The organism is Acinetobacter sp. 24-47-67 (assembly GCF_056779735.1).
In genome coordinates this window covers 57,672-115,342 of the sequence record NZ_JBWYIK010000008.1, presented here as the reverse complement: position 1 = coordinate 115,342, position 57,671 = coordinate 57,672, and the positions used below count along the sequence as shown (strand labels likewise).

At 38.5% G+C, this 57,671-nt stretch carries 50 protein-coding genes, 1 tRNA gene and 1 riboswitch (2 of these 52 cut by a window edge); of the genes, 24 read left to right on the top strand and 27 right to left on the bottom strand.

Annotated elements, in window-relative coordinates:
• The 6 genes from secD to queA all read right to left on the bottom strand — a co-directional run.
• On the bottom strand, positions 1-233 hold the 5' portion of the coding sequence (gene secD / locus AC1M9K_RS10750) for a protein translocase subunit SecD (RefSeq protein WP_481589254.1). The gene continues 1,669 nt to the left of window position 1, outside the view; only the first 233 of its 1,902 coding nucleotides appear in the window; it begins with the start codon at positions 231-233; the stop codon falls past the left edge of the window.
• Between the two features lie 53 nt (positions 234-286).
• Positions 287-616 carry a preprotein translocase subunit YajC gene (gene yajC, locus AC1M9K_RS10745; protein ID WP_035265599.1) on the bottom strand — a complete coding sequence of 110 codons (330 nt, stop codon included), beginning with the start codon at positions 614-616 and terminating at the stop codon, positions 287-289.
• Positions 617-713: 97 nt separating this feature from the next.
• Complete coding sequence (gene tgt, locus AC1M9K_RS10740; RefSeq protein ID WP_481589253.1) at positions 714-1,844, bottom strand: tRNA guanosine(34) transglycosylase Tgt; 1,131 nt, start codon at positions 1,842-1,844, stop codon at positions 714-716.
• Positions 1,845-2,129: 285 nt separating this feature from the next.
• Positions 2,130-2,699: a LemA family protein gene (locus tag AC1M9K_RS10735; protein ID WP_481587159.1), complete on the bottom strand. Its 570-nt coding sequence runs from the start codon at positions 2,697-2,699 to the stop codon at positions 2,130-2,132.
• Positions 2,700-2,723: 24 nt separating this feature from the next.
• Positions 2,724-3,758, bottom strand: a complete 1,035-nt coding sequence (locus tag AC1M9K_RS10730) for a hypothetical protein (protein WP_481589252.1) — start codon at positions 3,756-3,758, stop codon at positions 2,724-2,726.
• A gap of 10 nt (positions 3,759-3,768) precedes the next feature.
• Positions 3,769-4,806, bottom strand: coding sequence for a tRNA preQ1(34) S-adenosylmethionine ribosyltransferase-isomerase QueA (queA, locus tag AC1M9K_RS10725; protein ID WP_481587161.1), 1,038 nt, complete (start codon positions 4,804-4,806; stop codon positions 3,769-3,771).
• 182 nt (positions 4,807-4,988) lie between these two features.
• On the opposite strand from queA, the gene AC1M9K_RS10720 reads away from it, so the two are divergent.
• The 4 genes from AC1M9K_RS10720 to AC1M9K_RS10705 all read left to right on the top strand — a co-directional run bounded on the left by AC1M9K_RS10720 (position 4,989) and on the right by AC1M9K_RS10705 (position 10,482).
• Positions 4,989-5,075, top strand: a tRNA-Leu gene (locus AC1M9K_RS10720).
• Positions 5,076-5,433: 358 nt separating this feature from the next.
• Complete coding sequence (locus AC1M9K_RS10715; RefSeq protein ID WP_035265593.1) at positions 5,434-6,714, top strand: sensor histidine kinase; 1,281 nt, start codon at positions 5,434-5,436, stop codon at positions 6,712-6,714.
• Positions 6,715-6,779: 65 nt separating this feature from the next.
• A complete protein-coding gene (glnE, locus tag AC1M9K_RS10710; RefSeq protein ID WP_481589251.1) occupies positions 6,780-9,521 on the top strand; it encodes a bifunctional [glutamate--ammonia ligase]-adenylyl-L-tyrosine phosphorylase/[glutamate--ammonia-ligase] adenylyltransferase in 2,742 nt (913 codons plus the stop codon).
• A 34-nt stretch (positions 9,522-9,555) separates the two neighbouring features.
• Positions 9,556-10,482 (top strand): branched-chain amino acid transaminase, encoded by a 927-nt coding sequence (locus AC1M9K_RS10705; RefSeq protein ID WP_035265589.1) that lies wholly within the window; start codon positions 9,556-9,558, stop codon positions 10,480-10,482.
• Between the two features lie 37 nt (positions 10,483-10,519).
• On the opposite strand, the gene AC1M9K_RS10700 is transcribed toward AC1M9K_RS10705, so the two are convergent.
• Positions 10,520-11,689: a nucleotide sugar dehydrogenase gene (locus AC1M9K_RS10700; RefSeq protein WP_092767591.1), complete on the bottom strand. Its 1,170-nt coding sequence runs from the start codon at positions 11,687-11,689 to the stop codon at positions 10,520-10,522.
• Between the two features lie 168 nt (positions 11,690-11,857).
• On the opposite strand from AC1M9K_RS10700, the gene AC1M9K_RS10695 reads away from it, so the two are divergent.
• The 6 genes from AC1M9K_RS10695 to AC1M9K_RS10670 all read left to right on the top strand — a co-directional run bounded on the left by AC1M9K_RS10695 (position 11,858) and on the right by AC1M9K_RS10670 (position 17,943).
• On the top strand, positions 11,858-12,628 hold the full coding sequence (locus AC1M9K_RS10695; RefSeq protein ID WP_092767589.1) for a glycosyltransferase: 771 nt from the start codon (positions 11,858-11,860) through the stop codon (positions 12,626-12,628).
• Positions 12,629-12,639: 11 nt separating this feature from the next.
• Positions 12,640-14,250, top strand: coding sequence for a glycosyltransferase family 2 protein (locus AC1M9K_RS10690; protein ID WP_481589275.1), 1,611 nt, complete (start codon positions 12,640-12,642; stop codon positions 14,248-14,250).
• Positions 14,247-15,221, top strand: coding sequence for a glycosyltransferase (locus AC1M9K_RS10685; RefSeq protein WP_092767587.1), 975 nt, complete (start codon positions 14,247-14,249; stop codon positions 15,219-15,221). The genes AC1M9K_RS10690 and AC1M9K_RS10685 overlap by 4 nt, the downstream gene beginning before the upstream one ends.
• Positions 15,222-15,456: 235 nt before the next feature.
• A complete protein-coding gene (locus AC1M9K_RS10680; protein ID WP_481587166.1) occupies positions 15,457-16,221 on the top strand; it encodes a glycosyltransferase family 25 protein in 765 nt (254 codons plus the stop codon).
• 7 nt (positions 16,222-16,228) lie between these two features.
• Complete coding sequence (locus AC1M9K_RS10675; protein ID WP_481589250.1) at positions 16,229-17,020, top strand: glycosyltransferase family 25 protein; 792 nt, start codon at positions 16,229-16,231, stop codon at positions 17,018-17,020.
• Positions 17,021-17,031: 11 nt separating this feature from the next.
• Positions 17,032-17,943 carry a hypothetical protein gene (locus AC1M9K_RS10670; protein WP_481589249.1) on the top strand — a complete coding sequence of 304 codons (912 nt, stop codon included), beginning with the start codon at positions 17,032-17,034 and terminating at the stop codon, positions 17,941-17,943.
• A gap of 114 nt (positions 17,944-18,057) precedes the next feature.
• Here the strand turns inward: AC1M9K_RS10670 and AC1M9K_RS10665 are convergent, their stop codons facing one another.
• From AC1M9K_RS10665 to AC1M9K_RS10655, 3 genes are all read right to left on the bottom strand, one after another.
• Entirely contained in the window at positions 18,058-18,273 is a 216-nt protein-coding gene (locus AC1M9K_RS10665) for a hypothetical protein (RefSeq protein WP_035265580.1), read from the bottom strand.
• A gap of 107 nt (positions 18,274-18,380) precedes the next feature.
• Positions 18,381-20,165, bottom strand: a complete 1,785-nt coding sequence (gene aspS / locus AC1M9K_RS10660; protein ID WP_180028273.1) for an aspartate--tRNA ligase — start codon at positions 20,163-20,165, stop codon at positions 18,381-18,383.
• A gap of 147 nt (positions 20,166-20,312) precedes the next feature.
• Positions 20,313-21,083, bottom strand: a complete 771-nt coding sequence (locus tag AC1M9K_RS10655; protein WP_481589248.1) for a DUF4184 family protein — start codon at positions 21,081-21,083, stop codon at positions 20,313-20,315.
• Between the two features lie 180 nt (positions 21,084-21,263).
• On the opposite strand from AC1M9K_RS10655, the gene znuD reads away from it, so the two are divergent.
• Together znuD and AC1M9K_RS10645 are read left to right on the top strand one after the other, a co-directional pair.
• Entirely contained in the window at positions 21,264-23,411 is a 2,148-nt protein-coding gene (gene znuD / locus AC1M9K_RS10650; protein ID WP_481589247.1) for a zinc piracy TonB-dependent receptor ZnuD, read from the top strand.
• Between the two features lie 87 nt (positions 23,412-23,498).
• A complete protein-coding gene (locus AC1M9K_RS10645) occupies positions 23,499-24,962 on the top strand; it encodes a phospholipase D family protein (protein WP_481589246.1) in 1,464 nt (487 codons plus the stop codon).
• A gap of 30 nt (positions 24,963-24,992) precedes the next feature.
• Here the strand turns inward: AC1M9K_RS10645 and AC1M9K_RS10640 are convergent, their stop codons facing one another.
• Complete coding sequence (locus tag AC1M9K_RS10640; RefSeq protein WP_092767573.1) at positions 24,993-25,439, bottom strand: hypothetical protein; 447 nt, start codon at positions 25,437-25,439, stop codon at positions 24,993-24,995.
• A gap of 199 nt (positions 25,440-25,638) precedes the next feature.
• On the opposite strand from AC1M9K_RS10640, the gene AC1M9K_RS10635 reads away from it, so the two are divergent.
• Positions 25,639-26,106, top strand: coding sequence for an RcnB family protein (locus AC1M9K_RS10635; protein WP_481589245.1), 468 nt, complete (start codon positions 25,639-25,641; stop codon positions 26,104-26,106).
• A 33-nt stretch (positions 26,107-26,139) separates the two neighbouring features.
• Here the strand turns inward: AC1M9K_RS10635 and AC1M9K_RS10630 are convergent, their stop codons facing one another.
• The 4 genes from AC1M9K_RS10630 to AC1M9K_RS10615 all read right to left on the bottom strand — a co-directional run bounded on the left by AC1M9K_RS10630 (position 26,140) and on the right by AC1M9K_RS10615 (position 31,488).
• Positions 26,140-26,637, bottom strand: a complete 498-nt coding sequence (locus tag AC1M9K_RS10630) for a phosphate-starvation-inducible protein PsiE (RefSeq protein WP_481589244.1) — start codon at positions 26,635-26,637, stop codon at positions 26,140-26,142.
• Between the two features lie 160 nt (positions 26,638-26,797).
• Positions 26,798-28,579, bottom strand: coding sequence for an acyl-CoA dehydrogenase C-terminal domain-containing protein (locus tag AC1M9K_RS10625; RefSeq protein ID WP_092767569.1), 1,782 nt, complete (start codon positions 28,577-28,579; stop codon positions 26,798-26,800).
• A gap of 169 nt (positions 28,580-28,748) precedes the next feature.
• Complete coding sequence (locus AC1M9K_RS10620) at positions 28,749-30,551, bottom strand: acyl-CoA dehydrogenase C-terminal domain-containing protein (protein WP_481589243.1); 1,803 nt, start codon at positions 30,549-30,551, stop codon at positions 28,749-28,751.
• 310 nt (positions 30,552-30,861) lie between these two features.
• Complete coding sequence (locus AC1M9K_RS10615; RefSeq protein ID WP_481589242.1) at positions 30,862-31,488, bottom strand: hypothetical protein; 627 nt, start codon at positions 31,486-31,488, stop codon at positions 30,862-30,864.
• Positions 31,489-31,621: 133 nt separating this feature from the next.
• On the opposite strand from AC1M9K_RS10615, the gene baeS reads away from it, so the two are divergent.
• A complete protein-coding gene (baeS, locus tag AC1M9K_RS10610) occupies positions 31,622-33,283 on the top strand; it encodes a sensor histidine kinase efflux regulator BaeS (protein WP_481589241.1) in 1,662 nt (553 codons plus the stop codon).
• Between the two features lie 18 nt (positions 33,284-33,301).
• Positions 33,302-33,988 (top strand): response regulator, encoded by a 687-nt coding sequence (locus tag AC1M9K_RS10605; protein WP_092767563.1) that lies wholly within the window; start codon positions 33,302-33,304, stop codon positions 33,986-33,988.
• Between the two features lie 148 nt (positions 33,989-34,136).
• On the opposite strand, the gene AC1M9K_RS10600 is transcribed toward AC1M9K_RS10605, so the two are convergent.
• The 7 genes from AC1M9K_RS10600 to AC1M9K_RS10570 form a co-directional block, all read right to left on the bottom strand.
• Positions 34,137-34,814 (bottom strand): DUF6988 family protein, encoded by a 678-nt coding sequence (locus tag AC1M9K_RS10600; RefSeq protein WP_481589240.1) that lies wholly within the window; start codon positions 34,812-34,814, stop codon positions 34,137-34,139.
• 119 nt (positions 34,815-34,933) lie between these two features.
• Entirely contained in the window at positions 34,934-35,302 is a 369-nt protein-coding gene (locus AC1M9K_RS10595) for an MmcQ/YjbR family DNA-binding protein (RefSeq protein WP_481589239.1), read from the bottom strand.
• A 69-nt stretch (positions 35,303-35,371) separates the two neighbouring features.
• Entirely contained in the window at positions 35,372-36,817 is a 1,446-nt protein-coding gene (locus AC1M9K_RS10590) for a protein adenylyltransferase SelO (protein WP_481589238.1), read from the bottom strand.
• Between the two features lie 148 nt (positions 36,818-36,965).
• Positions 36,966-38,132 (bottom strand): acyl-CoA desaturase, encoded by a 1,167-nt coding sequence (locus AC1M9K_RS10585; RefSeq protein ID WP_481589237.1) that lies wholly within the window; start codon positions 38,130-38,132, stop codon positions 36,966-36,968.
• 230 nt (positions 38,133-38,362) lie between these two features.
• Positions 38,363-39,076 (bottom strand): glycerophosphodiester phosphodiesterase, encoded by a 714-nt coding sequence (locus AC1M9K_RS10580; RefSeq protein ID WP_481589236.1) that lies wholly within the window; start codon positions 39,074-39,076, stop codon positions 38,363-38,365.
• Positions 39,077-39,214: 138 nt separating this feature from the next.
• Positions 39,215-39,799: a cob(I)yrinic acid a,c-diamide adenosyltransferase gene (locus AC1M9K_RS10575; protein WP_481589235.1), complete on the bottom strand. Its 585-nt coding sequence runs from the start codon at positions 39,797-39,799 to the stop codon at positions 39,215-39,217.
• 96 nt (positions 39,800-39,895) lie between these two features.
• A complete protein-coding gene (locus AC1M9K_RS10570; RefSeq protein WP_092767549.1) occupies positions 39,896-41,734 on the bottom strand; it encodes a TonB-dependent receptor plug domain-containing protein in 1,839 nt (612 codons plus the stop codon).
• Between the two features lie 37 nt (positions 41,735-41,771).
• Positions 41,772-41,987, bottom strand: a riboswitch (cobalamin riboswitch).
• A gap of 142 nt (positions 41,988-42,129) precedes the next feature.
• Between AC1M9K_RS10570 and AC1M9K_RS10565 the strand changes: the two genes are divergently transcribed.
• From AC1M9K_RS10565 to AC1M9K_RS10540, 6 genes are all read left to right on the top strand, one after another.
• Positions 42,130-42,774, top strand: coding sequence for a phosphoribosylanthranilate isomerase (locus AC1M9K_RS10565; protein ID WP_092767547.1), 645 nt, complete (start codon positions 42,130-42,132; stop codon positions 42,772-42,774).
• On the top strand, positions 42,755-43,999 hold the full coding sequence (gene trpB, locus AC1M9K_RS10560) for a tryptophan synthase subunit beta (RefSeq protein ID WP_092767544.1): 1,245 nt from the start codon (positions 42,755-42,757) through the stop codon (positions 43,997-43,999). Before AC1M9K_RS10565 ends, trpB begins: the two co-directional genes overlap by 20 nt.
• Positions 44,000-44,551: 552 nt before the next feature.
• Positions 44,552-45,064, top strand: coding sequence for a DUF1543 domain-containing protein (locus tag AC1M9K_RS10555; RefSeq protein ID WP_092767542.1), 513 nt, complete (start codon positions 44,552-44,554; stop codon positions 45,062-45,064).
• 230 nt (positions 45,065-45,294) lie between these two features.
• Positions 45,295-46,938 carry a nitrite/sulfite reductase gene (locus AC1M9K_RS10550; protein ID WP_092767540.1) on the top strand — a complete coding sequence of 548 codons (1,644 nt, stop codon included), beginning with the start codon at positions 45,295-45,297 and terminating at the stop codon, positions 46,936-46,938.
• Positions 46,931-47,416 (top strand): DUF934 domain-containing protein, encoded by a 486-nt coding sequence (locus AC1M9K_RS10545; RefSeq protein WP_092767538.1) that lies wholly within the window; start codon positions 46,931-46,933, stop codon positions 47,414-47,416. Before AC1M9K_RS10550 ends, AC1M9K_RS10545 begins: the two co-directional genes overlap by 8 nt.
• Positions 47,417-47,817: 401 nt before the next feature.
• Complete coding sequence (locus tag AC1M9K_RS10540; RefSeq protein ID WP_092767536.1) at positions 47,818-48,804, top strand: diaminopimelate dehydrogenase; 987 nt, start codon at positions 47,818-47,820, stop codon at positions 48,802-48,804.
• A gap of 108 nt (positions 48,805-48,912) precedes the next feature.
• Here AC1M9K_RS10540 and AC1M9K_RS10535 read toward each other — a convergent pair whose 3' ends face one another.
• Together AC1M9K_RS10535 and AC1M9K_RS10530 are read right to left on the bottom strand one after the other, a co-directional pair.
• Positions 48,913-50,088 (bottom strand): thiolase family protein, encoded by a 1,176-nt coding sequence (locus AC1M9K_RS10535; protein ID WP_092767533.1) that lies wholly within the window; start codon positions 50,086-50,088, stop codon positions 48,913-48,915.
• Positions 50,089-50,189: 101 nt separating this feature from the next.
• A complete protein-coding gene (locus tag AC1M9K_RS10530) occupies positions 50,190-50,720 on the bottom strand; it encodes a GspH/FimT family pseudopilin (RefSeq protein ID WP_092767530.1) in 531 nt (176 codons plus the stop codon).
• Between the two features lie 372 nt (positions 50,721-51,092).
• Here AC1M9K_RS10530 and omp38 point away from each other — a divergent pair, with 372 nt between their 5' ends.
• Positions 51,093-52,145, top strand: coding sequence for an outer membrane protein Omp38 (gene omp38 / locus AC1M9K_RS10525; RefSeq protein ID WP_092767527.1), 1,053 nt, complete (start codon positions 51,093-51,095; stop codon positions 52,143-52,145).
• Positions 52,146-52,253: 108 nt separating this feature from the next.
• Complete coding sequence (locus AC1M9K_RS10520) at positions 52,254-52,712, top strand: OmpA family protein (protein WP_171260707.1); 459 nt, start codon at positions 52,254-52,256, stop codon at positions 52,710-52,712.
• Between the two features lie 54 nt (positions 52,713-52,766).
• Here AC1M9K_RS10520 and AC1M9K_RS10515 read toward each other — a convergent pair whose 3' ends face one another.
• The 3 genes from AC1M9K_RS10515 to AC1M9K_RS10505 form a co-directional block, all read right to left on the bottom strand.
• Positions 52,767-54,221 carry an amino acid permease gene (locus AC1M9K_RS10515; RefSeq protein WP_092767523.1) on the bottom strand — a complete coding sequence of 485 codons (1,455 nt, stop codon included), beginning with the start codon at positions 54,219-54,221 and terminating at the stop codon, positions 52,767-52,769.
• 10 nt (positions 54,222-54,231) lie between these two features.
• On the bottom strand, positions 54,232-55,257 hold the full coding sequence (locus AC1M9K_RS10510; protein WP_481589234.1) for a methyltransferase: 1,026 nt from the start codon (positions 55,255-55,257) through the stop codon (positions 54,232-54,234).
• A gap of 61 nt (positions 55,258-55,318) precedes the next feature.
• The gene (locus AC1M9K_RS10505; RefSeq protein ID WP_035270592.1) at positions 55,319-56,683 is read right to left on the bottom strand and encodes a uracil-xanthine permease family protein; all 1,365 of its coding nucleotides are present in this window, start codon (positions 56,681-56,683) and stop codon (positions 55,319-55,321) included.
• A gap of 178 nt (positions 56,684-56,861) precedes the next feature.
• On the opposite strand from AC1M9K_RS10505, the gene typA reads away from it, so the two are divergent.
• A protein-coding gene (gene typA, locus AC1M9K_RS10500) for a translational GTPase TypA (protein ID WP_035270590.1) crosses the window boundary here: on the top strand, positions 56,862-57,671 show its beginning. It continues 1,023 nt past the right edge of the window; only the first 810 of its 1,833 coding nucleotides appear in the window; the start codon lies at positions 56,862-56,864; its stop codon lies off the right edge, out of view.

Sequence of the window (57,671 nt, the reverse complement as noted above, 5' to 3'; positions counted from 1 at the left end):
TCTAAACGTAGAAGGGCAGCATTTTGAGTAAAGCTGTTATTGTGGGACTGGATATTGTTGCTTTTTAATAGTTGCTCTGCTTTTTGAATCACTGTGTCATCAATGACAGAACCAGCTTTTGCACCAGAAATTTGGACAGCTGGTTCATCAGGATACAAACTTGGCAGGGCATATAATGTACTCACGACTAGTACAACTAGAATGAGTAAATATTTCCATGCTGGGTAACGCATTCGCTTTCTTCTTAAAATGAAAAAAGTCGTGCAGCTGCACGACTATTTTATAATTAAAGGTTATTTAGTGTGCCTTCAGGTAATACTGAAATCACGCTTGCACGCTGAATTTTAACTTCGTTGCCACGGTTTAATTCAACCACAGCGAAATCACCTTCGAGTTTAGTAATACGGCCCATTAAACCGCCTGCAAAAACGATTTCGCTGCCAACGCCTAAGCTCTCAACCAAAGTGCGATGTTCTTTCGCACGTTTTGCTTGAGGACGCCAAATTAAGAAGTAGAAAATTGCAATGAATACTGCAATCATCAATAAGTTAGCAACTAAGCTTGGTTGTTGTGCAGCTTCACCAGCTGCGTGTGCAGTCGAAATAAAAAGGCTCATTTCATTTTCCTAAACTAAAAATATCAAAAAAGATGATAAAAAATCGGCTTGTTCAGCAATTTACATTGTCTTTTTGCTCAGCGCAAATACTGATGTATTAATCTTGCGGACAAGGGGGTACTTCAAGCCCACGGCGTGCATAAAAATCGTGAACAAAATCATCAAATGTTCCGTTATCTAATGCATCACGCATCATTTCTGCTAAACGCAAGTAATAACGAAGGTTATGAATTGTGCCAAGCATTGATGCAAGCATCTCACCACATTTTTCTAAATGGTATAGATACGAACGGGTAAAGTTGGTACAGGTGTAACAATCGCAATGCGGATCAAGTGGGCTTTGATCATGGCGGTATTTCGCATTTCGTATACGCACTAAACCGTCCGTAACAAAATAATGTCCATTACGTGCGTTACGAGTTGGCATTACACAGTCAAACATGTCTACACCACGACGAACAGCTTCAACGATGTCTTCTGGTTTGCCAACACCCATTAAATAACGTGGTTTATCCGCAGGCATTTGCTCTGGAAGATAATCAAGGACTTTGATCATCTCTTCTTTTGGCTCGCCTACAGAAAGACCGCCAATCGCATAACCATCAAAACCGATTTCTTTTAATCCATTTAGTGATTCTTGGCGGAGGTCTTCATACATGCCGCCTTGAATAATACCAAACAGAGCATTGCGGTTTTTTAACACATCATGATGTTGAGCCTTACAACGCTTTGCCCAACGCAATGAAAGTTGTAGAGATTTCTGAGCTTCTTCGTGAGTCGCTGGATAGGGTGTACATTCATCAAAAATCATCACGATATCTGAATTCAATGTATGTTGAATATCCATCGAAATTTCAGGAGAAAGAAAGACTTTAGAGCCATCAATTGGAGAGCGGAATGTTACGCCGTCTTCTTTGATACTACGCATTGCGCCTAAGCTAAATACTTGGAAGCCACCAGAGTCAGTCAAAATTGGTTTATTCCATTTCATAAAACCATGTAGACCACCGTGCTCACGAATGACATCTAGGCCAGGGCGTAGATATAAATGAAAGGTATTCCCTAAAATGACCTGTGATTTAATTTCTTCAATATCACGTGGGAGCATGCCTTTAACAGTGCCGTAAGTTCCGACAGGCATAAACATCGGTGTTTCAACGACACCATGTTCCAAGGTTAAGCGTCCGCGTCGAGCGCGACCAGACTGACCTAATTTTTCAAACTTCATAAATTGTCCAAATCGAGGCGAAAAAACAGTTCGCTGATTGATAGCGATAAAGCGCTCTATTTTCCTAGATTCGCGCAGTTTATGCTAGAAAAATTACATTATTCTTAACGACTTGGATTTTTGTTTATGAAAAATTACAAGAGATTCATGATCTTGCTAAACAATGAAGATATCTGCTTATTTTTCGACCAGCTATACAGTTTTTAGCGTACCTTAATATGAATAAATAGTAATGGATAAACAACGTGATTCTCTAAGATATTGCCACTTTTTAAGGTGGAATCCTTATTTGAAATTAGGGCGATAATCAAAATTTTGTTGAGCTTGATGATCTGTAAATGGGCGAATAGGTTTCTTTGCGAGGCTGATACTGTTGATTAAGTTATTTGGAAAAATTTGAATCAAGTTATTAAACTCTTCGACATTTCGATTGAATATTGAAATTGCAGCACTGACATTTTCATTTTGCTCTTGAATGTCATGCATCATTTGGTTGTAAAGCTGATCAGCTTTGAGATCTGGATAATTCTCAACAACCACATTTAAACTTTTCATTAACGACTGACTTAGCGCTTCAATATGCTGAAGCTGAGCTACATCAGTTGATTGTGTATTGAGATTTAGGATTTGTTGGCGTAAGGCTGTGATATTTTCTAATGTTGATTTTTCAAACTCAGTGTATTGAGATAAATTTTGCTCAAGATGCTCTAATGTTTTAATTTTCTGACGTTCAAAATTTGCGACATCTGACCAAGCACGCTGAGAAGCATTCAAATATCGAACGATATTATTTCGAACCCATATTCCCCAAACAATAATCAAAACAAAGATGGAAAGAAAAATGAATAAGCCCACACGCATTACCTAATATGATCGTTATTATGCAACTAAGTTTAGCATGCTCTGTTTGAGTTGTTGATAATTTGGCATGGTTAATGTTCTTAAGTAACCGCGCAAAGTGGATATATTTTTAAGGTCTTTGATTTCAAGCTTGTGCGTGACTTCAAATAAATCGCGCTCTCCCAAATAGCACATGATTTGGTCATGAGGGTGGAAAATTAAGTCGCCCTGGTGAAGTCGATAAAATTCAATTAGTTTGAGTGTGGTTGATGGCGTCATGATCTTTGCGAGTTGTAAGCGGTCTGTACCGTAAATCTGAACTTTTTTACGTAGCTCTAAATCGCTGCTCTCCCAGTGCTCTGTATATGGTGCTGTGAACCTTTTCTTTCTACTGGTTGTCGCTAATCCTAGTGGTGATATATCAAATACAAATACGCCCCAACGATGACGTTCAATTTTTTTTAATTTTTGTGGTGTTTTGTTTTGCTCAGGCAGATTGATTTCATCAATAAATCGGTAATGAAAAAGCATAACAGGAAAATCTTGATTTTGCGCGTTTTTCCACGTGGTGGAGGCAAACTTTAAAATATCATTGGCATGGTTACCTTGGTTAAACAAAGGAAATTTTTGCCTTAGCTGACTTATGATCAAGGTGTTATGTCTATTTGTTCCAAGGTGTGATGGCGTTGAATAAGCTTCTATACCGAATTTAAAACCAATCATTCGCTCTTCAAGAAATGAAATCACTTCATGAATAGGTTTATTCGGTTCATAAATTATATATGCAATCAGGATAAGTATCGCCGATGCGCTATATGCCATCCATTTTAATGTGTCAAAAATAGGAAAGAGCGAAAAAACACTGAATATGATGGCAAGCGTAACTAAAAATTTAGGTATGCCATTGTGAAAAAAGAGTTGGGTATTCGAACCCCATGGATGTAATCCTTGCAGGATGTCATCAGAATGTTGAGCAGAACGTCCAAGAGCCCAAAGCCGATCAACACTGGCCATAATTTGCTTGTTCTTTCGGGTGCGAAGGTGAAGCAGTTGCTGAACAGAATCAATCGGCATAGATCAGATCCTAATCTTTTGCTTGGTCAATCAACATTGCGTCACCATAACTAAAGAAACGATAGCGTTCTTTTACAGCATGTTGATACGCATTCAAAATATAATCACGATTGGACAGGGCTGAAACAAGCATTAATAATGTTGATTCTGGAAGGTGGAAGTTAGTAATCAAACGATCTACTACTTTAAATTCATAACCAGGATAAATAAAAATCTGAGTATCACCAGTCCAGCCCTTCAGTTCGCCACCATTGGCTTGAGCCGCGCTTTCTGTTGCGCGTGTTGCAGTCGTTCCGACGGCAATCACTTTATTACCTCGATCTTTAGTGGCTTTAATCAACGCCATAGCTTCATCGCTGACTTGGCACCATTCACTGTGCATGATGTGATTTTCGATATCGGTTGTACGTACTGGTAAAAATGTACCTGCACCTACATGTAAAGTGACAAATGTCTTGTTTACACCTTTATCTTCAAGTTTTTTTAATAGTTGTTCATCGAAATGCAGAGATGCCGTTGGAGCAGCAACGCTGGCAATTTTTGTAGGATCATTGAATACGGTTTGATAACGTACAGTATCAATATCTTCTGCTTCTCGGTTGAAGTAAGGTGGAATAGGCAATGCACCATACTGATCCAATACATCTAAGATTGGTTTGGAAAATTCCACCACATAGAGATTTTCATGGCGCCCTTGAACCGTAACTTTAACCTCATCTGATCCGACAAAAAGCTCAGCACCTGGTTTTGGTGAGTTACTTGCTTTGATATGGCAATGAGCAATAAATTGATCAAGCATTCTTTCAACCAGAACCTCAATCGCACCACCCGAAGCACGCTTACCTTTCAAGCGAGCTTTCATTACCTTAGTATCATTGAGAACTAATAAATCACCTTCATTAAACAGGTCTAAAATATCGGTAAATTGGTGATCGTCATATTGACCATCGGCTTTAAGATGAAGTAAGCGAGAAGCGCTTCGCTCTTCAAGAGGGTAACGGGCAATAAGTTCGTCAGGGAGTTCAAAGTTAAAATCAGAAAGTTGCATAAGAATATAAAAATGGAATCAGCAAAAATTTTGGCATTAGTATATGCTTTTTTTGCCCAGTTCGAGTTGAGTTTGGTGGTTAAAAAAGCATAATGCATGCTATTGATTTAAAAATAGGCGCTTGAGTCAGGTTTTGCATTGACAAAGAAAAGAAAAACGATATTATACCGAACACAACCTTTCCCGAGGTGGTGAAATTGGTAGACGCGGCGGACTCAAAATCCGCTGTCAGAGATGACGTGTCGGTTCGAGTCCGACCCTCGGGACCAAACACTTAAAGGCCTTCAAGCATATTCAGACTTGAGGGCCTTTTTATTTGTTTTAAATAAATTAAGGAATTTTAAAATTTCAAATGAAGATTTGATGAATAATATAAGATAAGGATTGAGTAAATTTTATTTTAATAATAAATAGTTATGGTTTATTCAATCGATCTTCACTAGACGCTTACGTTTTATAAAGTATGACTCATGCTTTAGCTAGATATTCAGTCCTCAAAAATGCACTTTCTTAATATTTGAGAATGTATTAGTCTTGATGAAATAAGGTTTCATTTCTTTACTGTGAAATGAAAAAATAAAATGTAATCGATCATTATTCCCCTTTACTCCATGGCAGGATGTAGACATGAAAATAGAATTTATAGATGTCGATCAAGCTGATCAGCTCAGTGCCTGCAAAATGTCTCTTTTACTCGGTGTATCAACGCCAAAAAATCAACTTGAGAGTTTTTTAAGATTTGCGCGTGGCATTTTAAATGCGGAGTCAGCAATCTTAGCTTTTCATGATGAACCATATGTGTGGCATTCTTCTCCAAATGGATTTAAAGCTTTTAATGCCAATAAAAAAGCAAAATTATTACCATATTTCGCGGGTCAAACTTCGATCAGTCGTGATCATCCTAATTATTCATCTTTTTCAGCACATATTCATCAACTCGGAGTTGATCACGAGCGAATTATAGCCATTGATTTAAAAGTGAATGATGATTTTTCAATTGGTCAAGTGATTTTATTTGATAATCAGCACCAACCTTTTGATGATCAAAATTTAGAACTGGTTTATGATTTCTCAATGAGCTTAATTCGTATATTAGAGCTTCATTCGGATTATGCGGAACTCAAAGAATTATATGAACAACAATCGGCGCTTAATTTCAGTAAAACAAAATTCTTTCAAATCATTGCACACGATTTACGCGCACCATTTCATGGCTTATTAGGTTTTTCTGATGTATTGGCCAATGAGCGTGAAAGTTTGGATGAGGACAGTGTACAGAATATCGCTGAGTATCTACATGATACCGCTCAATCGACTTATAACTTATTGGAAAGCCTATTAAATTGGGCAATGGCTGAAGGTGGGAGATTTGTCTATCACCCTATTCAGTTTGAGCTTAAACAGGTGACAAAAATCGTTTTTGATGTTTTAAACACGTTGGCTGTGAAAAAAAATATTCAATTAATTGAAAGTGTGCCGCAAGAGTTAAAAGTCTTTGCCGACATTAATATGATCACATCAGTGATTCAAAACTTGGTATCCAATGCTTTGAAGTTTACTCATGTGGATGGAACTGGAAAAGTTTATATCGAAGCATCAAAATGCGATCAAGGTGTCGAAATTGCCATTCGAGATACAGGTTTAGGTATGACACCACAGCAAATTGAGAAGCTTTTTCAACCGGATTTGAAGGTATCTATTCGTGGTACATCTGGTGAAAAAGGTGCTGGTTTAGGTTTGGTGTTATGTAAAAGATTTGTTGATTTGAATCATGGTGAAATTTGTGTCAGTTCTCAACAAGGTCAAGGTACGACTTTTAAAGTCATATTACCTGAAGCAGACACTCATGCAGCGTTACCTGCCACCCCAAATACGAGTAATCAAACATCTTTGGAAAAAGTGAACTAAATAGTCCACAAATTGCGTAAGGACTGATATAAAAGAGTTTTAGATTTATTCAGGCTTTTTTTCAAATGAATGCTGATCAGTTGCAAAAAACTCTTAGAGCCAGTCAATACGCGGAACAAGTTTATAATTTACATCAAACATTATTAGAACAAGATTATTCATCTGATCAATTTAATAAATTTTTAAGTACTGAACAAATCTATCACATTGTACAAAAAGAACTTGCTGACATTCAGGATGAAAAAGAATGGATGCAAAAAATTCGAATTTTGCGAGCACGTTTAATGTTTCGGTGGATTTGGCAGGATGCGAACCGCCTCATTTCAGTTATTACATTGACTCGTGAGCTTTCAGACTTTGCCGATGCCAGTATTGATGCAGCCAAAAGCTTCGCTTATCGTCCATTGCAAGCCAAACATGGAGAGCCGATCGGCTATAACGGTAAGCTTCAAGACCTTATCGTGATTGCAATGGGTAAATTGGGGGCTCAGGAACTTAATTTATCCAGTGATATTGATCTTATATTTGCCTTCGATGAGCAAGGTGAAACCAATGGTCGTAAATGTATTGATGTTCAGCAATTTTGCATCCTTTGGGGGCAAAAAATTATTTATTTGTTGGAACATATCACCGCAGATGGATTTGTATTCCGAGTGGATATGCGATTACGACCATGGGGTGATGGTTCAGCACTTGCAATCAGTCATGCGGCACTCGAAAAGTATCTCAGTCAACATGGGCGTGAGTGGGAGCGTTATGCATGGATAAAGGCGCGTATTGTTACAGGAGGAAAGGAAGGGGATGAGCTTCTGGAAATGACTCGACCTTTTGTATTCCGCCGTTATGTGGACTACACTGCTTTTGCAGCGATGCGTGAAATGAAAGCGATGATTGAGCGTGAAGTTCAACGTAGAAATATTGAAGATGATATTAAACTTGGTGCAGGTGGTATTCGTGAAGTCGAGTTTATCGTTCAAGTTTTCCAGTTGATTTATGGTGGTTCAAAACTTGAGCTACAAGACCGTCAATGTTTAGTGAGTCTACATCATTTGGGGGTTGTTGGATTACTTGAACCTGAAGTGGTGGATGAGCTTGAAAATGCTTATTTATTCTTGCGTCGTGTGGAACATGCCATTCAAGCGTTGAACGACCAACAAACTCAATCACTGCCTACAGAACCTGACCAAAGAAATCGCATCGTAGAGACACTTGGATTTGAGAGTTGGGATGCTTTCTTAAATGTGCTCAATGATCAGCGCGCTATAGTAACTTATCAGTTTGAGCATTTAATTAAAGAAAAAGAAGTAGATCCATTGGTTGAAAGCTTTAGCCAAATAGAGCAGCAATTGAATGAAGTTTTAGATGAGTCTGCTAAAAATTTGGTTCGTGAATTTTGGTATGGACATGCCATCAAAAAATTACCCGCTAAAGCAGTTAATCGTTTAAAAGAGTTTTGGCCTCATCTGATTCAAGCTGTTCTCGAATCGGATAATCCACAAGTCGCTTTGGTAAGACTCATGCCACTGGTTGAATCTGTGATGCGGCGAACAGTCTATCTGGTGATGTTAATTGAAAGTAAAGGAGCATTACAGCGACTCGTTAAAATGGCGACTGTAAGCCCATGGATTTGTGAAGAGTTAACTCATTATCCAGTTTTACTCGATGAGTTTTTATCGATGGATTTTGAGTTACCTAAACGCCAAGATTTGGAGGATTCACTCAGACAGCAGCTGCTGCGTATTGAAATTGATCAAGTGGAAGATCAAATGCGCGTATTGCGCTTATTTAAAAAATCGAATGTTTTGACTGTAGCAGCAAGTGATGTATTGGCTGAAAGTCCACTGATGCGTGTGTCTGATGCGCTCACCGATATTGCTGAGGTTTCAGTTCAAGCAACTTTGAATTTAGCATATCAAATTACAGCAAAAAAACATGGTTACCCAGTAGATGCAGATGGTCAACGTTGTTCAAAAAATCATATGGCATTCAGTGTCATTGGGTATGGGAAATTAGGCGGTATTGAACTTGGGTATGGTTCAGACCTTGATTTAGTCTTTATCCACTATATGGATGAGCAGGCAGATACAGATGGCTTGAAACCAATTAGTGGTTTTGAATTTGCGATGCGTGTTGGGCAAAAGCTCATGTCGCTGATGACAACCCAAACTTTAGATGGTCGTGTGTATGAGATTGATACACGATTGCGTCCTTCAGGAGAAGCTGGGCTTCTCGTCACAAGCCTTAAGGCTTTTGAGCAATACCAACTTAAAAATGCATGGCTTTGGGAGCATCAAGCGATTGTTCGTGCGCGTAGTATAGCGGGTGAGCAAAGCTTAAGAGAAAAGTTTGAGGAATTACGCTGTCGTATTTTAACTTTGCCTCGAAATGAAGAAACGGTGAGAGCAGAAGTGCTAAAAATGCGTCAAAAAATGAAAGACCATTTAGGCTCATCAAATGAGCAAAAAAAAGATGGAATTTTTCATTTAAAACAGGATGCAGGTGGTATCGTTGATATCGAATTTATGGCACAGTATGCAGTATTAGCATGGAGTGGGACGAATCCTGATCTCGCCCATTACTCCGACAATGTACGAATCCTTGAGGATGCCGCAAAAACTGGCTGCTTATCCAGCGCCGATGCGACAGCATTGATTCAAGCTTATCTCCGTGAACGTGCCGAGAGTCATCGTTTAGCCCTTGCAAATCAATCCATGCAAGTGAGTGCTGCGAATTGGCTCGATACCCGTAAGGTCGTTTGCAAGCTATGGCAAAGATTAATAGATCCAACTGCATCAGTAGTTGGATAGAAATGACTGTGTATAAAAATTTGGAGTTTAGGTCATGAATTTGGCTGATCGTGATGGTTTTATTTGGCAAGATGGACAATTAGTTGATTGGCGTGAAGCAAAAACTCACGTCTTAACACACACTTTACACTACAGTATGGGTGTGTTTGAGGGTGTCCGTGCCTACGAAACTCCGAATGGAACGGCAATTTTCCGTTTAAAAGAACACACTAAACGTCTTTTAAACTCTGCCAAAATTTATCAAATGAAAGTTCCGTTTGATCAGGCGGCATTAGAACAAGCTCAAATTGATGTGGTGCGTGAAAATAAATTAGCTTCTTGCTATTTACGTCCAATTATCTTTATTGGTTCGGAAAAGCTAGGTATTGCAGCGACGGATAATACAATTCATGCAGTGGTTGCTGCGTGGAGCTGGGGCGCTTACCTTGGTGAAGAAGCAATGGCGAAGGGTATTCGTGTAAAAACTTCTTCTTTTACACACCATCACCCTAACGTGACGATGTGTAAGGCGAAAGCATCAGGAAACTATACGCTGTCTATTTTGGCACACCAAGAAGTTGCGCACTCAGGTTATGACGAAGCAATGTTACTTGATCCTCAAGGTTATGTGTGTCAAGGTTCAGGTGAAAACGTATTCTTAGTGCGTGATGGCGTGATTCATACCCCTGATATCGCTGGTGGTGCTCTTGATGGTATTACTCGTCAAACCATTATTACGATTGCGAAAGACCTTGGATATGACGTTGTAGAGCGCCGTATCACACGTGATGAATTCTATATCGCTGATGAGGCATTTTTTACAGGTACAGCGGCAGAAGTAACGCCAATCCGTGAATATGATGATCGTCAAATCGGTGAAGGTGTTCGTGGTCCAATCACAACACAAATCCAAAAAGCATACTTCGATGCCGTACAAGGTAAAGATCCTAAATATGCTCACTGGTTAACATATGTGAAGTAATTAATGCTTTGAAAAAAGGACTCAATTGAGTCCTTTTTTAATCATCTTTACCAAAAATATCTCTGGTATACACTTTATCTGCAACATCATTTAGTTTATCGCAATGACGATTACTAATAATTAAATCTGCTCTTTTTTTAAATTCTTCCAGTGTTTTGATGATTTTTGAGTTTTGAAATTTTTTCTCTGAAAGTGTGGGTTCGTAAATAATGATCTTGATTCCTTGTGCTTTGAGACGACGCATAACACCTTGTATTGCTGACGATCGAAAATTGTCTGAACCACTTTTCATGACCAAACGATATATCCCAACAACGCTAGGGCATCTCTCCAAAATAGACTGTGCAATAAAATCTTTGCGAGTAATATTCGCATCTACAATGGCTTGAATTAAATTGCTTGGAACTTGGTCGTAGTTGGCGAGTAATTGTTTAGTATCTTTAGGAAGACAATATCCGCCGTAACCGAATGATGGATTGTTATAAAATTTACCAATTCGAGGATCTAAACAAACACCCTCGATCATTTGGCGAGTGTCCAATCGGTATATTTGAGCGTAAGTATCTAGTTCATTGAAGAATGCAACGCGCATAGCTAAATAGGTGTTTGCAAAAAGTTTGATTGCTTCTGCCTCGGTGGAGTCAGTGAACAAGACTGGACAATCTTTTTTATAAGCACCCTCTATGAGCATGTTTGCAAATTGATGTGCTCGTTCAGAATTTTCACCCATTATAATTCTTGAAGGATATAAGTTATCCAGCAATGCTTTTCCTTCTCTGAGAAACTCAGGTGAAAATATAATATTCTGTGTTTCAAATTTACTTTTTAGTTGTTGGGTGTAACCTACAGGAACTGTCGATTTGATAATGATCGTCGCTAATGGATTGATACTTAAAATCTCAGTGATCACAGATTCAACACTTGAAGTGTCAAAATAATTGGTTGTAGGGTCATAATCAGTTGGTGTCGCAATAAGAATATAGTCTGTCTGAAAATATGCATCCACAGCATTAGTTGTTGCTTTAAAGTTTAATGGTTTATTACTTAGAAAATCAGAGATTTCTGTGTCTTGTATAGGTGAGATTTTCTTGTTCAATAAATTTACTTTATTTTGATCAATGTCTAAGGCGGTGACTTCATGATGTTGCGCTAAAATCATCGCATTTGAGAGACCGACGTACCCAGTGCCGACAATAGTAATTTTCATTATTTTAGTTCAAGCCAGATTAAATTTAATTTGACAAAATAGGGTTTCTAAGACGTGACAATTTAATGAAGATTTGATTTCAATTTTGACGAGTTTGAATTCTTATCGTTCAAGAATATTTTAACTCTGTGGTATGATGCAGCTATTGATTCGGTGGAATAAAACGGCATGTCAATACATGAAAACAATGTCTTATTAGAAGAAGAGATTGCACAAGAACAGAACATTGTTTTGTGTATGAAGTGGGGAACCAAATATGGTTCTGAGTATGTGAATCGTCTTTACAATATGGTGAAACGACACACGACTGTTGATTTCCAGATGGTTTGTCTCACTGACCGTACAGAAGGAATTGATCCAAATGTTAAATGCTTTCCTATTCCACCGTTAGCATTGCCTGAAGGCGCGCCTGAGCGTGGTTGGAACAAACTTTCAACTTTTGAGCCTGACTTATATGGCTTAAAGGGTAACGCGCTATTTTTAGATTTGGATGTTGTTATCGTTGATAACATGGATGATTTTTTCACTTATCCAGGTGATTTTTTAATTATTCACGACTGGAAACGACCATGGCGAATCACAGGTAATAGCTCAGTATATCGTTTTAAATTGGGCGCTTTCCCTGGATTATTACCATATTTTCGTGAGAACTTTGATGAGATCCGAAAAAAATTCCGTAATGAACAAGCCTATTTGTCATGGTATGTAGATAAACATGCGAAGCAAACCTATTGGCCAGATAGCTGGTGTAAAAGTTATAAATATCACTGTTTACAAAAAATCCCAATGGCGTTTTTTAAGCCACCAGTAAAACCTGAAGGTGCTAAAATTATTATTTTCCATGGTGAGATTAATCCACCTGATGCTGTGAATGGTGGCGGTGGTAAATGGTACCGCTATGTGTTGCCAAGTCAATGGATTAAGGATGCTTGGCGCTAAACATGGAAATGTTGAATAGACAAGAAAGAGCATACCGTTTATCTGTTGTGATGATGGTAAAAAATGAGGCTGAAAATTTAGCAGTTAGTTTACCTGCATTGCGTGGTTGGGTAGATGAAATCATTGTGCTTGATTCTGGAAGTACTGATCACGGACGTGAACTGGTCGAAGCTGCTGGCGGTCAATGGTTTGTGAATACAGATTGGCCTGGTTTTGGTAAACAGCGTCAATTGGCGCAAAGCTATGCGACTGGTGATTGGATTCTAGCGTTGGATGCTGATGAAGAAATTACTGAAGAATTAAAGCAAAGCATTTTAAAAGTTATCCAAAACCAACCTGCAAATATCGTTTATGGAATTAAACGCGTTGATTGTGTTTTTGGACATGAGATTGACAATCGTTATTGGTCAATAAAAGCGCATTGGCGTTTATATCCTAAATCATTTCAATATAACGATAATTTAGTGCATGAATCTATTGTTTTGAATCAAGCTAGAACAGAAACATTGAATGGATTCATGTTGCATCATACTGCACCTACACCAGAATTTTTACTCAGCAAAAGACTCCAATACGCGAAAGCGTGGGCAGTTGATCGTTTTAATCGTGGAAAATCAACTTCATCATTTGCAATTTTACTGCATGCATTCTGGGCATTTATAAAACAATATATTGTAGATGGTCGTTTTTTGAAAGGCCGCTATGGTTTTTTATACTCGTTAATATTTGCGCAATATACTTTTAATAAATATGCAATTTTGTATGATCTACATCATAACAATGCCGAAGGAAAGTTTGTTGCTGAACATCAAGCATTGCAGAATCTAACTTCAATCGAGCTTGGGACAGAAAAAAGATCGACTTTATCATTGGTGATTATTTTAAAAAATGAGTCAAGACATTTGGCAGATTGCTTAGATAGTGTGGTTGATCTCGTGGATGAAATTGTCATTCTAGATTCAGGAAGCACGGACAATACTCGAGAAATTTCTGATCGTTACGGTGCAAAATGGTTTGTAAATACTGATTGGAAAGGTTTTGGTAAGCAACGTCAATTGGCTCAAAGTTATGCCACTCAAGATTATGTGTTGGTTCTGGATCCAGATGAGCGATTGGATCAACCTTTACGTGACTCGATTGCAGAAATTCTAAAGCACCCAGTACAGTATGATCGAGTGTTTAGTTTGGCGCGAGTGAATTTATTCTGTGGTGTTGAAGTTCAAAAACGAGGCTGGTACACCGACAAACTTGCAAGACTTTATTCACGTGAGCATTTTAAGTATTCAGATTTAGAAGTGCATGAATCTTTAGACCAAAAAGGGGTTTCAGCACAATGTTTGCCAGGTTATTTGGCTCATTTGACCAACGATGATTTACACCATTTCTTGCTCAAAAATGTTCGATATAGTCATGATTGGGCAAAAGATAAGTTTAAAAATGGAAAAAAAGTCAGTTTAATTGCCTTAATATTTCGATCAATATTTTCATTTATTCGAGAATATATTATCCGAGGTGATTTTGTTGGTGGAGCATATGGATTATTTTTGGCAATCGCTTCGATGGGATACACCTTTAATAAATACGTGATGCTTTGGCAAATGAATCAAGAGAAGAATAAATGAATATTGTAATCGCAAATATGTCGACGATTCCAGTTTTTGCTTACGGTGGAACGGAGCGAGTTATTTGGGATTTAGCAAAAAAATTAGTCGAGTTCGGTCATAAAGTCACATTTATCGTCCCGAAGGGCTCAACTTGTGATTTTGCAGAAGTTATTGAAATTGATCCTTTTAAATCTTGGAGTCAATTAATTCCTGAAAATACAGATATCGTTCATTTTCAATTCCAACCTAAAAACCTTGAAATTGATATACCTTATGTTGTGACAGAACATGGTAATGCTCAAGTGGGTGATTTGTTAGATAGAAATACTATTTTTGTTTCAAAAAATCATGCAGAGAGACATCAGTCGAACAGTTTTGTTTATAACGGCCTCGATTGGTCAAATTATGGTAATGTGAATTGGAAAGCCAAGCGTGATTATTATCATTTCTTAGGTAAAGCGGCTTGGCGTTTAAAGAATGTCAAAGGTGCGATCAATGTTGCTTTAAAAGCGAAGCAAAAATTAGATGTATTGGGTGGTGACCGCTTTAATTTTAAACGAGGCATACGCTTAACATTTTCTCCAAATATTCGTTTTCATGGTATGGTGGGCGGTCAAGAAAAACTCGCACTATTAAATGGTTCAAAAGGTTTGATTTTTCCAGTGCGTTGGCATGAACCATTTGGTTTAGCGATTATCGAAAGTATGTATTTCGGGTGTCCAGTTTTTTCAACGCCTTATGGGGCTATTCCAGAATTAGTTCCTCATTTTTGTGGAAAACTTTCACCTCAAACCGATGAGTTAGTCGATGCTATTTTGAATCAGAAATATGATCCTTTACAGTGCCACGAACATGTTAAAGAATATTTTAATGCTGAAAAAATGATGTATGGATATTTAGAAAAATATCAAATGGCTGTTGAGGGTAAAGCATTTAATTATCAAGCTCCATCATTATTGAAAGATAGCACTCATTTAGATTGGCATTAAAAATGCTAAACTCTCATGTAGTTTTTAAATGTATTGCAAATGTTCTAATGTGTAATTAGACAAACTAGAAAAACTAACTTTTATGGATAGATATTTTTTTAATTAATCTAAATTAAAGTATAATGTATATGTTTTTTTCATACTAGAACTGTTGAATGTGAAATTTATTAACAACCATAATCTATTAACTTTTTTTATTTTATAAGCTTAGTAAAAAGTAGATCCCCAATTTTATATGAAGAGTTTTGTTATAAGTTTACCTTCTGCTCATGAGCGAAGGAGTCATATCACTGAGGAATTTCACGCAAAAAAAATTGATTTTGAGTTTTTTGACGCTCTAACTCCCGATTTAGCCTACGAAATTATAAAATCCGATTTTGATTTTTTTGACCTGACTAAAATTAGTGAAGGTGAATTGGCGTGTGCATTGAGCCATATTACTGTTTGGAAGAAAGCGCTGAATGATGGTTTGGATTATGTTGCGATCTTTGAAGATGACATTTTTTTAACTGAAGATGCATCATTATTTTTAAAGGATAGTAGTTGGTTAGAACAAAATATAGATATTTTAAAGATTGAAACTTTCTTCGAGAGAGTAATTTTAAAAAAATCAAAATTAAGTAAAGAAAAACATGTAATAAGTGAGCTAAAAACAGATCACTTTGGGGCTGCGGGATATATACTTTCGAAAAAAGCCATAAAGAATATTCTAAACTATATTCAGCATCAAACAACGTTGAAACCATTGGATCACATACTATTCTCTGATTTGCTTAAACACAATGATTATATTGTTTATCAGTTGGAACCTGCGATTTGTATACAAGAGAAAGTTCTCAAGCAAGAAATTACGCTCGTTAGTTCGCTAGATGCTTTCCGCAACAATTTTAAAGTACCAAAACAAATGTTGAGCATTGATCAAAAAATCAAACGAGAATTTCTTCGTTTGATTCATAAGTTGAGGCTATGTTTGTTTGCTAGAAAAGTAGAGTTTAAGTAGCTGAATTATGAAAAATTTTGTTATTAGCTTAGAGACTGCTAAGAGCCGACGTGAACACATAAGCATTGAATTCAATCGTCAAAATGTTGGTTTTGAGTTTTTTAATGCGATTACACCTGATTCTAGTCAGAAATCGATTAACTTATTAGATCTAAATTTTCAAAAGACAGAGCTTACAGAAGGTGAAATAGCTTGCTTATTGAGTCACCTCACTTTGTGGAAAAAAGCAGTTGATGAGCAATTTGATTTTATTACTATATTTGAAGATGATGTTTACCTGGGTCAAGAGAGTCATCTACTTTTAGAGAATTATAATTGGATACCAAAAGATACACATATAATCAAACTTGAAGTTTTCTCAAAAAAAATAAAAATGGCTTATCAAAAGCAAGCTATAGTACCTGGTAAACGAGCGTTGTATCAGCTGAATGGTATACACTTAGGTTGTGCTGGCTATATTTTATCTAGAAAGGCTTGTGAACAATTATTGCAATATGCTCGAAGTCTTGATGAAATGGTGGCTGTTGATCATATAGTTTTTGAATTATTTGATCAGTCAATTCAGTATACTCCATATCAATTAAGTCCTGGGTTGTGTATTCAAAGCGATATATTAAAGCCTACACAAAAAGAAATTTTTGAAAGTAGTTTAGAGCAGAATCGTCGTAAGCGTTTTGATATTCAAGTACAGCATATCAAGCAGAAATTGACGTTTAAACAAAAGGTTGTACGGGAGTGGTTTAGACTCATTCAGCAACTGTTGGATGTATATCAGCACCGAACAATTAAGTTTAAATAGGAAAAATATCGATGGGTGATGAGAAGGTTATTCTAGCTGCTGCTACAGGTTACAGTGTTTCTCAAATTTTAGCGTTCATAAACTCTTTAGATCATACTGGATTTGATGGTGAACTTGTTTTAATCATTTATCGTAAACAATTAGAAGAATATAGAAAACACTTAAAGCATATTCAACACTACACTATTAATTACCAATTTAGTTCTATGGGTAAGCTACACTATCGTAATAATTATGTTGGATTACACAAACATAAGTTGGCACGACGTTGCGCCACTCTGTTTTTTCAATTTGTAGCTAAAATTCCAATGCAAGGTTGGAAAGAAATCGCTTTGAACTATGCGAGTTATCCTCATGTAGGTCGTTTCTTTGAGTATCAAAAAGCGATTCGACTTCGTCCAAATGCTCAAAAAATTCTTTTATCTGATATTCGGGATGTAATTTTCCAAGCTCCACCACTTGATGGCATCGTACATGGATTGTATGTCGGGATGGAAAAACAAAAGGTTAAATTAAAGGATGAGGCTTATAACGCTGACTGGATTAAAGATGCATACGGTGTAGAAGTCTTAGAGCAAATGGGAATGCAGCAGATTTCATGTTCAGGAGTAAGCTATGGTGATCGAGAGTCAATGCTTGCTTATATTCAGTTAATGATAAGTGAGTTTTGTAATATTCCATATAAAATCATGTCGAATCGAATTTATGATCAAGCCATGCATAATAAGTTGATATTCGATGGTCGTATACCCAATATTCAATTCTGCCAACCCAATGATTCCAATATAATAACTTTAGGGTTATTTTCGCAAGAAGAGATATCTTTGTTAGATGGCAAAATAGTCAATAAAGATCAATCTGTGATTCCTATAGTGCACCAATATGATCGACATAAGTTTTTATTAAAAATTTTAAACCCTTAAGTATTTAATTTATATTTAAAAATTAATAATTTATTGATAATAGGTGAATCTTGTTAGATGAATACTGACTTAATTTAAGCAAGAGAAGAATGAAGAGGGAAGTAAGCTCAATGCTTATTTATCCGCATTTCCTTTAATCACCATATAAATAAGTGCGGCGATTGAACCAAAAGCTGCAATAAAACTACTCGTACTAAAGAACACGATACGCTGATAAGTGGTGAGGTTAAATAATTGTTCATTCAAGATATAACGCATAAATGCCCATTGCACGATGCAAAATACAATAATAATGATTGTATGACGACGAACATCAGGACGCATAGCCATATGAATGAACTCTTAAATATTTTCTGAGATTATGCCATTTTTGAGCGTTTATCTCAATGAAATAAAAACCCTGCAGTTGCAGGGTTTTTATTTAGATCAACAAAACGTTATTCTTGTGATTCAGCTTTTGGTTTTTCACGTAAGCGAATACCAAGATCACGAAGTTGAGTTGATTCAACTGGTGCAGGAGCTTGTGTTAAAGGACATTCCGCGGTTTTCGTTTTCGGGAATGCAATCACATCACGAATAGAAGAACCACCTGTCATTAACATCACAAGACGGTCTAAACCGAATGCTAAACCACCGTGTGGAGGTGCACCATAACGTAAAGCGTTCAATAAGAAGCTGAATTTTTCTTCTGCTTCTTCTTCACCAATACCTAAAGCTTCAAAAATTGCTTTTTGCATTTCTAGGTTGTGAATACGAAGTGAACCACCACCGATTTCAGTACCGTTAAGCACCATATCGTAAGCTACAGATAATGCTGCACCTGGGTTGTTCTTCACTTCTTCTACGCTAGATTTAGGCAGCGTGAATGGGTGGTGAACAGAGGTCCATTTGCCATCATCAGTTTCTTCAAACATTGGGAAATCAACAACCCAAAGTGGTGCCCACTCGCAAGTTGCCATCTTCATGTCATGACCGACTTTGATACGTAAAGCACCCATTGCATCGTTTACAACTTTCGCTTTATCTGCACCGAAGAATACGATATCGCCATTTTCAGCACCCACACGTTTTAATAGATCAAGAACGATTGGCTCGATGAATTTCACGATAGGAGATTGTAAGCCTTCAATGCCTTTTTCCAGCTCATTGACTTTAATATAAGCTAAACCTTTTGCACCGTAGATACCTACAAACTTAGTGTACTCGTCGATTTGGCTACGTGGAAGAGAGCCTGCACCCGGTACGCGAAGCGCAACAATACGACCTTTAGGATCTTTAGCAGGACCTGCGAATACTTTGAACTCTACATCTTGCATTAAATCTGCAACGTCAACGAGTTTAAGTGGAATACGTAAGTCAGGCTTGTCAGATGCATAGTCACGCATTGCATCTGCATAGGTCATACGTGGGAACCTATCAAATTGAACATTAAGAAGTTCTTTAAACATCTTAACTGTTAAACGTTCCATTAAATCCATAATGTCATCGTCACTCATGAACGATGTTTCAACGTCGATTTGTGTGAATTCAGGCTGACGGTCAGCACGTAAGTCTTCGTCACGGAAACATTTAGCAATTTGGTAATAACGATCAATACCACCCACCATTAACAATTGTTTAAACAACTGTGGTGATTGCGGAAGAGCGTAGAAACTACCATTTGATACACGGCTTGGAACTAAATAGTCACGCGCACCCTCAGGAGTCGCACGTGTCAAAATAGGTGTTTCAACGTCTAAAAATCCATTTTCTTCGAAATAGTTACGAATAAGGTTTGTTAATTTAGAGCGGAAACGTAAACGCTCTAACATTTCTGGACGACGAATGTCCAAGAAACGATACTTCAAACGAATTTCTTCTGAAATATTAGTATTATCATCATTTAATGGAAATGGTGGAGTTTCAGACGCTGCTAGAACTTCAATTTCTTTACCTAATACTTCGATTTGACCACTCACCATGTTGGCATTTTCAGTACCAGCATAACGACGGCGAACGCGACCAGTAATTTTTAAAACAAATTCAGAACGAGCTTTATCAGCTGTTTCGAAAGCTTCTGGTGTATCAGGATCAATAACCACTTGAACTAGACCATCACGGTCACGCATATCAAGGAAAATTACACCACCGTGGTCACGGCGACGGTGTACCCATCCGCAAAGTGTAACGGTTTGATCAATTTGAGCTTCGGTTAATGAACCGCAGTAATGAGTTCGCATCATAGCGTTAAAAATCCAACTATATGGGTTAATGAAAGCGTATACGTAAACAGCGTAACGCCTTTATACAAAGGGTGAATTATGCCTCTTTGAGACTACAGTCACAAGGAGAAGATTATGAAAGCCCAATTATTTAATGCAAATTTAAAATTAAGACGATCCTTCGAATAATTCCAATTGATCTAGGATTTGAAAAACAAGCGCACAAATCGCAAACGTCAATAGAAAGCCTCTAAAGAAATAATTAATTGAGAAGCCAATGTAACCATATAGGTCATTTAAAATGGCTGTATTGTAATTAGAGTTGAAATGAATAAATCCAAATAATCCACCTAATATTGAAATTAGCACGGATACCACAGCAAAAATAGTGATAGAACGAGTTACTCTGAATGGTTGACGGTAAGTACAAAAATACTGTTTTGCAAACCATAAAATAAAGGGTAAAACGATAATAGAGGTACCGACCTGTAAAATTCGATGGAGGGAGTAGTGTTGTCCGAAAAGATTGATTTGCTTAGCTAATAGATCATGAAAAGCAAAGGTTCTGTAATCAACATGAGTTAAACCATCCCAAAGGATATGACTGCTGATACCCAAGATTAATGAAATATTGATCAGCACCAAGAATTGAAAGACAGATCTAAAGTTCGAGAGTTTTAAGGGATTGTAAATACCAATCCATCTAAAAAAAGTAGGTCGTAATAGTGCATACCACAATAGACAGAATGCCATTCCCACCAATAAATTGGGGTATAGCAATGCGCTCCATTGATGTGAGATTTGGATATGTTCGTCTGTAAAAAGACGAAATAAGTCAGGGACCATGCAACCAATTGCTAGAGCAGAAATAGGAAGTGTTGCTTTCGATGCTTTATGCAAAATTGGTGCGAGTACAGCATGTGAAATTGTAAAGGGCATTGCTGAAATATATCAAAAAAATGCTATCCGAATTTTATAGATTAACATTGATATGTAACCCATTGGTTTAATTATATGAAGGTAATTAATTTGGAGTAAATGAATGAAATATGATTGAAGTTTGGTTGAAATGTTATATTATAACAACAATTGTAAATTCTCGAATTTTGAGCTTGTCGTATGAACTTTCATAAAAATATCATTACTGCCTCCGTCTTGGCAGTGATAGCATCCGCAGCACATGCTGATCAAAAACAAAAAAATGTTCAATTAGATACAATTTCTTCTACCGCACATCCATTGGTTCAAACAGCTGCTGACTTCGCTGTAGCAGATCATGTGATTGATCAAAAAAAATTATCTGAAAGACCAACAACCATAGGTGATGCGTTAGCCGATGAGTTGGGTGTTTATTCTAATCAATATGGAACAGGTGCAAGTCGTCCTGTGATTCGTGGCCAAGATGGACCGCGTGTAAAAGTTTTACAGCATGCTTCTGAAACTGCTGATGTATCAACACTTTCGCCTGACCATGCCGTAACGGTTGATCCTATTTTGGCGAAGCAAGTGGAAGTTATCCGAGGACCTTCAGCATTACTGTACGCAGCTGGAACTGTGGGTGGTTTAGTCAACGTGACTGATCAAAAAATACCGACACAAATGCCAGCTAATGGTCTAGAGGGGCAAGTGGGCGTCCGCTACAACTCTGGGAGTGATGAAAAACTTGCGAGTGCAGGTGTAACAGCAGCTATAGGTGAAAATTTTGCACTTCGTGTTGAAGGCACGAAGCATAAAGCCAATGATTATATCCCTTTTAAAGGTTACTTCACTGAACATCATCATGAGGGTGAGACAGAGCCTCATCGTGAAAGTGCAAAACGTGTAGAAAATACCTTCTCAGAAGGTCAAACAGTTAATGTCGGCGGCTCATGGATCCATGATCGAGGTTTTGTGGGGCTGTCATATAGTAATCGACAAGATAAATATGGATTACCAGGTCATAGTCATGAATATCATGGATGTGAATTGCATGGAGATCATTTCCATTGTCCACCACCTACTTCAGCGCACGACCATGAACACGAAAATGCTGCAGGTCCATGGGTTGACTTAAAATCTGAACGCTATGATTTGCGAACTGAATTAAATGATCCATTAAAAGGATTTGAAAAGCTGCGAGCTCATTTAAGTTTTACAGATTACGAGCATGATGAACTAGAAGAAAATGAAGTTATTAGTAACTTTAAAAGTAAGGGTTATGATGGTCGTTTAGAGTTGGTTCATATACCGTTGTTAGGTTGGGAGGGTGTTGTAGGTGTACAAGCATCTCAGCAAAAAATAAAACTTAATGCGCCTGAGGGACATGACCATGATGAAGTTGATCATGGTGACCATGATCATAGTGATCACGATCATGAACATCATGGTCATAGTCATGATGTTCTGATGGCGGATACAAAAACCAATAAGTACAGTTTATTTGCACTAGAACATAAACAGCTTGGTCCTGTGCATGTCGAATTGGGCGCTCGTGTAGACCATCAAAAAATTGATGTCGATTCCAATCAAAAGAACTACTCAGGGACTGCTGTTTCAGGATCAGCTGCAGCTAATTGGGAGTTCGCGCCAAATTATAAGTTGTCTCTAGTGGGGTCTCATCAACAACGTTTACCGCTAGCTCAAGAGTTATATGCAGATGGTCTTCATTTTGCAACAAACACATATGAGCTAGGTAATCCAGATATTGATAAGGAAACATCAAATAATCTAGAGTTAGGTCTCCATTATGAAGGTGATCAGCTCGATTATCATGTTCATGTTTATCACAATTGGTTTGATGACTATATTTATGGTGCAACTGTAGCTCAACAAGGCAATTTACGTGGACTTAAATATACGCAGGATAAGGCACGTTTTTATGGAACTGAGGCTCAGCTAGGCTATCAAATTAATGATACTTACAAGGTGAGTGTGTTTGGTGATTATGTAAGAGGCAAGATAGAGGGGGAAAATGCTCCACGTGTTCCTGCTGGACGACTTGGTACAAAGGTGGAAACCAATTTTGCTGATGGTTGGTCTGGTTTAGCTGAGTATTATCATGTATTCAAGCAAGATAAATTTGCTGACTTTGAAAAAGAAACCCAAGGTTATAACATGGTCAATGTTGGTGTGTCTTATGCTGGGCAGTTAAACAATCGCAACGATTATCGGGTTTATTTAAAAGCAAATAACTTGTTGGATGATCAGGTTTATTCGCACAATTCATTTTTATCGAATATTCCACAAATTGGACGTAATTTCACCGTTGGTGTTGAATACGGATTCTAATTTACTCCAACGTGTTAAAAACAGTTTAATGCTTGAAAAAAGGTAAATTAAAACCTAGTCTGAAAGTATCGGACTAGGTTTTTTGTTATGCGTCTATTTAAACGAATTCACCAAAAATTAAATTGGTCAAACCGACGTTATGTTGGTCTGATTCTCGGTATGCTGACCATCGGCTATTTAGCCTCAGCGCTTTATCATATTTATAAACCATTACCAGAAGGGCTTAATTATTCCGGTAAATTACGGCATGCAAATGTGAAATTCCTAGCAGACCAAACTTATATAGATACGGCGGGTCAGCGACAGCAGCATCAGATTTTTGATGAAATTCTCAATCTTATTGAGCAAGCGCAAACCACAATTGTGTTAGATATGTTTCTGTTCAATCCTGAAACTGGTCAGTCTCAAAATCAACATCGCGCATTAACACAAGAACTGACTCAAGCACTCATTCAAAAAAAGCGTCTAACACCGAATATTGAAATTAAATTAATCACTGATCCTATAAATTCAGTTTATGGTGGAATAATCCCAGAGCACTATCGACAACTCAGACAAGCAGGAATTGATGTCATAGAAACAGATTTATCACCATTACGCGCATCGAATCCACTGTGGTCGGGCATTTGGTATTTTTGTTGTCAGAGTTTAGGAAATAATGCTGAGAAAGGTTGGTTAAGTAATCCTTTCGGGGAAGAAAAAATTACCATTCGAAGTTATTTAAATCTTTTTAATTTTAAAGCGAACCATCGTAAAACCATCATAGTGGATACATCCGAGGGATGGAAAACACTAGTGACTTCGATGAATCTGCATGATGGAAGCTCAAGCCATTCTAATGTAGCACTTGTGGTCGAAGGGCATACAGCTGTCGATATTTTAAAAACTGAACAATCAGTGGCTTTATTTTCTAAAGCAAATATTCCAATGGTTATTGTGGGAGATGTACCAGAAGATAAACAGTTGCCACAAGTGCAAGTACTGACAGAAAAAGCAATATATGATGAAGTGCTGAAACTGATTGAATCTGCTCAAGGTGCTGATGCAAAAATAGATTTGGCAATGTTCTATTTATCAGAGCGAGAAATTATTGAAGCCTTAATTAAAGCTCACCAACGCGGTGTTAAAGTTCGTGTATTACTAGACCCGAACAAAGATGCATTTGGACGTACTAAAAATGGTATTCCAAATCGTCCTGTCGCGACAGAGCTCTATAAAGCTGGAATAGACGTACGCTGGTGTAATACACAAGGTGAGCAGTGCCATTCAAAAATGATTACTAAGCGTAGTTCAAATCAGGTTGAACTGATTTTGGGGTCGGCTAATTTTACTGCTCGTAATTTGAAAAATTATAATTTAGAAACTGATTTACGTGTTATTGGCTCTTCAAATCAGCAAGTTTTTAAAGATGCAGTACAGTATTTTGATACTGCTTGGATGAATTTAGAGGGTAAGCAAATGAGTGTTGATTACTCAGAATATGCAGAAGATTCAAAAATGAAATATGCCATTTATCGATTCATGGAATGGAGTGGTCTCTCAACCTTCTAAAAAAATCCCTCGAAAGAGGGATTTTTTCATTTATGGATTCGGTGGAACTAATTTATCGAGTTCCTTATCATCAATCTGATCGAGCTCTTTAATATCGGTTTTAATTTTCCACTTAGACTCATCCTCAACAGGTTGAGGTAAACGTGCTTCTAACCAATCACAAACCACATCTGGCGTAAAATCAGGATGATTACACTGAATCACCCAAGATAAGAATTGTTTCGCCTCACCATTCATATAGGGTGGAGGAGACACAGGTAAAAACTGAGTGGGTAGGCGTTCATTTTTAGAAATGTAATTCAATACATGACCAAGTTCTTGAACCGTTTGCCAAGCTAAGGCATGGTCGATATTGATTTGAAATTTAAACCACCATGCATGTTCACCATCAGTGCCATAAGAATCGATATAGTTTTCTTGGACACTCGGAACTTTACAAAAAAATTGGTGCAGGCGATCAAAACTCATTTCAGGCACGGTGGATAATCTCGCAAAGTTAAAAATGGTTAGTCTAGCAGATTTACAAACAGACTCATGCAGATAAATACAAGGTCTAAAGTATTAAATTTAAAATTTTAAATAATGTTCAAGATTTCTACATGATTGATCTATATTTAAGCTTTAGAATGAATTTTGAAAATAAAAGTAATCTTAAATTTGGAATGAGGTAATAGAGATGAACAATACATTATTGGTTAAGACTCTATTGGGTTCAGTGATTCTTTTAATAACGAGTCATACTTTTGCAGATAGTTGGGGTAATTACCAAGGTTCTAAGGTTCGACCTGTAAAACCAACACAGACTCCAATATATACTGGTAATGCAGATCGTCTAAGTAAGCCAGTCCCATTGCAACAACCACGTTTTGCTCAGAATAGACCTCAATTACAGCGACCATATCCTCCTTATCCAGCGTATCCGCAGCAGAATGGGATTACAGTGATCTATCAACAGTCTTTACCGACCACGACGACATATTCTAGCAAGCAGTCAAGTTTCGTAAATGGGCAGGGTGGTACTATTGAAATGAGTCAGTATATGCTGATTTCAGATTGGCGTCGTTATGGTCTTCCTGCACCACAAGTTGGAATGCATTGGATATACCAAAATGGTCGATATATCCAGATGCCAAATGATCGTTAGATGCTTGTTCCAACTTGCCTAAACCATCTCTATCTAAGCCAACTCATCATCTTCAGGGCGTGGTGTTTTTCCAAATGGTAAAGGTTTATCTTGGTGTTTATCTCTGATCACTGATGGAAAATTCCAAGAAGCAAAACGCACGACCAATATAGCGAATGCTAGGATTAAAATTGATCCTGTAATAATGACTAAATCAATATCAGCTTTATGGTCATGTTGAATATCTGAAATTAACAGACGTGTCAGGGCAGTGATGGCGATATAGATCAGAAATCTGACGGGCATATGATTGGTCTTAAAATAAATACCTACCATCGCACCTAGCTCTAAATAGATAAATAACAACAGAATGTCATCAATCGTTGCATATTGTTTTACCTTAAGAATATCAATCACGGTATGTCCTGCAGACCAAATTACCATGCAGCCAATAATAAAGAGCGCAATATAGTGGAAGCTCTCTACTGCTAGATTTCCAAAACGATCTAATAAGGATTCGATTTTTTCTACGCTAATATCTTTTTTACTCATGACATCTCCTCCTCTGAAAAAACCTGATGGTTTCATTGGAGTGATGCAAAATTCATGCTCATCTTACGCCTAAGCAGGGAAGACTATTATGAGTTGCTTTGAAAATAAGCAAATTTCAGATAAAAAAAGCCTGAAGAATCAGGCTTTTTTAAGATAAAACTTATGATTGATTTGTGAAGTAATCTTCGCTAAATCCCATCACGATTTCAGAGCTAGCTTTGATGCGAGCTAAACGTGTATTTAATTCAGGTAAAACGCGTTGGATGTAGTAGTTCACCAAAGATAATTTGTTCTCATAGAACTCACCTGATTTTTCACTCGCAGCTTTAGCAATTTTAGCAAACATATAGGTAAAGCTGAGTAAGCCTACCGCATGTAAATAATCCACCGCAGCAGCATTCGCATAATCAGGATTTTCAGCAGCACGTTCAAGAACAACTTGTGTAATCGATTCAAGTTCAGTTGCAGCATCAAGAGTGGCATCTTTGATGTAATTTAAGTCCGCATCTAATGCATTTGCAAAGTCACGAATTTCTTCGATATATTCTGCGATGAATTGACCATTACATTTAATCGTTTTACGACCAATCAAATCTTGTGATTGAACGCCGTTCGTGCCTTCATAAATTTGTGAGATACGAAGATCACGGATACATTGTTCCATACCCCATTCACGAATATAGCCGTGACCACCAAAGACCATTTGGGCATCTAGTGTCGCATTGAAAGCAGTGTCTGTTAAATATGCTTTTGCGATTGGTGTGAGCAAAGCAACACGATTATTTGCTTTTGCAACTGCTTCTGGATCTGTCGAGAACTTTGTAATGTCAAGTTGTTGACCTACATATACTGCAAATGCACGTGAAGCTTCATTGTTCGCACGAGCATTTAAGAGCATACGACGTACATCACCGTGTACAAGAATACTATCAGCAGGTTTATTCGGAGATTTCACACCTGTTGCACTACGACCTTGTAAACGATCAGTGGCGTATTGAGCAGCATTTTGATAAGCAAATTCAGAAGCGCCTAAACCTTGGATACCCATGGACAAACGTTCATAGTTCATCATCACGAACATTGCAGCAAGACCTTCGTTTTCTTTACCGACTAAATAGCCTTTTGCACCGTCAAAGTTCATCACACATGTTGCAGAGGCTTTGATCCCCATTTTGTGTTCAATAGAACCAGGGCCTACAGGGTTACGATCACCCAAGGTACCATCTTCATTCACTAAGAATTTAGGTACAATGAACAGAGAAATACCGCGTGAACCAGCAGGAGCATCAGGCGTTTTTGCTAATACAAGGTGAATAATATTTTCAGCTAAATCATGGTCACCACCGGTAATAAAGATTTTCGTACCCGTGATGTTGTAAGTACCATCTTCATTACGTTCGGCCTTAGTTTTAATAATGCCTAAATCAGTACCTGCGTGAGGCTCTGTGAGACACATCGTACCTGACCATTCACCTGAATAGATTTTAGGAAGATAGGTTTCTTTTTGTTCTTGAGAAGCATAGCTATTTAATGCCATACCCGCACCCACAGAAAGAAGTGGGTAAAGCATAAATGATGGGTTGGTTGCAAAAAGCATTTCATCTGCAAGCACAGTCAGCATTTTTGGCATGCCTTGACCGCCCCATTCTTCGTCAGCACCTAAGCCAATCCAACCACCTTCTGCATATTGTTGGAACGCTTCTTTAAAGCCCGCTGGTGTGGTAACAGATCCATTATTATAAGTTGCGCCTTCTTCATCACCTGTGCGATTTAGGGGAAGGGTTACGTTTTGAGCGAATTTAGCCATCTCTTCTAAAATAGCTTCAGCTGTCGCAGCATCAATATGAGCTAAATTCTCATTTGATTGCCAAAATTGTTCAGCTTGAAATACATCATTCAAAATGAACTTCATATCTGTAAGAGGCGCATTATAGATTGGCATTTTCGTTCACCTTTTTTTGTTTAAATATCTTTAGTTCTTAGCAGTCTATCGAAGCATATTAGGACTTGTTAGACGACTAAAGGTTAATATCTCGAATTTATTTATAAAGAAAAAGGACGGCCAAATCTATGACTGTCCTTTTTCTTTTACACATATTTAATATGGATCATTAGAATGCAAAATGTTCAGCATCCAAAGTCATTAATGGTTCTAATCCACCTGCAATTACGTCAACATGTGAGCGAACGCGTGGAAGGATCTTCTTGAAGTAGAAGCGAGCTGTTGTGATTTTCGCATTGTAGAATTCAACTTCAGTTGAACCTGCTGCAAGTTGTTGTTGAGCAACTTGAGCCATGCGAGCCCATAAGAATGCTAGCGTTACATAACCAGAGAAGTATAGGTAATCTACTGCAGCAGCACCGACTTCATCAGGGTTTTGCATCGCGCGCATACCGATCTGCATAGTTAAATCGCCCCATTCTTTGTTGAGTGCAGCCAAAGGTTCAACAAACTCTTTCAAGTCTGCATTATCTTTGTTTGCTTCAGCGAATTTGTGAATGATTTTAGTGAAATCTTTCAACATCGCACCTTGAGTTTGCAGTACTTTACGACCTAACAAATCAAGTGCCTGAATTTCAGTGGTACCTTCATATAAGCAAGCAATACGTGTATCACGAACGATTTGCTCCATACCATGCTCTGAAATGAAGCCGTGACCACCAAATACTTGTACGCCTTTGTTTGCAGCTTCATAACCAACTTCAGTTAAGAATGCTTTAGCAATTGGCGTTAATAATGACAGAATATTATCTGCAAATTTACGTTCTTCTTCAGTCGCGCCTTTCTCAACGATATCAGCATAGTGAGCAAGGTAGTACACTAGAGCTCGACCACCTTCAGCAAATGCTTTTTGCGTTAAGATTAAGTTGCGAACTGCTGGATGCACAATAATTGGATCTGCTTCTTTTTCAGGTGCTTTAGGACCAGAAAGTGAACGCATTGCTAAACGATCTTTCGCATATGCCAAAGCACCTTGGAAAGATGATTCAGCAGCAGACAAACCTTGTACAGCTGTACCAATACGTGCAGTGTTCATGAAGGTGAACATTGCATTCAGACCGCGGTTTTCAGGGCCAATCAAGTAACCTGTTGCACGATCAAAATTGATCACACATGTTGCGTTACCATGGATACCCATTTTATGTTCAATCGAACCACAACGAACAGCGTTGCGCTCGCCAACTTCACCATCAGCAGTTAAGTTAAACTTAGGTACGATGAATAATGAGATCCCTTTGGTTCCCTTAGGAGCACCTGGTAAACGCGCAAGAACGATGTGAACAATGTTGTCCGCCATGTCATGCTCACCAGCGGAAATAAAGATTTTCTCACCTGAAATCGCAAAACTACCATCTGCATTAGGTTCAGCTTTTGTGCGGATAATACCAAGGTCAGAACCCGCATGAGATTCTGTTAAACACATGGTACCTGTCCACTCACCTGAAATCAGTTTTGGTAAGTAAGTATTTTTTTGCTCTTCCGTACCATGGTGCTCAATTGTACGAACTGCGCCATGAGATAGACCTGGGTACATACCCCATGCCCAGTTCGAAGAGCCGATCATTTCAGAAATGATAATGCCTAAAGAGTTTGGTAAACCTTGACCACCATATTGTTCTTCAGCAGCTAAAGATGGGAATCCTAATTCTACATATTTTTTATATGCTTCTTTGAAGCCTGTTGGAGTAGTAACTACACCATCATTCCAAGTACAACCTTCGCGGTCACCTACTTGGTTGAGTGGAGATAATTCGTTTTCACAGAAATCTGCAGCAGCTTCTAAATATTGATCAACCAACTCACGGCTTACGTTTTCTTGGAATGCAGGGAGTTTTGAAAAGTGTTCTTCAGCATTTAATAATTCATGCAAAACGAATTGCATATCACGTAAGGGCGCTTTGTATTGTGGCATATCGGGTTCCTCAATACTGGTTAAACCAGATTTATAATCCTAATAAAAAATGTCGTGTCATCTACGACACCTATTTTGTTCTATTACATCGTGCAATAAGTTATTGCTTGGTACAAGTTTTATAGCCATATTCTGTGTGACTGTAAAGTCAAAGAAAAAATATTAATTTTGGCTAAGTGTTTAGAGTATAAAGTTTTTTCGTGAATTATATGTGAACAGAATAGTCAAAAACGTAATAAGTTATGACATAAAAAAAGGCGCAACATGCGCCTTTTTAATATTCAATCACTTAGTAGTGAGTTGAATTGAATTATGCGGATTTTTTTAAGTCTGGTTTAACGAGTGGTTGATTTGGTTTGAAATAAACTTTACATACACCGTTGATAGTCTGTTCACCCACTTTGATTTGAACTTTTTTACCGTCAGTTTGTCCATTGCATGCTTGAAGTTTTGCATTTTGACTAACTTGCTGTTGCATCAAACGTTGATCAAATTTTTGAACAAGCTCAGCACGTTTGGCATCTGTGAGCGGTTCACCTTTTTGTGAACGGTTAGCTTGGACCGAAGCTGGCTTTTCAGCTTTAAATTGGGCACGTGCTTGCTCATGCATTTTTTTCATATCAGCACGATCCGCTATGAAACGGATATGACAAGTACCATCAATATTTTGTTTATCAGTTTTGATTTGAACAGTTTGACCTACAGCTTTGCCGTCGCATGCTTGACGAATTTGCTGCATCATCGCTTTACGGTCAGCACGCGCTTGTTTGAATTGCTCGCGTTGTTCAGGTGTTAAACGTTCTTTATGATGATGTTTTTTATCAAAGTGACCCTTTTTAACTTCTTGAGGTGCTTGAGTTGTTGTTTGACATGCAGTAAGTGCGCCCATACTGATTAAACCAGTGGTCACCAATACAATTTTGTTCATCGCTTTCATTATGTTTATCCCCAAAGTTGTTTGGATTCGGTATAGGTAAAGATTAAATAATAAAGATGAAGAAACAATGGAGAGTTTTTTGAATCAGTGTTAGATACAATACTGAAAAACGAAGAAATAATGTGAGTTAAATTTGAATATACGTCGCGTACCAATCGCACTACGCTTATTTTTTACAGTACTGTTAACGACATTGCTCATTACGACGGTTAGCTTAAGTGTGCTGCATTGGACGATGCAAAAAAACTTCACCAAATATGTAGCTGATGTAGAAATGCAAAAGCTTGATCATCTAATCGATAATTTAGCGGGCGTATTCTCTGTTTATCAGGATTGGGGCAATGCTGTTCAAGCTCAGATTTTACAAATTGAAGGTGAAGCTGCACCCGATGATTATGATCGACTATCACGTTGGTGGTTACGTCGCCAATATGATATTGCATTGCAGCAGCGTTATTTCAAAGAGCATACATTAATTAGCGAAATTGAGTCACAAAGAACGCAAACTATTAGCCCTGAAGAGCTGAAAGTCTTAGAAGAAAATTTACCTTCTGCATTTCAGCCATTTGAAGGATTGCGTTTCCCATTAAGTTCAAATCAGAATCAGACAAGAACGACGAACAGTTCTGATAAATCACATGAAAATAAGCTTTCTAGTTTGAGAACTTCTGAATACCAGCAGGGCAAGAAACTATTTATATCTATGTCTGATCACTTGGGTTTAAGTTCTAGACTTTCCTTATATGATGCAAAACAACAGTTTATCTTGGGGGAACCATCAGAGAATATGGTGTCGTATCGACCGATCACAGTTGATGGCAATATTGTGGGGTATCTCGGGCTAAGACCTGTTTTAGATCAAGATGATGCTTTAAGTATTAATTTCTTTAGCAATCAAAAGCGTTATTTATTTTTAATATATATTCTGACATTTATTTCGAGTTTGGTTGCTGCCTTATTATTAGCAACTTATTTTAGAAAGCCAATTCAACGCTTATTAAATGCAACACGAGAATTAACCAAAGGAAATTTTCAGCATCAGGTGATAGTAAATCGTAACGATGAGCTTGGCGATCTTTCGACTGAAATTAATCAGTTAGCTGTGATTCTAGATCAGCATGAAAATTCTAGAAAGCAGTGGGTTGCAGACACTTCGCATGAGTTAAAAACGCCGCTGGCTGTTTTGCAAGCACAAATTGAAGCAATGCAAGATGGAATACGTAAACCAACGCCTGAACATTTTGCTTCAATGTTGGCACAAGTTTCGAGTCTGAAAAAATTAACACAAGATTTGGCTGCGTTAGCACAGGCTGAAGCACAACAACTCAATTTTGATTTCAATGAAATTGACCCTTGGAGTGTCGTGTTAAATGAGATTGAAAATTTCAAACCTAAATTTGAACAAGCCGATCTCACGATTAGCGCAGAGGGGCATGGAACGAAATTACAATTAGATGTAGATCGTTTTAAACAAATTATGGTCAACTTACTCGGTAATACTATTCGCTATACGGAAGCCGGTGGAAGAATTCATGTGCATACGATCGAAAACGATAAGACTTGGTCGGTGATTGTTGACGATAGCCCATTAGGTCTTACTGATGAGCAATTGGCTCATTTAGGTGAGCGTTTCTATCGAGCGGATGATTCTAGAACACGTAGTACTGGCGGAACTGGATTAGGACTAGCATTATCGTGCAAAATTACACAAGGCATGAAGGGCTCCTTGAAGTTTGACCACTCACCATTGGGTGGATTGCGCTGCATCCTCACATTTCCAAAGAAATCGTTTTAAATTGAAGAAGGGTGACATATGAAACATGTGATGCTGGTTGAAGATGAAGTAGAACTTGCTCAATTGGTGCGAGATTATCTTGAAGCAGCTGGCTTTGAAGTCAGTATGTTTCACGATGGTCAAGAGGCTTATGATAGCTTTTTACAACGTAAACCAAGTCTAATGGTTTTAGATTTGATGGTACCTCGTATGGATGGTCTCACGATCACCCGTAAAGTCCGTGAGCAGTCTGATTTGCCTATTATCATGGTGACAGCACGAACGGAAGAGATTGATCGTGTACTTGGTTTGAATATGGGGGCGGATGATTATGTTTGTAAACCATTTAGCCCTAAAGAGTTAGTTGCTCGTGTTCAAGCAGTGTTGCGACGTTTAGATCGTAAAGCAGAACCTGAAGAAAATAATTTATTCCGTATGGACAAAGGTCAACAACGAATTTGGTATCAAAACAAATCTTTAAATTTGACACCTACAGAATTTCGACTTCTTGAATTATTTTTAGAACACGTAGGTCAGGTGTACTCTCGTGCGCAATTATTGGATCATATCAACCCAGACAGTTTTGAAGTGGCAGATCGTGTGATTGATAGCCATATCAAAAACTTGCGCCGTAAAATCTCGGATGCCGCGGAAACAGGTAATCGCCATGAATGGGTTCAAGCTGTTTATGGGGTGGGATATCGTTTCGAATATCCTGAAGATTGATTCTTTGTGATAAAAAAAAGCGAATCTAGAAGTTCGCTTTTTTTTGGTGCGTTGGTTTTGGTTAGGGTCTCTACAATTGGCCATTTCATATGCAACTTTCATGTAACTTTGTTAGGATATGAGCTTATTAAAGGTGGCTATCGTATTTTTATTTAAAGTAAGCTTCGACTCTAGCTTTTACTATAGGATCAACATCATCAACCATATAAAAACAATATCTATATTTTTCGATCAAAACACTAATATATTTTTGTTTATCAGGAACTGTGTGCTTTAAGATTATCTGTGCAGCTACGGTTATTAAGTTATTTGATTGGCGCATCAAGGTGATCAGCATCTCATCTTTATATCCCATAACATCTCTAGTAAATGACTGTTTTCCAGTATGTACTATGGAGTTAAGTTGCTTCAAATGATATTTTTTGAAATCACAAAGGGTCTGAATTATTGGCTGAGCAGGTAAGTTTGCAGCACTAAGCTTATCAAGCATTTCAGAAATCATTGGACATGCGTCGGATTCAAATTGCTCTTCAAATGTGTAACTAAATTGCAATTTTGATATTTGATGATTACTTGCAAGAAATAATAACCAATATGCTCTGACTACAGCTTCAAATTGTGATCTAAGTAAAATCATAGCTTGTGTTGGTAGATTTGAAGATAATAAACCACTTACTCCAAGCCCATGCTCAAATGAGATGTAAATACATTGTTTAACTAAGTCCAAACGCGGCCCACAATCGATAATGTCACTATTAATAATTTCTTGTTTTAGCTCTAAGATCATCTGAGTTGATAATCCAAAAAGTTGTTCTATATCCATCATGAATATCGTACTCATAGAGTTGTAATGATATAACCCAAATATAGAATAAGTTTTTCGTATTACTACTATTTATTAATTTAGCGTAATTATTGTTATAGAAAAGCAATTTTTAACTTTATTCAAATGACTCTGAGTAAAGCGATATGCTTTTGTTCGGCTTTTTTAAGCTTCGATACCACAAGATTATAGGAATTGGAGATCAAATCTTTGATAAGCTCTTCATCCAATTCAGATTCATCATAGATGGAAACCCAGTGTCGTTTATTCATGTGCCATCCAGATCGAATATAAGGATAAATATCTTTTAACATATGTCCATGATCTGGTTCGACTTTTAAATTAATCGCAGCTTTGCCTTGTAAATGAAATGCGAGCAAAAAGACTTTATCCATAATTTTATAAACATCACATCCCTCACCAAACGGTTGACTGACAGTGACTTCAGGAAGTTTTAAAGCTTGTGATGCTGCCAATTGATGTAAATGCATAGTCAAAACGAATGGGTATTGTGGATAATGATTAAATTATCCACAGAATGAGAGAGGTTTGTGAATAACTTATGATGAACAACTGACTTGAATTTCAGGGACATCACTAGCTAAAGGGCCTAAGTCTTCTGGTTGTTCAAGACGTTCTTGTTTGGTGTATGGTGTTTGAAGAAGTTTGAACAAGCGATCAACTTCAGAGAAATCATCACGTTCAGCAAGTTCAATTGCTTTCTGTGCCATATGGTTTCGTAGAACGTAGTGTGGATTGGCTGTTAACATCGCTTGATCGAGATCGTCAGTGTCTTGATTTTCTCGTATTGAGAGATATTGGTGAAGAAACCGCTCAAATGCGATACGATCAAGGCAATCATCTTTGATTTGTTCATACGCTTTATTCTGTAAACGAATAAAACTTTGGGTGTAATCAAGTTGTTCTGTTTGTAAAATATGTAGAAAAGCCATACCACAATCAAAGCTATCTTTATGAAAACTTGGTAATCCCATTTTTTGACTTAAACCAAGTTTATAGTGTTCCAGGAACGTTGGTTCATAGTGTTCTAAACAGTAAGACAAGTCTTGTTTCCATTGCTCTCGATCATAATTTTCTGGACAAAGATAAATGAGACTATTTAACCAAGTCCATAAATTCCAGTGCCCGATACTCGGTTGGTTCTGATACGTATAGCGTCCTTGGTAATCAGAATGATTGTTGATCCAATTAGGACGGAAACGCTCCATAAAACCATAAGGTCCGAAATCTAAAGTTGAGCCGGTAATATTCAGGTTGTCAGTATTCATGACCCCGTGCGCAAAACCAATCAGTTGCCACTTGGCGATCATGATCGCAGTACGTTGAATGACTTGAGTTGCAAAAGAGAGAACAGGTTGTTCTGTCTCCAAACATTCAGGGTAGTGCCATTCAATGCACTTTTGCGTAAATTCATGCAGTAGATCTGGCTGAAATTGATTAATCCACTCAAAGTGACCTAAGCGAATATGTGTATCACACGTACGCAACATCATCGCGCCACGTTCAAGTTTTTCTCGTTGTACACCTTGATCTGATGATACAAAACCAATCGCATTACTGGATTGAACACCTAGGGCATTGAGGGCGTGTCCAGCCAAATATTCACGAATAACGGAACGTAACACTGCACGACCATCGCCTCTCCGAGAATAGGGGGTAGAGCCAGCACCTTTAAGATGTAAATCGACCGTGTTGTTATTTTGATCCAGGATTTGAGCAATGAGTAAACCGCGACCGTCACCAAGCTGTCCAGCCCATTGTCCAAATTGGTGACCCGCGTATACCATCGCCAAAGGTTCAAACTCAGCAAAAGTTTTTTGCCCGCTACAGATTTCTACCCAGTTCATCTTATCTTCTTGAGTCCACAGTAACTCATCTGCAAGTGCTTCATTAAAATGACCAGGTTTAGCCCCTTTTAGCGGAAGAGGTTGTTGATGATGATACAGTCGAGCGGGTAGTGTGTTATAGCGAGAATTGAACTGCATATAATTTTTCAAAATGTGATGAACAACTTTGACTATAGCAAAATTCGATACATAAAACTGTGACTGCTACATTGGAAATGGTATCGAAAAAATAAAAAAAGCCCCGATCAACGGAGCTTTGGAGTAACTGAAGAGTCTCTTGAATGAGTTATTCAGATACTGGTGATTTCTTTAAATTACGAACCAATAAGTTCAATGTCTCTCTATGATGAGATAAACGTTGTTCAACCAATTGGAATTCAACTTTCAGTTTGCTATCCATTAAGTGAATTTTTTCAGCAACAGCTGCTTTTTTGGCATTAATTTCTTGCTCTTTAAGCTTCGCCCAATCATTTAAAGTTTGCGTAAATGCTTCATATTCTTGAGCAATTTTTGTTTTAACTGTCACGATATCATCATTCACGTTATGGCCGTAAACAGCGAGATCTTGTTGGGCATATTTAAACTTCATTGCAAGCTCAGCTTTTTTAATATTAAAACTTGGAATACGTCGTAAGTTTTTTGCGAGCCCTAGTTTTGAACACGTCCAGATCAACCATTTAGTTGGGTCGTACTGCCACCATTTTACGCCATTGCGATAGTCGTATTGGAAGATATGATGGTAGTTATGATAACCCTCACCCCAAGTCGCAATAGCAAGAACAAAGTTGTCACGTGCAGTATTTTCATCTGTGTACGGACGTTTGCCCCACATATGGCATAGCGAGTTGATAAAGAAAGTCACATGATGGCTTAAAATTAAGCGCATTAAACCACCCAACAATAATACTCCCCAGACATCACCAACTGCCCATCCAATAGGAAGAAGAATAGCGGCATGAACGACAATCACGAGAGGGATGTAATATTTATCTTGGAACATGACAATTTTGTCAGCCAATAAATCAGGGGCGTTTTTGTAATTTGCTTCAGCTGCTGGATAGTTGCGTAGCATCCAACCGATGTGCGCGTACCAGAAGCCATTTTTAATTGAATAGGGATCTTTTTCTACATCATCAACATGACGATGATGGGTACGGTGACCTGAGGCCCAATACAAAATGCTGTTTTGTACAGCAAAGGTTCCCATAATCATTAAAATGATTTTGAGTGGTACAGTCGCTTCATAAGCACGATGTGCCCATAAGCGGTGATAACCTGCGGTAATGCCAAGACTGCTCAGACCCAACAGCGCAAACATGCTGATCCACGCAGCAAGCGAGAAATCATGATGATAAGCATAAAGTGGAATCGCAATAACGGCGACAATAGGTAAAAACACCAATGCAAATACTGCAATCCAGTTGATTGGGGCTTTGGGTAGGGGAGCATTCATCTCCAACAGCACTCCTAGAACCTTTAATAGGTTAAAACTAAATCCACTCACAAATTTGTGAGGTTAGACTCGTTAATACTAACATGGGCGAACATGTGTTCACTAGCATTATTGTACAGTTGTATTGTTTAAACCGTAACAGAATACATCATTGTATAAATTCGACTTTGGACGAATTTCAGAAAATAAATTAGAAAAAATAATCAAATAAGTTTTTGAATTTGAAAATATTATAGGTGAGACATCATTAACTTGGGATAATCAGTAATTAAGCCTTGAATTCCTAAATCCTTAAGCTGTTTAGCACGATCTATATGATTGACTGTCCAAATACTAATATTTAAATTTGCGGAAAGTGTGGAGGCAATGATCTCATTTGTAGCAAGTTCGTTCATCCAACCAATTTGACAACATTCAAATTTCAAAGCTTGATCAATGGCTGCATGCTTTATATCGGTTTCAACCAGTAATCCACGCTTAAACCTTGATTTTTGCTGTTGAAGGGCTTGATGAATTTTAGGATCGAAACTGGTGATAATGGCGGAATCTTCAAAGCCTATTAATTGTTGATCTAAGGCTTCGACAATCTTTTCTGCGGCCTTCATCGATTCTACAGCTTTGACCTCAACTTCAATATGATTAAAATTATGAATAATTTTGAGGGTTTGATCGAGTAGAGGCGTAGCTTCGACTTTATTCCATTCAGACCACGTTACGGCATGATTATACTGCGCTAAATCTTGCTCATCACATTCGTATAAATGTTTAGCTTGGCCTGTAGTACGAATAAAGTCATCATCATGCATCACGATCAGCGCATTATCTTTGAGTTGACGAACGTCAAATTCTACAGCGCGGATACCAATATCTTGAATATATTGAAATCCACCGAGGGTGTTTTCAGGTGCTTCCCCACGCGCACCACGATGACCAATTATTTTCATAAAACACCCTGAAATTTCAGGGTGATTTTAGTGCTAAATCATGAATGAAATATGACGATTTTAAATCAAAATTTTGATCAAAAAAGCATTTTAAGTGGATGGGGCAATCAACATGAAGACCTTTTTACACTTTTAAGGTCAGGGCTCAATCGTCTCATTGATATTCTTTTGCCAAAGCACTTCTGAGCCACCTTCAGCACGTTGTAAGGTACGAGATGCGACGAATAACCAATCAGATAAGCGGTTCAAAAGTTGCAATGATGTAGCTTGGATATTTTGATCACGTTGATGGACAGACATCACGCTGCGTTCAGCTCTACGGCAGACAGCACGTGCTTGATGTGCATAGCTACAGACTAATGTACCAGCTGGCAAAATAAAGTCTTTTAGCATGGGTAATGCTTCGTTCATACGATCAATATCATTTTCTAAAAATTCAATACATACTGGTTGAACCAAGTTAAATCCAGGAATGCAGACTTCGCCGCCTAAATCAAATAACCAATGTTGAATCAGACTGAGTGATTTATCCCATTGAGCTTTGTCTTCAATGCTACTTAAAGCAATGTGCGAACGTAATACACCAATGGTCGCATTGAGTTCATCGACATCACCTAACGCATCGATACGTAAATCATCTTTAGGTACACGTGAACCATCGCCTAGTCCGGTAGTGCCCGTATCTCCCGTGCGGGTATAAATTTTACTTAAACGGTGACCCATGAGGTTTCCTTTAAATTTTTTTAAGTGCTAGATATGAAAAGAATCATGCCATAGGCATGACATGATTCTCAAAAGTATTTATGAGTCAAAGAATGCTTAGTATCTGAATGTCACACCAGCAGAAGCTAAACGTCCACCATTGACATAATATTGCTCACCAGCACTGTGAACAGTTTTATAGTTCACATCACCAACGTTTTCAATATTGGTAAACAGTTTTACATGCGGGTTAAGGTTCCAGAATGCATTTAAGTCTACTCGAGCATATCCTGGAATATCTTGGCTAAAATCCTTTGCTTTTGATTTGGCAACGAGCGAAGCACTTAAACCATAATTTGCATTTTGTAAACCTGCTGAAACAGTAACTGATTGACGAGGACGACGTAATAACTCAGTATTTTTTTCAGTATCTTCAGTTTTGATATATGTATAGCCTGCATTGATAAAGTACTGATCATTTGTCCACTGTGCTGTCAATTCACCGCCTGTCATTTGTGCTTTATCAACGTTTTGGTTTTGGTAAGTTGGGAACGTATTCACCCAATCGCCATCACAAGTACTGACGCAGATTGAATCAATTAGATTATCAACTTTGGTATAGAAAGCAGAAGCACCCAATGAAATATTAAGAGGGATTTTTTGGTCAATACCAATTTCATAAGAAATGCTTTCTTCTGGCTTAAGTTGCTCATTACCACCATAGGCATATAGATCATTTAATGTAGGTGCTTTAAATGCAGTGCCAATATTGGTGTAAATACTTGTTGTAGGAAGCAATTGGTATCTGAATGCACCCTGCATGACTGTGTGTGAACCAAACTTTTCATTGTCTTCTAAGCGGATGCCAGCTTGCGTACTCAAGCCATCGGCTTGATATTGATGCTGAATATAGTAACCTGTTGAATTAATATCTTCGTTTAATGCATCGGTTTTAGCTTCAGTATTACGTTGGGTCACACCAACTAGAATATTTTGGGCTGGTACAAAATTCCATTTGCTATAAAGCTCAGCCTCTTGAGTTGTACTGTGTACAAAACTATTAGAAGTTACTTGCTCCAAATCATCTTTAAATTGGGATAAACGTGCATGAACTTCAAGCTGATCAGTTGGGTTAATGCGTCCCTTTGCATTTATGATTTCATTTTCAAAATCTTGACTTGAGAATGTACCCCAGTTGTTGTATTCCCCATTTCCTGAGTTCTGACTGAAATCTAAAGATGCAGCATAACGTTTTTGATCTATACCAAACTTGGCACTATAACCTTTTTGATCAAAGCTATAGTTACGTTTATCATTCATATTAAATACTGGCGTACCGTCAGTTTCTAATATTTGACCTCGAACTTGTGCATAGATGCCATTTTCAGCTAAATCTGCGCCAACAATCGATTTATAGGTGTTATTTTCACCAATTTCACCTGTAATAAAAGCTGTAGTTTTTTCTGGTGTGCGCGTGACAAATTGAACCACCCCTCCAATTGCATCAGTTCCATAAAGTACAGATGCTGGACCTTTTAGAACTTCAATTTGTTTAAGATCGGTGGTGTCTAAAAATGGAATAGAGGCAGCACCAGTTGTCGCTGTATTTAAGCGGACGCCGTCACGTAGCACTAGAGTTTGATTTGAATTCGTGCCTCGTAAAAAAATTGAAGTTTGTTGACCGTAACCGCCAGATTGAACCACGTTAATGCTAGGATCTGTTTTAAGTAGGTCTGGCAGAGCTTTAATTGGTGACTGTTCGAGAATCTGTGGCTGGATAATTGAAATACGTGCAGGTACGTTTTCAAGCTTTTCTTCTGAGCGAGTAGCTGTGATTACAATAGTTTCTAAAGTTGCATTAGAAGTTATTTGTTCTTGAGCAAAAACTGATGTAGTAAAACCCATCGCAATAGCGATTGCACCAACCAAAGCTGTTGGTTGACATTGAATAGACATAACGTGCTCCATACATTCACTTCCCCGTGAATGATTGAGTGGAAGAACACAACAAGCAGGTATCCGGACTCAAATGTAGTAACTGGATTACTTACATTTCCACCTTCCCACATATGACATGCAGTGGTGTAAATCTCTAAAAATCAGAAATCTATTGAGAAATGCTTTTCATTTTTTACCGTTGCGGGGGCAGTGTTGGATTTTCACCAACTTCCCTAAAGCGATTGCTTTGACTTGTTGCAATTTGAGCGCAGTATAAAGAGCGCTTCTCATTTAAACAATCTTCACACCGAATATTCTGAGTGAACTTTACGCAAGATGAAAAAATTGCTTTACAATGAAGCGCCCAAAAATGATAGATCGGCTATGATGAGGGTGGATTAGAGCTAGAATAGATGCGAACTCGTGCAAAAATATGTGGGATTACCCGATTAGAAGATGTCCAAGCTGTTGTGCAAGCTGGTGCGGATGCCATAGGACTTGTGTTTTTTCCACCAAGTCCAAGACACGTAGATGTTGAGCAAGCAGCACTGTTGGTTCAAGCGATTCCTGCTTATATTCAATCAGTTGGATTATTTGTTAATAGTTCAGCCGAAGAGATCCAAAACATACTTAAAAAAGTCCCTTTAGATATTTTGCAGTTTCATGGCGATGAAAGTCCAGAACAGTGCAAACAAATTGCTCAAGCAGTGGGTCGCCGCTGGTATAAAGCAATTCAAGTAAAACCAGAACTAGATATCGTTGAAGAAATCAATAAATATCAAAAGTTTGGTGCGAGTGCTGTGTTGTTGGATGCATGGCATCCAGATTTAAAGGGCGGAACAGGCCACAGCTTTGATTGGACAACATTTCCAAAATTAAATATTCCATTGATCTTGGCAGGAGGACTAAACCCTGACAATATCGAGCAAGCAATTCTTACAACACAAGCATATGCTGTGGATGTGAGCGGCGGTGTAGAGTCCGCAAAAGGTATAAAAGACCAACAACTCGTAGAACGCTTTATGCAAGGAGTCCATCGTGGATCAGCAAACCGTTAATCAACAAGATCAAGTGATTGACTATACCCAATACCCTGATGCAAAAGGGCATTTCGGTATCCATGGCGGACGTTTTGTGTCAGAAACTCTAATGGCTGCACTAGAAGATCTAGAGCAACTGTATTTCCGAATGAAAAATGACGAACAGTTTTTGGCAGAATTCGACCGTGACCTCGCTTTTTATGTAGGTCGTCCAAGTCCGCTTTATTATGCTGAGCGATGGTCAAAGGAGTTGGGTGGTGCACAAATCTATTTAAAACGAGAAGACTTGAACCATACTGGCTCCCATAAAGTAAATAACACGATTGGTCAGGCTTTACTGGCGAAGTTATCAGGCAAAAAACGTATTATTGCTGAGACTGGTGCAGGTCAACATGGTGTGGCAACAGCGACCATCGCAGCGCGTTTAGGGCTTGAATGTGTTGTATACATGGGTGCAGATGATGTGAAACGCCAAGCGATGAATGTATATCGTATGCGTTTATTGGGCGCGACTGTTGTTCCTGTCGAAAGTGGTTCTAAAACATTAAAAGATGCCATGAATGAAGCCATGCGTGATTGGGTAACAAATGTCGATTCTACCTATTACGTGATTGGTACAGTTGCAGGTCCACATCCATATCCTCAATTGGTACGTGATTTCCAATCGATCATTGGTCGTGAAGCACGCCGTCAAATTCAAGAGCAAGCAGGTCGTCTACCAGATGCATTGGTTGCTTGTGTCGGCGGTGGTTCAAATGCGATGGGCTTGTTCTATCCATTCCTGAATGATCAAGAGGTGAAAATGTACGGTGTTGAAGCTGCTGGTTACGGTATTGAAACTGGCAAACACTCTGCTCCATTAAATGCTGGTCATGTTGGTGTGCTGCATGGTAACCGTACTTATCTGATGTCAGATGCGCAAGGTCAGATTATTGAAACACACTCAATTTCAGCAGGTTTGGATTATCCTGGTGTAGGCCCAGAGCATAGCTTCTTAAAAGATATGAAGCGTGTTGAGTATGTTCCAATTAATGACAATGAAGCATTACAAGGCTTCCGTGACTTAACTAAGATTGAAGGTATTATTCCTGCACTTGAAAGTTCGCATGCGATGGCATATGTGACTAAGTTGGCTCCAACGATGTCTAAAGATCAAATTATTATTGCGACGGTTTCAGGTCGTGGTGATAAAGACTTAATGACAGTTGCACGCATTGATGGCGTGGAAATGGTAGAGATGTAATTCACCCTTTAAGCCTCTCCCTTTGGAATGGGAAGCACTGCTTCGTAAGGGGAGAGGTGCTATTTAGAAAATCGCATTTAAGCCATTGTATGCGATTTTTTTATGCGCTCTAGAAAAGCTAAAATATTTTCCTAAAATTTGATTTTTGGATCGGCGACATGGATGTCGTCTGTATTTCTGTGATACAGGCAAGTATCATCAGAAATACAAAATGATTTTGTTACTTTTACCGAAAAAAAGTAAGGCAGTTTGGAGTGTGAATCTATTTGAGATTCAGATTTGAAGAGCTATTTCATGGACTTACTTTTACGTTACTTTGGAAAAGCCCAAAGTAACCGAAGGCTTTCTGTTGAGCAGATATTACATTCTTGTAATACTGCTCAACGGGGGACATCCATGTCGCCACCACGTATCCATTATCGTTGAATTGGTCAGGTTAATCTTTAAACCCTGTATAAAAATCAGTAACACAGCCAATCCATTCTTTTCAGTAGTGGCAAATCCAAATTCAGGTATGATTAATGGTCTTGTCAAAGCCAAAGGAAATCAACCATGCCAAGCCTATTTCTTGTAATGCTCGGTGGTCGTCATGCACGTGCCAATACTGAAGTGCATGATGTGGTTTTGGCTGTTGGGGATTCACTTGAAGAAGTCTATCCTCAACTCAAAAATGCTTGGTTTGGTGAGCAGAAAGGTTTACATATTGATGCTTGGGCGAAGGTAAATGGAGTGGAGTATAATGAGCAGCAATTCCAAATCCATTTTACAGATGCAGCTCCTAATGAAAACGAAATGAAACTCTGGTTGATTAATTTAGGTGGGTACCACGTTAATGAGTTCGGAGAGTTACATCGTTATGTATTAGTACCCGCTTTAAATAGTTCATCGGCTAAAGAGCGTGGAAAATCATTCTTTGGAAAAGATTGGCAAAAACAGCATACAGATCGGGTTTTGGACGTTGATGATTGTATTGCCATTGATCATGTGCATGGTCGTTATGTGCAATTGATTGAGGGTCAATTTAAAGAAGGGTACTGGGAAAATACATACATCACGATCGGATAATTTTTAATAAAGAACAAATTTACTATCTATATGAATTTATGTGCTAAGAATGGTTAAATAAAATCTTTATGTGGAATAAGTACTGGAATCCAGAGCTTGTCTATATATCAGTGATTCGAGTGATTACATATCAATAAAACCGCTATTAAATATGTAAAAAACGCATTTTATTGATAGATGAATAAAAGCTATGCTGTGCTTCGTTAAAATTAAACTACTAGCTGTACGCCATGTATTTATATACTGATTTCGATCAGCAACTGATCAATGAACGTGTTGCACAATTCCGTGATCAAACGGAACGTTATTTAGCTGGAAAGCTTACTGAAGATGAATATCGTCCATTACGTTTACAAAATGGATTATATGTTCAGCGTTATGCGCCGATGCTTCGCGTCGCTGTACCTTATGGTTTGATGAACTCTAAACAGCTTCGTAAAATTGCTGAACTCGCTAAAGCGTATGACCGTGGTTATGCACACGTTTCTACTCGTCAAAACTTTCAATTTAACTGGCCAGCATTAGAAAATGTGCCAGACATGTTGCAAGAGTTGGCATCAGTTCAAATGCATGCGATTCAAACATCTGGTAACTGTATTCGTAATACAACAACAGACCAATATGCAGGTGTCGTTGCTGGTGAAATTGAAGATCCAAGACCGACATGTGAGTTGATTCGTCAGTGGTCAACTTTCCATCCAGAATTTGCATTCTTGCCACGTAAGTTCAAGATCGCAGTTTCTGCACTTGCTGAAATCGACCGTGCTGCAACAGCATTTCATGATATCGGAGTGTATATCGTTCGCAATGAAGCGGGTGAAATGGGCTACAAAATCATGGTTGGCGGTGGTTTAGGTCGTACACCGATCATTGGTGCTGTGATCAAAGAGTGGTTGCCACGTGAAGACCTTATTGCTTACTTAGAAGCAGTACTTCGTGTGTATAACTTACACGGTCGTCGTGATAACAAATATAAAGCTCGTATCAAAATCTTGGTAAAAGCTTTAACACCTGAAGTTTTTGCTGAAAAAGTTGAAGCTGAATTTGCACATACGATTAAAACTTTAAAAGTTGATGCAGACACTCTGGCGAAAATGGACCAGAACTTCACACCATTTGCGTACCAAGATTATGCAGATGAAGACTTCTCAGAACTGTTTGCTACACATCCGAAATTCAAACAATGGTTTAACATCAATACCAATGCACACAAAGTGAAAGGTTACCGCATCGTAACAATTTCATTGAAACGTGCAGGCGTTGCACCGGGTGACGTGACTACTGAAGAAATGAACTTGATTGCTGATCTTGCGGATAAGTACACTTTTGGTGAATTGCGTACCACGCATGAGCAAAACATTGCCCTTGTCGATGTACCGCAAAAAGATTTATTTGAGCTTTGGGCGATTCTTGAAAAGAATAACTTGGCTCGCGCGCACATTGGTTTCTTAACTGATATTATCTGCTGTCCAGGTGGTGATTTCTGTTCGTTGGCAAATGCGAAATCTATTCCGATTTCTGAAGCGATTTCACGCCGTTTTGATGATTTAGATACGATTTACAACTTAGGTAAATTAGACTTGAACATCTCAGGTTGTATGAATGCCTGTGGTCATCACCATGTGGGTAATATTGGTATTTTAGGTGTCGACAAGAAAGGCGCAGAATTCTACCAAATTACATTGGGTGGTAATGCAGACCATGATGCTTCAATCGGTGACATCTTAGGACCATCATTTGCTGCTGAAAAAGTACCAGATGTGGTGGAAGAAATTTTGAACACTTATCTTGATTTACGTCAAGAAGGTGAAGAGTTCATTGATACTTATCGCCGTGTCGGCATTCAACCATTTAAGGAGCGTGCATATGCTTAATACCGCACTACAAGTGCTCTCTAAGGATGGCACGATTGCAGACAATACTTATCAACTGATTGGTGAAGATGGCGTATTGCCACAAGGTGATGTGGTTTTAACGGTGGAGCAGTTAGACCAGCTTGCCAATGTTTCAGGTAAAAAAGCACTTTACCTAACCGTAGATGCCTCACCTGAAAACAATGAATTCCCACTTGATCAGCTTGATGCAATTTTTATTGAGTTTGCAGGTTTTAATGATGGTCGTGGGTATTCATTTGCCGCATTGTTACGTCGCCAAGGCTTCCAAGGCGAACTTCGTGCAATAGGTGATGTATTCAAAGACGTGTTGAACTACATGAAGCGTTCTGGTTTCGATACTTTTGTGATTAAAGAGGGTAAAGATATTGCAGAAGCAGCAGCAGGTTTAAACGACTTTACTCAACCTTACCAAGCGTCCACCGCTGTACCAAAACCAAATTATCAAACGGGTGCTTAATTTTATTAAGTGATAAAAAAACTGAACTTAGGTTCAGTTTTTTTTATTTGATGGAAACAAGATTTCGGTATTCATAGTTCAGCCTAAGCGCTATTCAAAATGACACATAGAAGGTCAAAGTTTAATCATAAGTCTATTTAGAGCAGAATTTTTTAATTCATTCAGAAATATATAGCGACAAAGCCTTTAGTGCAGCGGTTTTTTATATGATTCAATTGATCGATTAACACTGATTTAAATGATAAATTTGCTCCAAAAAAGTGCAGTTTATTGTAGTATGTTAGTATTCATTTGATCATTTTTGGTGCGGGTTTTTCTCCATTCAATCAGACTGTTTTGCGGTATATGTTTAGTACTCAGTCTAGTGATCTTGCCATCATTTAAATAGTGAAGCAGTTGTTATGCAAAATTTGATTCGTATTGGTATTGTTGGTTATGGCAACCTCGGTCGTGGCGTTGAAACGTCAATTCAAAAGAACCCAGATTTAGAGCTTGTGGGAATTTTTACACGCCGTGCACCTGAATCAGTGTCTCCTTGCTTTAGTGACACGAAAGTTTTTCATATGGATGACTTAAATGACCTTCAAGACAAAATTGATGTGTTGATCTTATGTGGTGGATCTAAAGATGATCTTCCAAAACAAACACCAGAATTGGCAAGTAAATTCAACACAGTAGATAGTTTTGATACGCATGCACGTATTCCTGAGTTTTTTGAAGCAGTGAATGAGCCTGCACTTGCTAACAAAAAAACGGCAATGATTTCGATTGGATGGGATCCAGGCATGTTCTCAATTAATCGTCTATTTGGTGAGGCATTATTACCAGATGGTGAAACCTATACTTTCTGGGGTAAGGGTTTGAGTCAAGGTCACTCAGATGCGATTCGCCGTGTGGCGGGTGTTAAAGCAGGTGTTCAATATACTATTCCATCACAAGATGCGATTGATAAAGTTCGTAGTGGTTCACGTCCTGTATTAACCACTAAAGAAAAGCATACTCGTGAATGTTATGTTGTGCTTGAAAATGGTGCTGACGCTGAAGCCGTAAAGCAGGCGATTGTGACCATGCCAGACTATTTTGCAGAGTACAACACGACTGTGAACTTCATTGATGAAGAAACGCTTCGTAACGAGCATAATCGTATGCCCCATGGTGGATTTGTCATTCGCAGTGGTAATAGTAGTGCAGAGCAGACTCAAGTAATGGAGTTTTCGTTGAAATTAGATAGCAATCCTGAGTTTACTGCAAGTGTACTTGTGGCTTATGCACGTGCATGCTACCGCATGAATCAAATGGGTCAATATGGCGCGAAAACTGCATTTGACGTTGCACCAGGCTTATTGTCAATGAAATCTCCAGAGCAACTACGTAAAGAAATTCTTTAAGTCTAATAATTCAAAGTTATGCTTTGAATTGAGATTATAAAAAAGCCTCTAGCTAAGCAGAGGCTTTTTTATTTCCCTTCTTTTTGTAGAGGAGGGGCTTTAGAAGCTTTAGATTAACTCAATCGCCACTGCAGTTGCTTCGCCACCACCGATACAAAGCGCAGCAATACCACGTTTACCACCTGTGCGTTTAAGTGCATGGATTAACGTTAAAATAATCCGTGAACCTGTAGATCCTACTGGATGTCCTAAAGCACATGCTCCGCCGTTGATATTTACTTTTTCAGGGTCGAGTTTGAACTCATCAATAGGACACATCGTGACCATTGCAAAAGCTTCGTTGATTTCCCAAAGGTCGACTTCTGCGACATCCCAACCTGTTTTATCGAGAACCTTTTGGATTGCACCGACTGGTGCAATCGTAAATTCAGACGGATGTTGTGAATTAGAAGCATATGCCACAATTTTGGCTAAAGGATTTAAACCCTTTGCATGTGCTTGCTCAGATGAGCTGATAACCAAGGCTGAAGCACCATCAGAGATCGAGCTGGCATTGGCAGCAGTGATCGTACCATCTTTAGCAAAAGCTGGGCGAAGTGTTGGGATTTTATCGATGTTTGCGTTAAAAGGTTGCTCATCTTTATCTACAATGACATCACCTTTACGTGTTGACACAGTAACAGGGACGATTTCATCGTTGAAGTAGCCTTCAGTAATCGCAGTTTGAGCGCGTCTTAATGAACGTATTGCGAAGTCATCCATTTGCTCACGGGTGTAACCTTTGGTATTAGCCATATCTTGAGCAAATGAGCCCATTAAACGACCAGTTTCAGCATCTTCTAAACCATCGAAGAACATATGATCTTTGATTTCACCATGACCCATGCGGTAACCACCACGTGCTTTAGGTAAGACGTAAGGAGCGTTGGTCATAGACTCCATACCGCCTGCAACCACAAAATTTGCTGAACCAGCTTTAATCATATCAGCTGCTTGCATCACAGCTTTCATGCCTGACCCACATAATTTATTGATTGTCACTGCACCTGTCGAGTCAGGTAGACCAGCTTTGCGCATGGCTTGGCGAGCAGGGCCTTGTTTTAAACCTGCAGGCAAAACGCAACCCATAATGACTTCTTCAATGTCTGCTGGCTGCAAACCCGAGCGTGAGATAGCCTCTTTAATGGTCGCTGCACCCAGTTCTGGTGCAGTCACACTTGATAAACTTCCCTGAAAGCCGCCCATTGCTGTACGTGCACCATTAAGGATGACGATATCAGTCATTATTCTCTCCAATTTATTTAGCTTTGTTTTACAGCTTGAGTATATGTAATATCAGGCCAATTAATATTGGCTATAGTGTGTAAAATGTGACTGATAAGTTGTCATTCACATGTCTTAGTTTCTTCAAGACGAGTCTGTCCCATCATTGATAGTCTAACGATTAGATTTGATTTATTTGAATGTGCACAGTATTTGAAATGTCCCATTGATCCACGTGGTAAACCAGAGTCTGGTTGAAAGGTGATTGTATTCCTACTGGTAACACCACCTCTCCAACTAAAATCACCATATTGATAATCAGTCGTAGTAACTTGAATAAGCTTTTCGTGAGGATCGAATTCTTGATTGTGATTCTGATCTAGAAAGATGATAAACCCTTTATGCCATTGACTGTTCGTACACGATTTTAAATCTTGAGAAGCACAGATAATCACAGGGCTTCGGTAACTTACAGCATTGGCTTTAGCTTGGCTGATGGCCTGCCGTACCGTGCTAAGAATTTGCGCCCTTTCTTGATTTTCACGAAATTCATGATAATGAGGGAGTGCTATCATCACAAGAATACTAATAATGACGATCGTGAAAATGAGTTCTAAAAGGGTAAAAGCAAGAGATTTACAATAGGAATACATTTTAAAGCTTCTAGTATTTGTTAATTATTTGAATTTATAGATAATCTTGGTGAAGTTGTATTATAAGCTGAAGTGCTAAAAAATGATTACTATCACCTTTGAATGCTGTTAATATACCAAAAATGAAAAGATAAGTTATTCATGCTGATAAATTGAGTAAAAAATTACCGAATTACAACGGAAATTGTAAGTAATTTTGTCAATAATTTACTTGATTAAAGTAATCAAACACTTGGAATTCACTTTAAGTGTTTGTATGATTCAACATGAGTAGCTTAAAAAAAATACTGGGGTATAAAAAAGCCTATCTCAGGAAGCCATAATTATTTTAGGCTGAGCTTGAAAAACAATTGTTATCTCTGGAGGATATCCATGAAATTGAGTCGTATCGCACTTGCTATGCTTGTTGCTGCTCCATTCGCTGCTGCTAATGCTGGTGTAACTGTTACTCCACTATTAGTGGGTTACACATTCCAAGACACTCAACATAATAACGGTGCTGCTGATCATTTATCTGACAGCAATATCGAATTACAAGACGATTTATTCGTTGGTGCTGCGTTAGGTATTGAGCTTACTCCATGGTTAGGTTTTGAAGCTGAATATAACCAAGTAAAAGGTGATATCGAAGGCACAATTACTGGTACTGATGTTGGCGAGTACAAGCAAACTCAAATCAATGGTAACTTCTATGTTACTTCTGATTTAATCACTAAGAACTATGACAGCAAAATTAAGCCGTACGTTCTTTTAGGTGCTGGTCACTACAAATATGAATACGATGGTGTAAATCTTAAAGATGATGAAGGTACTTTAGGTAATGCGGGTGTGGGTGCTTTCTGGCGCTTGAACGATGCTCTATCTGTTCGTACAGAAGCTCGTGCAACTTATAACATCGACGAAGATTTCTGGAACTACACAGCACTTGCTGGTCTTAACGTAGTTTTAGGCGGTCACTTGAAGCCAGCTGCTGAAGTAGTAGAAGTTGCTCCAGTTCAACCAGCTCCAGCTCCAGTTCAACCAGCTCCACAAGAGTTGACTGAAGATCTTAACATGGAACTTCGCGTATTCTTCGATACGAACAAGTCTAACATCAAAGATCAGTACAAGCCTGAAATTGCTAAAGTAGCTGAAAAATTAAACGAATATCCAAATGCAACTGCTCGTATTGAAGGTCACACTGATAATACTGGTCCGCGTGCGTTGAACGAACGTTTATCTTTAGCTCGTGCTAACTCTGTGAAATCTGCTCTTGTAAGTGAATACAACATTGACGCTTCTCGTTTAGCGACTCAAGGTTTCGCTTGGGATCAACCAATTGCTGACAACGCAACTAAAGAAGGTCGTGCGATGAACCGTCGTGTATTCGCTACGATTTCTGGTAGCCGTACAGTAGTTGCTCAACCTGAAGCAGCAGCTCAATAATCTTTAATAGATTATAAAAGACAGCTCTTCGGAGCTGTTTTTTTTACCCATTTTTTATAAATGTGATATATTTCACAAAATATAATCAACAACACAATGAGAATAAAGATGAAATATAGTTTAATAGCAAGCCTATGCATTACTTTAACTTTGACAGCTTGTGCAACGACAAAGATACAATCAACTAATAGTGTACAAGACTTGGATCAAAAGATACTAAATGAATTAAAACAAGGTCTACCGCTGTATTTTAATCACAATTCCCGTCAAATAGATGTCCGATATGAACCTTATTTAACAGCAGCTTCAAAAATTCTGGCGCAGAATAAAAGTTTTATACTTCAAGTGGATGGACATACAGATAATCGAGGGTCAGTATCAGCGAATCAAAAAGTATCTCTTGAGCGAGCAAATGCTGTGCGTAATGAATTGGTGATGCAATATAATGTTGATCCTAAACAAATTTCGACACAAGGCTATGGCCCAAATCAGCCAATTGCGGATAACACGACAGAAGAGGGTCGAGCATTGAATCGTCGAGTGAATTTAACCTTAAAAATACAATAAGATCAGAATCTAACAATAAAAAAACAGCTCAATTTGAGCTGTTTTTTTATTTTATTAGTCTTGATCGACTTGAATTGGTTTTACATCCATATCTTGATATTGAATCAACTTGGTTTTGTACTTGAACTTATAAACTAGCCATATTGCTAAGAATAAGAAGATCCCAATATATGTGGAGACTACTGCGATCCACTCCCCATCAAGTACGGCTTGATAATTTTGACCTAACACAACGATTGCACACAAAATAAAAGCGAACCACGGTGCAAAAGGGAAAAATTTTGCACGATATGCTAAATCTTCTAACTTATATCCTTGAGCCAAATAGCCTTTCCTGAATCGGTAATGAGAGATTGCGATACCGAGCCATACGATAAAGCCACACATACCAGACATATTCAGAAGCCAATTAAATACTTCCTCTTCACCAATAAATGTCGTCAAGAAGCATAGTGCTGCGATTGCTGTCGTAGCATAAAGTGCATTCATTGGTACACCGCGACCATCAAGTTTGGAGAAAACTTTGGGTGCACTTCCATTTTTTGCCATATCAAACAGCATTCGTGTGGAAGAGTACATTCCTGAATTTCCGGCAGAAAGGATAGCCGTAAGAATGACCGCATTCATGACACTTGCAGCGAAAGCAAAGCCTGCTTGTTCATAGAGTAAAGTAAAAGGTGATAATGCAATATTCTCATCTGAAGCAGCTTGCATTAGACGAGGATCATCATACGCAATCAATGTACCGATAATAAAAATACATACGATATAGAATAAGAGAATACGCCAGAAGATCTGTTTAATCGCAATAGGAATGGTTTTCTTCGGATCTTTCGACTCACCAGCGGCAACACCAACCATTTCAGTACCTTGAAATGAGAATCCTGCGATCATCGCAACACCAATTAATGCCGACAAACCACCTACAAATGGCGCTTCTCCCTTTGACCAATTTGCGAAAGTTGCAACATTGGGTGTCATCATGATTTTGGCAATCATGAAAATTCCAATGATGATAAATGCAATTATGGCAAGAACTTTAATGAGTGAGAAAAAGAACTCAGACTCACCAAAACCTTTGACTGTTAAGGCATTAATACCAAAAACGATAGCAAGGAAAATGGCACTCCAATAGAAACCTGGGATATCAGGAAACCAAAATTTCATGATGAATTGAACTGCAACAAGTTCAAATGCGACGGTTATCGCCCAGTTGTACCAATAGTTCCATCCTAGTGCGAATCCAAATCCACCTTCGACATATTTGGTGCCATAAGTGAAGAAAGCACCTGATGTTGGATTGTGTGTTGCGAGTTCGCCTAAGCTGGTCATGAGGAAGTAAATCATTACGCCAATTAAACAATAGGCAAGTAATGCACCACCAGGGCCAGCATTGGCAATTGTTGCACCCGAAGCTAGGAATAGTCCTGTACCGATAGAACCACCAATGGCGATCATATTAAGATGGCGTGCTCCAAGCTTTCGCTTAAGTTGACCGGTTTCGCTCATCGAAAGTTCCTTATGATTTCTTTTGAGTACTTGCAAACAGTACTTTAAAGCCTTGTTGATCAGTCAAAGTTTCACATTGACCAAAATTTTGCTCAATGAGAGTTGGGTAGTTTAAAAAACGATTTGCCACGATCCAAAGTTCACCACCAGATTTTAGATGGCGACGTGATGTCTTACAAAGATTCTCACTCGCATTGTAATCAGTGTATATACCCTGATGGAAAGGAGGGTTACTGACGATGGCATGTAAAAATAGTGGCGCATCTTCAATGCCAGTCACAGCTTTGATTTCGAGCTGTTCTGGTGACAAATTATTTTTTTCAAATGTTAGGCGGGTGGAGGCGAGCGCAAAAGCATCCACATCAAGCGCAAAAATACGATTTTTGGGATTCAATTTGGCTAAATATGCACTGATAATGCCAGCACCACAACCGAAGTCAGCGATTTTACCTGAACTCACTCGATTGAGGTAGGGGAGAAATACAGCTGTACCAATATCAAGTTTATTTTGACTAAATACACCAGGTAAAGCATAAATCTGTAATTCGCCATTCGGTGTTTGAATTGTATATTGTTGAGCCCAATTTTCTAAAGCTCGAGGCGTAGGAGTCTGATCGATTATTAATTGCCACATTTGACAATGACGAGCGCTGTCTAGTTTGACACATTTGCCAAATGGAACGAGTTGTTTTGCTGCTCGTTCAATGCCACCTTTCTTTTCACCCACAAGAAAAATTGATCCACCAAGACCGAGTTTTAATATCACACAGTGTAGTAAGTAATTCAAAAGCTCTTTGGCTTTAGGCACAAAAACAATGACTTGATCATATTCTGCTTGAGGGATATCCGTCCCAAAATGAACAGGAATATTTTGATTTTGGAAAAATAGAAAGTCGTTATAATTCCATGTCCATACTGAAGTCTGAATATTTTTATCGAGCTGAGTGCTTAAGTCATCAGTTGGCGCATTGACTAATAATATTCGACCTTTCAGAAAGTTATGTTGACGAATAACAACTTCACTTTGAGGAACCATATATTTCTCCACAGAATAAAAGAGCCCAGACAATGCTGGGCAGTCTTTGATTCAATCTAAATTATTTCTTTGCTTCAGGTAGAACGAAGTTCAAGATCAAGGCTGCAATGCCGCCAGTTGCTACACCAGAGCTAAATATATTACGAATGAGTTCAGGCATATGTTCAAGAATCTGTGGAACTTGAGCAACACCTAAACCAAGAGCAAGTGAAATTGCAATAATAAGCAATGCACGGCGGTCAAGCTGAATACCAGAAAGGATATTAATCCCGGATGCTGCAACAGCCCCAAACATCACCATGACAGCGCCCCCCAGTACAGCTTGAGGAACAGCTTGGATGATGGCAGCCACTGCTGGTAGTAAACCCAAAATAACTAATAGAGCGGCGATCCATATACCCACATGGCGACTAGCGACACCAGTTAATTGGATTACTCCGTTGTTTTGAGCAAAAACAGAACTCGGGAAAGTATTAAATAAGCCTGCGAGTAAGGAGTTTGCACCGTTGACGAGTACACCACCTTTAATGCGCTCCATCCATTTCGGACCATCAACAGGCTGATTAGACAACTTAGAGGTCGCGGTGATATCACCAATCGCTTCTAATGAAGTAACCAGATAAATAAATGCCATTGGTATAAATAAACTCCAAGAGAAGTCTAAGCCAAAGTGCATTGGTGTAGGGATTTGAACCAAAGGTGCATTTTCTAAGCCAGAAAAATCTAAATGGCCCATGAAGCCTGCTAACGCATAACCTACGATCAGTGCAATTAATATCGCACTACTCTTGACCCATGTAACATTTAAGCGGTTTAAGAGAATGATTAATGCCAAAACAGTACAAGACATAATGAGATTGTCTGTATTGGCAAAAGTATTATTCCCCATCGCTTGGTAACCACCACCCATTGAGATTAAACCTTCTTTAATCAAGGTTAAGCCAATGAGAAGTACAACAATACCAGTCACAAGTGGAGTAATGAGTTTTTTCACCCATGGTAATATGCGTGAAACGCCCATTTCAATGAATGAGCCTGCAATCACGACACCAAAAATTGAACCCATAACAGTTTCAACTGGAGTTCCCGCGGCAACCATTGCTGAGCCAATCCCAATAATAGGACCGATAAAGTTAAAACTTGTACCTTGAACAATCAGTAAGCCTGCACCGAAAGGACCAACCTTTTTACTTTGTAAGAATGTCGCAATACCTGAAATCACCAATGACATGGAGAGGATCATGTTTGTATCTTCTTTAGAAACACCTAAAGCCAAACAGATCAATAGACCAGGAGTAACAATCGGAACAATAATGGCAAGTAAATGCTGAATGGCAGCGAGAAAAGCGATGAACGGTTTTGGTTTATCGTCTAAACCATAAACAAGATCGAGTTTCGGTTCTTGAGATTGGTCGGGAGCAGACATGGTCTATACCATCTAGATTAAGCGAAAGTGCCGACATTCTAATCGAGTTACATGGGTTTACAAAACCGAAACATAACCATTCGTCAAAAAAAAATGAAATTGTAAAGAAACAGTCACTATAAAAGTTTAGGATTTTTCTGTATAATTTGCCCTCAAATTTAAAGCGTATCGAATTTACATGTCAGATATTAAAACTCTCCGTAATATTGCCATCATCGCACACGTCGACCATGGTAAAACGACTCTTGTCGACAAACTTTTACAACAATCAGGTGCTTTGGGTGAACGCGCGGGTGAGATCGAGCGTGTCATGGATTCAGGCGCTATTGAAAGTGAACGTGGTATTACCATTCTTGCAAAAAATACTGCAATCAAATGGTTAGATAAACGTACTGATACTGAATACCGTATCAACATCGTGGATACCCCGGGACACGCCGACTTCGGTGGTGAAGTTGAACGTGTAATGTCGATGGTTGATTGTGTACTTCTTTTGGTAGACTCACAAGAAGGTCCAATGCCACAAACTCGTTTCGTAACGCAAAAAGCGTTCGCACGTGGTTTGAAACCAATCGTAATTATCAACAAAGTTGACAAGCCTAATGCGCGTCCTGACTGGGTAATCGATCAAGTATTCGATTTATTTGATAACCTTGGTGGTACTGACGAACAGTTAGACTTCCCTGTGGTTTATGCTTCTGGTCTTCGTGGTGTAGCAGGTCCTTCACCAGAAGAATTGGCTGAAGACATGACTCCGTTGTTCCAAACAATCGTAGACATCGTTGAGCCGCCAGCAGTGGATGTTGATGGTCCATTCCAAATGCAAGTGTCTTCACTTGACTATAACAGCTTCGTTGGTGTTATTGGTGTTGGTCGTATCCAACGTGGTTCAGTGAAATTGAACACACCTGTAACGGTAATCGACAAAGATGGTAAAACACGTAACGGTCGTATCTTAAAAATCATGGGTTACCATGGTTTGGAGCGT

What these genes read in the sequence shown, in the direction of transcription:
- yajC (WP_035265599.1), bottom strand. Translation starts at nt 616, where the DNA reads ATGAGCCTTTTTATTTCGACTGCACACGCAGCTGGTGAAGCTGCACAA.
- tgt (WP_481589253.1), bottom strand. Translation starts at nt 1,844, where the DNA reads ATGAAGTTTGAAAAATTAGGTCAGTCTGGTCGCGCTCGACGCGGACGC.
- AC1M9K_RS10730 (WP_481589252.1), bottom strand. Translation starts at nt 3,758, where the DNA reads ATGCCGATTGATTCTGTTCAGCAACTGCTTCACCTTCGCACCCGAAAG.
- queA (WP_481587161.1), bottom strand. Translation starts at nt 4,806, where the DNA reads ATGCAACTTTCTGATTTTAACTTTGAACTCCCTGACGAACTTATTGCC.
- AC1M9K_RS10715 (WP_035265593.1), top strand. Translation starts at nt 5,434, where the DNA reads ATGAAAATAGAATTTATAGATGTCGATCAAGCTGATCAGCTCAGTGCC.
- glnE (WP_481589251.1), top strand. Translation starts at nt 6,780, where the DNA reads ATGAATGCTGATCAGTTGCAAAAAACTCTTAGAGCCAGTCAATACGCG.
- AC1M9K_RS10705 (WP_035265589.1), top strand. Translation starts at nt 9,556, where the DNA reads ATGAATTTGGCTGATCGTGATGGTTTTATTTGGCAAGATGGACAATTA.
- AC1M9K_RS10700 (WP_092767591.1), bottom strand. Translation starts at nt 11,689, where the DNA reads ATGAAAATTACTATTGTCGGCACTGGGTACGTCGGTCTCTCAAATGCG.
- AC1M9K_RS10695 (WP_092767589.1), top strand. Translation starts at nt 11,858, where the DNA reads ATGTCAATACATGAAAACAATGTCTTATTAGAAGAAGAGATTGCACAA.
- AC1M9K_RS10685 (WP_092767587.1), top strand. Translation starts at nt 14,247, where the DNA reads ATGAATATTGTAATCGCAAATATGTCGACGATTCCAGTTTTTGCTTAC.
- AC1M9K_RS10680 (WP_481587166.1), top strand. Translation starts at nt 15,457, where the DNA reads ATGAAGAGTTTTGTTATAAGTTTACCTTCTGCTCATGAGCGAAGGAGT.
- AC1M9K_RS10675 (WP_481589250.1), top strand. Translation starts at nt 16,229, where the DNA reads ATGAAAAATTTTGTTATTAGCTTAGAGACTGCTAAGAGCCGACGTGAA.
- AC1M9K_RS10670 (WP_481589249.1), top strand. Translation starts at nt 17,032, where the DNA reads ATGGGTGATGAGAAGGTTATTCTAGCTGCTGCTACAGGTTACAGTGTT.
- AC1M9K_RS10665 (WP_035265580.1), bottom strand. Translation starts at nt 18,273, where the DNA reads ATGGCTATGCGTCCTGATGTTCGTCGTCATACAATCATTATTATTGTA.
- aspS (WP_180028273.1), bottom strand. Translation starts at nt 20,165, where the DNA reads ATGATGCGAACTCATTACTGCGGTTCATTAACCGAAGCTCAAATTGAT.
- AC1M9K_RS10655 (WP_481589248.1), bottom strand. Translation starts at nt 21,083, where the DNA reads ATGCCCTTTACAATTTCACATGCTGTACTCGCACCAATTTTGCATAAA.
- znuD (WP_481589247.1), top strand. Translation starts at nt 21,264, where the DNA reads ATGAACTTTCATAAAAATATCATTACTGCCTCCGTCTTGGCAGTGATA.
- AC1M9K_RS10645 (WP_481589246.1), top strand. Translation starts at nt 23,499, where the DNA reads ATGCGTCTATTTAAACGAATTCACCAAAAATTAAATTGGTCAAACCGA.
- AC1M9K_RS10635 (WP_481589245.1), top strand. Translation starts at nt 25,639, where the DNA reads ATGAACAATACATTATTGGTTAAGACTCTATTGGGTTCAGTGATTCTT.
- AC1M9K_RS10630 (WP_481589244.1), bottom strand. Translation starts at nt 26,637, where the DNA reads ATGAGTAAAAAAGATATTAGCGTAGAAAAAATCGAATCCTTATTAGAT.
- AC1M9K_RS10625 (WP_092767569.1), bottom strand. Translation starts at nt 28,579, where the DNA reads ATGCCAATCTATAATGCGCCTCTTACAGATATGAAGTTCATTTTGAAT.
- AC1M9K_RS10620 (WP_481589243.1), bottom strand. Translation starts at nt 30,551, where the DNA reads ATGCCACAATACAAAGCGCCCTTACGTGATATGCAATTCGTTTTGCAT.
- AC1M9K_RS10615 (WP_481589242.1), bottom strand. Translation starts at nt 31,488, where the DNA reads ATGAAAGCGATGAACAAAATTGTATTGGTGACCACTGGTTTAATCAGT.
- AC1M9K_RS10605 (WP_092767563.1), top strand. Translation starts at nt 33,302, where the DNA reads ATGAAACATGTGATGCTGGTTGAAGATGAAGTAGAACTTGCTCAATTG.
- AC1M9K_RS10600 (WP_481589240.1), bottom strand. Translation starts at nt 34,814, where the DNA reads ATGATGGATATAGAACAACTTTTTGGATTATCAACTCAGATGATCTTA.
- AC1M9K_RS10595 (WP_481589239.1), bottom strand. Translation starts at nt 35,302, where the DNA reads ATGCATTTACATCAATTGGCAGCATCACAAGCTTTAAAACTTCCTGAA.
- AC1M9K_RS10590 (WP_481589238.1), bottom strand. Translation starts at nt 36,817, where the DNA reads ATGCAGTTCAATTCTCGCTATAACACACTACCCGCTCGACTGTATCAT.
- AC1M9K_RS10585 (WP_481589237.1), bottom strand. Translation starts at nt 38,132, where the DNA reads ATGAATGCTCCCCTACCCAAAGCCCCAATCAACTGGATTGCAGTATTT.
- AC1M9K_RS10580 (WP_481589236.1), bottom strand. Translation starts at nt 39,076, where the DNA reads ATGAAAATAATTGGTCATCGTGGTGCGCGTGGGGAAGCACCTGAAAAC.
- AC1M9K_RS10575 (WP_481589235.1), bottom strand. Translation starts at nt 39,799, where the DNA reads ATGGGTCACCGTTTAAGTAAAATTTATACCCGCACGGGAGATACGGGC.
- AC1M9K_RS10570 (WP_092767549.1), bottom strand. Translation starts at nt 41,734, where the DNA reads ATGTCTATTCAATGTCAACCAACAGCTTTGGTTGGTGCAATCGCTATT.
- AC1M9K_RS10565 (WP_092767547.1), top strand. Translation starts at nt 42,130, where the DNA reads ATGCGAACTCGTGCAAAAATATGTGGGATTACCCGATTAGAAGATGTC.
- AC1M9K_RS10555 (WP_092767542.1), top strand. Translation starts at nt 44,552, where the DNA reads ATGCCAAGCCTATTTCTTGTAATGCTCGGTGGTCGTCATGCACGTGCC.
- AC1M9K_RS10550 (WP_092767540.1), top strand. Translation starts at nt 45,295, where the DNA reads ATGTATTTATATACTGATTTCGATCAGCAACTGATCAATGAACGTGTT.
- AC1M9K_RS10545 (WP_092767538.1), top strand. Translation starts at nt 46,931, where the DNA reads ATGCTTAATACCGCACTACAAGTGCTCTCTAAGGATGGCACGATTGCA.
- AC1M9K_RS10540 (WP_092767536.1), top strand. Translation starts at nt 47,818, where the DNA reads ATGCAAAATTTGATTCGTATTGGTATTGTTGGTTATGGCAACCTCGGT.
- AC1M9K_RS10535 (WP_092767533.1), bottom strand. Translation starts at nt 50,088, where the DNA reads ATGACTGATATCGTCATCCTTAATGGTGCACGTACAGCAATGGGCGGC.
- AC1M9K_RS10530 (WP_092767530.1), bottom strand. Translation starts at nt 50,720, where the DNA reads ATGTATTCCTATTGTAAATCTCTTGCTTTTACCCTTTTAGAACTCATT.
- omp38 (WP_092767527.1), top strand. Translation starts at nt 51,093, where the DNA reads ATGAAATTGAGTCGTATCGCACTTGCTATGCTTGTTGCTGCTCCATTC.
- AC1M9K_RS10520 (WP_171260707.1), top strand. Translation starts at nt 52,254, where the DNA reads ATGAAATATAGTTTAATAGCAAGCCTATGCATTACTTTAACTTTGACA.
- AC1M9K_RS10515 (WP_092767523.1), bottom strand. Translation starts at nt 54,221, where the DNA reads ATGAGCGAAACCGGTCAACTTAAGCGAAAGCTTGGAGCACGCCATCTT.
- AC1M9K_RS10510 (WP_481589234.1), bottom strand. Translation starts at nt 55,257, where the DNA reads ATGGTTCCTCAAAGTGAAGTTGTTATTCGTCAACATAACTTTCTGAAA.
- AC1M9K_RS10505 (WP_035270592.1), bottom strand. Translation starts at nt 56,683, where the DNA reads ATGTCTGCTCCCGACCAATCTCAAGAACCGAAACTCGATCTTGTTTAT.